Annotated in this window: 50 protein-coding genes, 2 tRNA genes, 1 other RNA gene and 1 pseudogene (2 of these 54 only partly in view); 29 read left to right on the forward strand and 25 right to left on the reverse strand. The window is 63.7% G+C overall.

The features are described from left to right. Together dnaX and ffs are read right to left on the reverse strand one after the other, a co-directional pair. On the reverse strand, window positions 1-39 hold the 5' portion of the coding sequence (gene dnaX, locus GV035_RS18000; protein WP_159836361.1) for a DNA polymerase III subunit gamma/tau. 2,769 nt of this gene lie to the left of the window's left edge; only the first 39 of its 2,808 coding nucleotides appear in the window; it begins with the start codon at window positions 37-39; its stop codon lies beyond the left edge, outside the window. A gap of 142 nt (window positions 40-181) precedes the next feature. Continuing rightward, window positions 182-280, reverse strand: an RNA gene (ffs, locus tag GV035_RS18005) — signal recognition particle sRNA small type. A gap of 338 nt (window positions 281-618) precedes the next feature. Between ffs and trxA the strand changes: the two genes are divergently transcribed. The 8 genes from trxA (at window position 619) to GV035_RS18045 (ending at window position 8,713) form a co-directional block, all read left to right on the forward strand. Then, the gene (gene trxA, locus GV035_RS18010) at window positions 619-945 is read left to right on the forward strand and encodes a thioredoxin TrxA (RefSeq protein ID WP_008349330.1); all 327 of its coding nucleotides are present in this window, start codon (window positions 619-621) and stop codon (window positions 943-945) included. Between the two features lie 251 nt (window positions 946-1,196). Then, window positions 1,197-2,462, forward strand: a complete 1,266-nt coding sequence (gene rho / locus GV035_RS18015) for a transcription termination factor Rho (protein ID WP_159836362.1) — start codon at window positions 1,197-1,199, stop codon at window positions 2,460-2,462. A 151-nt stretch (window positions 2,463-2,613) separates the two neighbouring features. Then, window positions 2,614-3,450: a zinc-dependent peptidase gene (locus GV035_RS18020; protein ID WP_159836363.1), complete on the forward strand. Its 837-nt coding sequence runs from the start codon at window positions 2,614-2,616 to the stop codon at window positions 3,448-3,450. A gap of 129 nt (window positions 3,451-3,579) precedes the next feature. Next, entirely contained in the window at window positions 3,580-3,834 is a 255-nt protein-coding gene (locus GV035_RS18025) for a type B 50S ribosomal protein L31 (protein ID WP_159836364.1), read from the forward strand. Window positions 3,835-4,079: 245 nt separating this feature from the next. Beyond that, the gene (locus tag GV035_RS18030; RefSeq protein WP_159836365.1) at window positions 4,080-5,843 is read left to right on the forward strand and encodes an ArnT family glycosyltransferase; all 1,764 of its coding nucleotides are present in this window, start codon (window positions 4,080-4,082) and stop codon (window positions 5,841-5,843) included. A 43-nt stretch (window positions 5,844-5,886) separates the two neighbouring features. Further along, complete coding sequence (locus tag GV035_RS18035) at window positions 5,887-7,248, forward strand: MATE family efflux transporter (protein WP_159838039.1); 1,362 nt, start codon at window positions 5,887-5,889, stop codon at window positions 7,246-7,248. 384 nt (window positions 7,249-7,632) lie between these two features. Further along, window positions 7,633-8,214 carry a ComEA family DNA-binding protein gene (locus GV035_RS18040; protein WP_159836366.1) on the forward strand — a complete coding sequence of 194 codons (582 nt, stop codon included), beginning with the start codon at window positions 7,633-7,635 and terminating at the stop codon, window positions 8,212-8,214. A 31-nt stretch (window positions 8,215-8,245) separates the two neighbouring features. Beyond that, a complete protein-coding gene (locus tag GV035_RS18045) occupies window positions 8,246-8,713 on the forward strand; it encodes a YidB family protein (protein ID WP_159836367.1) in 468 nt (155 codons plus the stop codon). 163 nt (window positions 8,714-8,876) lie between these two features. On the opposite strand, the gene clpB is transcribed toward GV035_RS18045, so the two are convergent. Then, window positions 8,877-11,474, reverse strand: coding sequence for an ATP-dependent chaperone ClpB (clpB, locus tag GV035_RS18050; protein ID WP_159836368.1), 2,598 nt, complete (start codon window positions 11,472-11,474; stop codon window positions 8,877-8,879). 185 nt (window positions 11,475-11,659) lie between these two features. Next, window positions 11,660-12,081, reverse strand: a pseudogene (locus GV035_RS18055) (Rrf2 family transcriptional regulator). A 304-nt stretch (window positions 12,082-12,385) separates the two neighbouring features. On the opposite strand from GV035_RS18055, the gene GV035_RS18060 reads away from it, so the two are divergent. Further along, window positions 12,386-12,928 (forward strand): group III truncated hemoglobin, encoded by a 543-nt coding sequence (locus GV035_RS18060; protein ID WP_159836369.1) that lies wholly within the window; start codon window positions 12,386-12,388, stop codon window positions 12,926-12,928. Window positions 12,929-12,937: 9 nt separating this feature from the next. Here GV035_RS18060 and GV035_RS18065 read toward each other — a convergent pair whose 3' ends face one another. From GV035_RS18065 to GV035_RS18075, 3 genes are read right to left on the reverse strand one after another with little or no spacing between them, the layout of a single operon-like run. After that, window positions 12,938-13,411: a molybdenum cofactor biosynthesis protein MoaE gene (locus GV035_RS18065; protein WP_159836370.1), complete on the reverse strand. Its 474-nt coding sequence runs from the start codon at window positions 13,409-13,411 to the stop codon at window positions 12,938-12,940. Between the two features lies 1 nt (window position 13,412). Then, window positions 13,413-13,670, reverse strand: a complete 258-nt coding sequence (gene moaD, locus GV035_RS18070) for a molybdopterin converting factor subunit 1 (protein ID WP_159836371.1) — start codon at window positions 13,668-13,670, stop codon at window positions 13,413-13,415. Window positions 13,671-13,682: 12 nt separating this feature from the next. Next, window positions 13,683-14,951, reverse strand: coding sequence for a molybdopterin molybdotransferase MoeA (locus GV035_RS18075; RefSeq protein ID WP_159836372.1), 1,269 nt, complete (start codon window positions 14,949-14,951; stop codon window positions 13,683-13,685). A gap of 159 nt (window positions 14,952-15,110) precedes the next feature. On the opposite strand from GV035_RS18075, the gene GV035_RS18080 reads away from it, so the two are divergent. From GV035_RS18080 to GV035_RS18105, 6 genes are all read left to right on the forward strand, one after another. Then, complete coding sequence (locus GV035_RS18080) at window positions 15,111-15,656, forward strand: NUDIX hydrolase (RefSeq protein WP_159836373.1); 546 nt, start codon at window positions 15,111-15,113, stop codon at window positions 15,654-15,656. Between the two features lie 16 nt (window positions 15,657-15,672). Next, window positions 15,673-16,413 carry a leucyl/phenylalanyl-tRNA--protein transferase gene (aat, locus tag GV035_RS18085; RefSeq protein WP_159836374.1) on the forward strand — a complete coding sequence of 247 codons (741 nt, stop codon included), beginning with the start codon at window positions 15,673-15,675 and terminating at the stop codon, window positions 16,411-16,413. 129 nt (window positions 16,414-16,542) lie between these two features. Further along, window positions 16,543-17,370 carry an arginyltransferase gene (locus tag GV035_RS18090; protein ID WP_159836375.1) on the forward strand — a complete coding sequence of 276 codons (828 nt, stop codon included), beginning with the start codon at window positions 16,543-16,545 and terminating at the stop codon, window positions 17,368-17,370. Between the two features lie 97 nt (window positions 17,371-17,467). Next, complete coding sequence (locus GV035_RS18095) at window positions 17,468-18,505, forward strand: quinone-dependent dihydroorotate dehydrogenase (protein WP_159836376.1); 1,038 nt, start codon at window positions 17,468-17,470, stop codon at window positions 18,503-18,505. A gap of 109 nt (window positions 18,506-18,614) precedes the next feature. Further along, window positions 18,615-19,415: a cystine ABC transporter substrate-binding protein gene (locus GV035_RS18100; protein WP_159836377.1), complete on the forward strand. Its 801-nt coding sequence runs from the start codon at window positions 18,615-18,617 to the stop codon at window positions 19,413-19,415. Window positions 19,416-19,564: 149 nt separating this feature from the next. Next, window positions 19,565-20,224 carry an amino acid ABC transporter permease gene (locus GV035_RS18105; protein WP_159836378.1) on the forward strand — a complete coding sequence of 220 codons (660 nt, stop codon included), beginning with the start codon at window positions 19,565-19,567 and terminating at the stop codon, window positions 20,222-20,224. Window positions 20,225-20,267: 43 nt separating this feature from the next. Here GV035_RS18105 and GV035_RS18110 read toward each other — a convergent pair whose 3' ends face one another. The 4 genes from GV035_RS18110 to GV035_RS18125 all read right to left on the reverse strand — a co-directional run bounded on the left by GV035_RS18110 (window position 20,268) and on the right by GV035_RS18125 (window position 24,787). Continuing rightward, a complete protein-coding gene (locus tag GV035_RS18110; protein WP_159836379.1) occupies window positions 20,268-21,254 on the reverse strand; it encodes a Gfo/Idh/MocA family protein in 987 nt (328 codons plus the stop codon). Window positions 21,255-21,674: 420 nt separating this feature from the next. After that, the gene (locus GV035_RS18115; RefSeq protein WP_159836380.1) at window positions 21,675-22,427 is read right to left on the reverse strand and encodes a FadR/GntR family transcriptional regulator; all 753 of its coding nucleotides are present in this window, start codon (window positions 22,425-22,427) and stop codon (window positions 21,675-21,677) included. A 539-nt stretch (window positions 22,428-22,966) separates the two neighbouring features. After that, the gene (locus tag GV035_RS18120; RefSeq protein ID WP_159836381.1) at window positions 22,967-24,118 is read right to left on the reverse strand and encodes a glycosyltransferase family 4 protein; all 1,152 of its coding nucleotides are present in this window, start codon (window positions 24,116-24,118) and stop codon (window positions 22,967-22,969) included. Between the two features lie 135 nt (window positions 24,119-24,253). Continuing rightward, window positions 24,254-24,787, reverse strand: coding sequence for a GNAT family N-acetyltransferase (locus tag GV035_RS18125; protein ID WP_159836382.1), 534 nt, complete (start codon window positions 24,785-24,787; stop codon window positions 24,254-24,256). A 390-nt stretch (window positions 24,788-25,177) separates the two neighbouring features. On the opposite strand from GV035_RS18125, the gene GV035_RS18130 reads away from it, so the two are divergent. From GV035_RS18130 to GV035_RS18140, 3 genes are all read left to right on the forward strand, one after another. After that, a complete protein-coding gene (locus tag GV035_RS18130) occupies window positions 25,178-26,242 on the forward strand; it encodes a DUF1839 family protein (protein WP_159836383.1) in 1,065 nt (354 codons plus the stop codon). Window positions 26,243-27,202: 960 nt separating this feature from the next. Then, on the forward strand, window positions 27,203-27,949 hold the full coding sequence (locus GV035_RS18135; RefSeq protein ID WP_159836384.1) for a Crp/Fnr family transcriptional regulator: 747 nt from the start codon (window positions 27,203-27,205) through the stop codon (window positions 27,947-27,949). Between the two features lie 28 nt (window positions 27,950-27,977). Then, the gene (locus tag GV035_RS18140; RefSeq protein WP_159838041.1) at window positions 27,978-29,378 is read left to right on the forward strand and encodes an undecaprenyl-phosphate glucose phosphotransferase; all 1,401 of its coding nucleotides are present in this window, start codon (window positions 27,978-27,980) and stop codon (window positions 29,376-29,378) included. 79 nt (window positions 29,379-29,457) lie between these two features. Here GV035_RS18140 and rpiA read toward each other — a convergent pair whose 3' ends face one another. The 5 genes from rpiA to rnr all read right to left on the reverse strand — a co-directional run bounded on the left by rpiA (window position 29,458) and on the right by rnr (window position 34,776). Then, a complete protein-coding gene (rpiA, locus tag GV035_RS18145) occupies window positions 29,458-30,144 on the reverse strand; it encodes a ribose-5-phosphate isomerase RpiA (protein ID WP_159836385.1) in 687 nt (228 codons plus the stop codon). 76 nt (window positions 30,145-30,220) lie between these two features. Then, window positions 30,221-30,625, reverse strand: coding sequence for a SirB2 family protein (locus tag GV035_RS18150; protein WP_328698924.1), 405 nt, complete (start codon window positions 30,623-30,625; stop codon window positions 30,221-30,223). A gap of 6 nt (window positions 30,626-30,631) precedes the next feature. Continuing rightward, window positions 30,632-31,465 carry an N-acetylmuramoyl-L-alanine amidase gene (locus GV035_RS18155; protein WP_442859570.1) on the reverse strand — a complete coding sequence of 278 codons (834 nt, stop codon included), beginning with the start codon at window positions 31,463-31,465 and terminating at the stop codon, window positions 30,632-30,634. Window position 31,466: 1 nt separating this feature from the next. After that, window positions 31,467-32,210 carry a 23S rRNA (guanosine(2251)-2'-O)-methyltransferase RlmB gene (gene rlmB, locus GV035_RS18160; protein WP_159836386.1) on the reverse strand — a complete coding sequence of 248 codons (744 nt, stop codon included), beginning with the start codon at window positions 32,208-32,210 and terminating at the stop codon, window positions 31,467-31,469. 97 nt (window positions 32,211-32,307) lie between these two features. Continuing rightward, window positions 32,308-34,776 (reverse strand): ribonuclease R, encoded by a 2,469-nt coding sequence (rnr, locus tag GV035_RS18165; protein WP_159836387.1) that lies wholly within the window; start codon window positions 34,774-34,776, stop codon window positions 32,308-32,310. 254 nt (window positions 34,777-35,030) lie between these two features. Between rnr and GV035_RS18170 the strand changes: the two genes are divergently transcribed. The 7 genes from GV035_RS18170 (at window position 35,031) to GV035_RS18200 (ending at window position 39,863) form a co-directional block, all read left to right on the forward strand. Continuing rightward, window positions 35,031-35,117, forward strand: a tRNA-Leu gene (locus GV035_RS18170). A gap of 137 nt (window positions 35,118-35,254) precedes the next feature. After that, window positions 35,255-35,341, forward strand: a tRNA-Leu gene (locus tag GV035_RS18175). A gap of 333 nt (window positions 35,342-35,674) precedes the next feature. Then, window positions 35,675-36,895: an MFS transporter gene (locus GV035_RS18180; RefSeq protein WP_159836388.1), complete on the forward strand. Its 1,221-nt coding sequence runs from the start codon at window positions 35,675-35,677 to the stop codon at window positions 36,893-36,895. 273 nt (window positions 36,896-37,168) lie between these two features. After that, window positions 37,169-37,987, forward strand: a complete 819-nt coding sequence (locus tag GV035_RS18185) for a DUF1571 domain-containing protein (RefSeq protein WP_328698925.1) — start codon at window positions 37,169-37,171, stop codon at window positions 37,985-37,987. A gap of 170 nt (window positions 37,988-38,157) precedes the next feature. After that, window positions 38,158-38,397 carry a hypothetical protein gene (locus tag GV035_RS18190; protein WP_159836390.1) on the forward strand — a complete coding sequence of 80 codons (240 nt, stop codon included), beginning with the start codon at window positions 38,158-38,160 and terminating at the stop codon, window positions 38,395-38,397. A 72-nt stretch (window positions 38,398-38,469) separates the two neighbouring features. Continuing rightward, entirely contained in the window at window positions 38,470-39,258 is a 789-nt protein-coding gene (surE, locus tag GV035_RS18195) for a 5'/3'-nucleotidase SurE (protein WP_159836391.1), read from the forward strand. Between the two features lie 140 nt (window positions 39,259-39,398). Continuing rightward, complete coding sequence (locus GV035_RS18200; RefSeq protein WP_159836392.1) at window positions 39,399-39,863, forward strand: DUF2147 domain-containing protein; 465 nt, start codon at window positions 39,399-39,401, stop codon at window positions 39,861-39,863. Window positions 39,864-39,944: 81 nt separating this feature from the next. Here the strand turns inward: GV035_RS18200 and GV035_RS18205 are convergent, their stop codons facing one another. From GV035_RS18205 to typA, 6 genes are all read right to left on the reverse strand, one after another. Next, the gene (locus tag GV035_RS18205; protein ID WP_159836393.1) at window positions 39,945-40,361 is read right to left on the reverse strand and encodes a transposase; all 417 of its coding nucleotides are present in this window, start codon (window positions 40,359-40,361) and stop codon (window positions 39,945-39,947) included. 148 nt (window positions 40,362-40,509) lie between these two features. Next, window positions 40,510-41,607 carry a cell division protein ZapE gene (gene zapE / locus GV035_RS18210; RefSeq protein ID WP_159836394.1) on the reverse strand — a complete coding sequence of 366 codons (1,098 nt, stop codon included), beginning with the start codon at window positions 41,605-41,607 and terminating at the stop codon, window positions 40,510-40,512. 89 nt (window positions 41,608-41,696) lie between these two features. Beyond that, complete coding sequence (gene lpdA / locus GV035_RS18215) at window positions 41,697-43,127, reverse strand: dihydrolipoyl dehydrogenase (protein ID WP_159836395.1); 1,431 nt, start codon at window positions 43,125-43,127, stop codon at window positions 41,697-41,699. Window positions 43,128-43,215: 88 nt separating this feature from the next. Then, window positions 43,216-44,529 (reverse strand): 2-oxoglutarate dehydrogenase complex dihydrolipoyllysine-residue succinyltransferase, encoded by a 1,314-nt coding sequence (odhB, locus tag GV035_RS18220; RefSeq protein ID WP_159836396.1) that lies wholly within the window; start codon window positions 44,527-44,529, stop codon window positions 43,216-43,218. 82 nt (window positions 44,530-44,611) lie between these two features. Continuing rightward, on the reverse strand, window positions 44,612-47,473 hold the full coding sequence (locus GV035_RS18225; RefSeq protein ID WP_159836397.1) for a 2-oxoglutarate dehydrogenase E1 component: 2,862 nt from the start codon (window positions 47,471-47,473) through the stop codon (window positions 44,612-44,614). A gap of 353 nt (window positions 47,474-47,826) precedes the next feature. Beyond that, window positions 47,827-49,650, reverse strand: a complete 1,824-nt coding sequence (gene typA / locus GV035_RS18230; protein WP_159836398.1) for a translational GTPase TypA — start codon at window positions 49,648-49,650, stop codon at window positions 47,827-47,829. A 326-nt stretch (window positions 49,651-49,976) separates the two neighbouring features. On the opposite strand from typA, the gene GV035_RS18235 reads away from it, so the two are divergent. The 4 genes from GV035_RS18235 (at window position 49,977) to GV035_RS18250 (ending at window position 55,040) form a co-directional block, all read left to right on the forward strand. Further along, the gene (locus tag GV035_RS18235; RefSeq protein WP_159836399.1) at window positions 49,977-50,489 is read left to right on the forward strand and encodes a MarR family winged helix-turn-helix transcriptional regulator; all 513 of its coding nucleotides are present in this window, start codon (window positions 49,977-49,979) and stop codon (window positions 50,487-50,489) included. A gap of 86 nt (window positions 50,490-50,575) precedes the next feature. After that, on the forward strand, window positions 50,576-52,144 hold the full coding sequence (locus tag GV035_RS18240) for an efflux transporter outer membrane subunit (protein WP_159836400.1): 1,569 nt from the start codon (window positions 50,576-50,578) through the stop codon (window positions 52,142-52,144). Between the two features lie 52 nt (window positions 52,145-52,196). Continuing rightward, complete coding sequence (locus GV035_RS18245; RefSeq protein ID WP_159836401.1) at window positions 52,197-53,456, forward strand: EmrA/EmrK family multidrug efflux transporter periplasmic adaptor subunit; 1,260 nt, start codon at window positions 52,197-52,199, stop codon at window positions 53,454-53,456. A gap of 24 nt (window positions 53,457-53,480) precedes the next feature. Beyond that, window positions 53,481-55,040 carry a DHA2 family efflux MFS transporter permease subunit gene (locus GV035_RS18250; RefSeq protein ID WP_159836402.1) on the forward strand — a complete coding sequence of 520 codons (1,560 nt, stop codon included), beginning with the start codon at window positions 53,481-53,483 and terminating at the stop codon, window positions 55,038-55,040. 79 nt (window positions 55,041-55,119) lie between these two features. Here the strand turns inward: GV035_RS18250 and truB are convergent, their stop codons facing one another. From truB to infB, 3 genes are all read right to left on the reverse strand, one after another. Continuing rightward, window positions 55,120-56,052, reverse strand: a complete 933-nt coding sequence (truB, locus tag GV035_RS18255; protein ID WP_159836403.1) for a tRNA pseudouridine(55) synthase TruB — start codon at window positions 56,050-56,052, stop codon at window positions 55,120-55,122. Continuing rightward, window positions 56,053-56,430 carry a 30S ribosome-binding factor RbfA gene (gene rbfA / locus GV035_RS18260; protein ID WP_159836404.1) on the reverse strand — a complete coding sequence of 126 codons (378 nt, stop codon included), beginning with the start codon at window positions 56,428-56,430 and terminating at the stop codon, window positions 56,053-56,055. Between the two features lie 96 nt (window positions 56,431-56,526). Continuing rightward, window positions 56,527-57,151: the end of a translation initiation factor IF-2 gene (gene infB, locus GV035_RS18265; RefSeq protein ID WP_159836405.1), read on the reverse strand. Its footprint extends 2,360 nt past the window's final position; the window shows 625 of its 2,985 coding nt (coding positions 2,361-2,985); its start codon lies beyond the right edge, outside the window — the gene reads right to left on this strand; its stop codon occupies window positions 56,527-56,529.

Consider the following 57,151-nt stretch of genomic DNA (forward strand, 5'->3'; position numbering starts at 1 on the left):
TTTCGGCCGCCATTTGCGTGCGAGAACTTGATAGGTCATGCGCGAAATTGTATCAGCAACGACTTGTGGCACACGCGCGAGAGCGGCACGCGGCAAGCGTTCAGAGAGGCTGTCGCAGCACTGGAAAAACTGGGGAAATGCTGAAGGAAGAAGACAGACAGAGACAAACAGAAAAGCGGAAGGTGACGAGCCCGACCCTCGGCACTGGTGGAAAGCGGCTGTGGCTGCTTCGTTCCCGACCTGACCAGGTTGACCGCGCCACCATGCGAGGAGGCCCGTCACGACGAATTGTATCACGCGGGGCGCGCGGCCCGGAAGGCTTGCAACGAAGCATCGCGCGAGGCGGGAAGGACGGCGCTCTTGCGCTTCGTGCTTTCACCCTCAGACCATCGCTATCGGGCACCGGCAACGGATAGCAAAGTAGGCTAAGATGACATGTGACTCACCCGTGACCGTGCGTGCCATAAGCCTTACCCGGTGCGCGCGGAAGGCGGGACATTCGTTCACTCATTGAGCAGCAAATGAGCAGCGCAATGAGCGGCGAAATCCTTTTCCAGTTTTGGTGTATCGTGGCGAGCATTCAAACGCGGGCCTCGAATCAATAGAGGTAATCAGACAATGAGCGAATCAATCAAGCACATCAGCGACGCTTCTTTTGAACAGGACGTCGTCAAGTCGGATAAACCTGTCCTGCTCGATTTCTGGGCCGAATGGTGTGGTCCCTGCAAGATGATTGCCCCGATCCTCGACGAAGTCGCGAAGGATTACGGCGATCGCTTGCAGATCGCGAAGATCAATGTGGACGAGCACCAGTCGACGCCGGTGAAGTTCGGCGTGCGCGGCATTCCCACGCTGATTCTGTTCAAGAACGGCGCGGTCGCCGCGCAAAAGGTCGGCGCCTTGTCGAAGTCGCAGCTGACCGCGTTCCTCGACAGCAACCTGTAACTGCACCAAGGGCGGGCGCCCGGCTTCATTCGGCGCCCGCTTCGCGCGATTCACATGAAAAGCGCGAGAACCGATGTTGTCGCACGACAACATCGGCCGAAAAGCCCCGCCCCCGGCCTATCCGAGGCCCGCGCGGCGTGTGCTATGCTAGAATCACAAGACTTCAAGAAGTATTAAGTCCTAGAGCGGTTCCGCTCACCTCTTCTCCCAAATCTTTCTGTCGTACCTCTTCTCCCCGGCGGGAAATCCGTATGCATTTATCCGAGCTCAAGTCTCAGCACGTGTCTGCACTGATCGAGATGGCCAATGGCCTGGAGATCGAAAACGCGAACCGCCTGCGCAAGCAGGAATTGATGTTCGCGATTCTTAAAAAGCGCGCCAAGGCAGGCGACACGATTTTCGGCGACGGCACGCTCGAAGTGCTGCCTGACGGCTTCGGCTTTCTGCGCTCGCCCGAGACTTCGTATCTCGCGAGCACGGACGATATTTATATCAGCCCGTCGCAGATTCGCCGTTTCAACCTGCATACCGGCGATACGATCGAAGGCGAAGTCCGCACGCCGAAAGACGGCGAGCGCTACTTCGCGCTGGTGAAGGTCGACAAAGTCAACGGGCAGCCGCCCGAGGCCTCGAAACACAAGATCATGTTCGAGAACCTCACGCCGCTGCATCCGAATAAGCCTTTGCCGCTCGAACGCGAAATGCGCGGCGAGGAAAACGTGACGGGCCGCATCATCGACATGATCGCGCCGATCGGCAAAGGCCAGCGCGGTCTGCTCGTCGCATCGCCAAAGTCGGGCAAGACCGTGATGCTTCAGCACATCGCGCATGCAGTGAAGGCCAATCATCCGGATGTCGTGCTCTTCGTGCTCCTGATCGACGAGCGTCCGGAAGAAGTCACGGAAATGCAACGCTCGGTGGCGGGCGAAGTGATCGCCTCGACCTTCGACGAACCCGCCGCGCGTCACGTGCAAGTGGCCGAAATGGTCATCGAAAAGGCGAAGCGCCTTGTCGAAATGAAGCATGACGTCGTGATTCTGCTCGACTCCATCACGCGTCTCGCGCGCGCCTACAACACGGTCGTGCCGGCATCGGGCAAGGTGCTGACGGGCGGTGTCGATGCCAACGCGCTCCAGCGTCCGAAGCGTTTCTTCGGCGCGGCGCGCAATATCGAGGAAGGCGGGTCGCTCACGATCATTGGCACGGCGCTGATTGAAACCGGCAGCCGCATGGACGACGTGATCTACGAAGAGTTCAAGGGCACCGGCAACATGGAAGTGCACCTCGAACGCCGTCTCGCGGAAAAGCGCGTGTATCCGTCGATCAACCTGAACAAGTCGGGCACGCGCCGCGAAGAGCTGCTCATCAAGCCGGACCTGCTGCAAAAGGTCTGGGTGCTGCGCAAGTTCATTCACGACATGGACGAAGTCGAAGCAATGGAATTCCTGCTCGACAAGATCCGTCAGACGAAGAGCAACTCCGAGTTCTTCGACTTGATGCGTCGCGGCGGAGGCTGATTCTCCGTCTTGCTTCGCGCTTCGAGAAACCGCCTGCATCGTCAGGCGGTTTTTTTATCGGCGCGTGGGCGCGCGGTCACGATGCCGCCCGCGCGCATCCGTACAATCCGGTCTGTTCCTGCGCCATCCCGCGCGACCACCCGACCGACCGATGCCCAACCTCTTCACCCGCTGGTTCGGCGCGCAACGCCGCGAACGCGCGCTGCGCAAATACGCCATCGACGACACGCTCTGGCAGCGCACGCTCGACGCCTTCCCGTTCTTCGGCCACCTGAGCACGCCTGACCGCGAACGGCTGCGCGAGTCGACGAGCCTTTTTATCGCGCAGAAGGCGTTCTCCACCGCGCACGAACTGCAACTGACCGACGAGATGATCGTCGCGATCGCCGCGCAAGCGTGCCTGCCGGTGCTCAATCTGAGCCTCGATCTGTATGACGGCTGGCTCGGCGTGATCGTCTATCCGGGCGAGTTCGTGATCAAGAAGACCGTGGAGGACGAAGCCGGCGTGGTGCACGAAATCGAGCACGACGCGAGCGGCGAAGCGTGGGAAGGCGGCCCGGTCGTGCTGTCGTGGGAGGACGCGCAAATGGCGGACGGCTCGGACGCGTACAACGTCGTGATTCATGAGTTCGCGCACAAGATCGACATGGTGAACGGCGAGGCGGACGGGCATCCACCGCTCTTTCGACGCTGGCACGCGCCGCTCGACAACGCCGCCTGGTCCGACGTGTTCGACAACGCGTACGATCAGTTCTGCGCGCGCGTCGACGCCGTGCCCAAGCGCCGCTGGAGCCGCTTCGAGCGCGAATCGCTGATCGACCCGTATGCAGCCGATCACCCGTCCGAATTCTTCGCGGTGTGCAGCGAGGCGCTCTTTGTCACGCCGCAGGCGTTCGAGGCCGAGTACCCCGAGTTGTACCGGCTGCTCGCGCGTTATTACCGGCAAGATCCGGCGAATGTCGGCGCGCTGGCAACCGTGGCGCCGTGAGCGTCGAAAAAGTATCAACCGACTGATTTTCTGGCATAATCTTTGTTTTTCGACCCTAGGCAAGTGACTCGCGAAAGCCGCCGTGAAGCGGTGCAGCGGGTTGGCTACCGCCAGATACCAGGAAAGACCATGAAAGAAGGCATTCACCCGAATTACCGCGAAGTCCTGTTCGTCGATATGTCGAACGACTTCAAGTTCGTGACCCGCTCGACCATCCAGACGCGCGAAACCGCCGATTTCAACGGCAAGACGTACCCGCTCGCGAAGATCGAAGTGTCGTCGGAATCGCACCCGTTCTACACCGGCCAGCAAAAGATCATGGACACGGCCGGCCGCGTCGAGAAGTTCAACAACAAGTTCGCGCGCTTCTCCACCAAGAAGTAAGTCGGGCTTCAGGGTTCAGCAAAAAGGGCAGCTTTGGCTGCCCTTTTTTGTCACTGCATTCTTTTGCTACGGCCCGCGCTCCCCTTGTCGGCTGCAATCGGCAAGCGTTGTTGCGCGACGTTACCTGCGCAGGCGGGAAGAGACGCTACGCGCGCCGCCGCCCGACTACAATGCCGGATGCTCCGGCCCCGCCGCGCTTTCCGGCGCACGTCCTGGCGGCCTGTCTCTCCCTCAAGCCTTCTCGCATGCGATCTGTCGTTCGTCTGACCGCCTCCGCCACCAGCGCCCTGCCGCGCTGGCTGCTGCTCGCCATCTGTATCACGTATGCGTCGTTCGGCCTCTTTGGCCGCGATCCCTGGAAGAACGAAGACGCAGCGGGCTTCGGCGTGATGTGGACGATGGCCAACGGCGACGCCCGCGACTGGTTCCTGCCGAACCTGCTCGGCAAGGCGCCGACCGCCGACGGCCCGCTGATGTACTGGCTCGGCGCGACCTCGATTCGCCTTCTGAGCCCGTGGGTCGATGCGAGCAACGCGTCGCGCGTCGTGACGGGCCTGCTCTTTTGTATCGCGTGCGCGTTCGTCTGGTACTCGGCGTATCTGCTGGGCCGCCGCGACGAAGCACAGCCTTTCAAATATGCATTCGGCGGCGAGCCGGAACCGCGCGATTACGGCCGCACGCTCGCCGATGGCGCGCTCCTGATCCTGCTCGCGTGCTTCGGCCTGGCCGAGCGCGGCCACGAAACCACGCCGCAGATCGCGCAATTCGCCGGCACCGCCATGCTCATCTACGGCCTCGTGCGCTCCCTCGACAAGCCGGTGCACGGCGCGCTCGTCTGGGGCGCGGCGATCGGCGTCGTCGGGCTGTCGAGTTCGCCGGTGCTCGTCTTCGCGCTGTTGCTCTGCACGCTCGCGATGACGATCATCGTGCGCCAGGTGCGCGCCGCCCCGCTCCTGATCTACGGGCTGCCGGTCGCGGTCCTGCTGATCGCCGCATGGGTATTGCCGGCGCTGCACTTCTTCCCCGACGACGGCGAGTGGTGGCTGCGCCAGTGGTGGCGCACGAGTTTCTATACGTTCTCGGGGCCGCCCGCGGTCGTGTTCGGCTACGCGATGAAAAACCTGCCGCTCTTCGCATGGCCTGCATGGCCGCTCGCGATCTGGGCGTTCGTGAGTTGGGGCGGCATGCGCCGCTCGCCGCACGTCGCAGTGCCCTTGTCGATCATCGGGCCGCTGCTGGTGCTCGTCGTCCTTCAGGCGCACGAGACCAACCGCCTCTTTCTGCTGCTCTTGCCGCCGCTCTCCGTGCTCGCGACGTTCGCGCTGCCGACGCTCAAGCGCGGCGCCATCAACGCGATCGACTGGTTCGCGATGCTGAGCTTCACGATCATCGGCTCGCTGGTGTGGCTCGTCTGGACGGCGGGCATCATCGGCTTTCCGGCGCCGATGGCGCGCAATCTCGCGCGTCTCGTGCCGGGGTTTCATCCCGAATTCAAGATCATCTCGTTCGTCTGCGCGGTGGCGGTCACCGTGTGCTGGTTCCTGCTTGCGCGCTGGCGGCTCGCGCGGCATCCGAAGGTCCTGTGGCGCAGCGTCGTGTTGTCGAGCGCCGGCACCACGCTCATGTGGGTGCTGCTGATGACGTTGTGGCTGCCTGTGGTCAACTACAGCCGCACGTATCGCGACGTCGCGGAGCAGATCGCCGATCACCTCCCGCCGGACTACACGTGCATTTCGCCGGTGCGTCTCGGCGATGCGCAGATCGCGACCTTCGCGTACTTCGGCGGCATGCACTTCGCGTTCGATGAGGATTGCGACGTGATCCTGCGTCAGGATCGCGCCGATTACGGCGATCCGCCGTCCATCTCCACGTTCCAGTGGAAGCTCGTGTGGGAAGGCCGCCGCGCCGCCGACCGCGACGAACGCTTCCGCCTCTACGTGCGCATCCAGCGCCCTGCGCCGCCGGCGAAGAAGCCGTTGCGTCCGCGAACCCTGCGCCGGACGCAGTAAGTTGATGCTCCCCAAGCTATCCATCCCGAGCGGCAAGACCGGCATGTGGCGCGACATCCGCACCATCGCGGCGCTTGCGTGGCCCGTGCTGATCGGCCAACTGGCGGTGATCGCGTTCGGCGTGATCGATACCGCGATGGTCGGCCGCTTTTCCGCCACGGACCTCGCCGCGCTCGGCCTCGGTTCGTCCGTCTATATCTCCATCTATATCGGCCTGACGGGGATTCTGGTGGCGCTTCAGCCGATTGCCGGCCAGCTTTTCGGCGCGGGGCGCGAAAGCGAGATCGGCGAGGAGACGCGTCAGGCGCTGTGGCTGGCCGTCGCGTTGACGGTGATCGGCTTCGTGCTGCTCTTCTTTCCCGAGCCGCTCCTGAGTCTCGCGAAGGCGCCGCCCGCGCTGCACGAACGCACCGTGCAGTATCTGCGGATTCTGTCGTTCGGTTTGCCCGCGAGCCTCGCGTTTCGCGTCTACAGTTCGCTGACCAACGCGGTCGGCAAGCCGCGGCTCGTGATGTTTCTGCAAGTCGGCGGCCTGATTCTCAAGTTTCCACTCAACACCTGGTTCATCTTCGGCGGCGCGGGTGTGCCGGCGCTCGGCGGCCCCGGTTGCGCGCTCGCGAGCACGCTGATCAACTGGGTGTCGGCGGCGGTCGGCATGACCGTGCTCGTGAAGTTCGAGTTCTTCCGCCCGTTCGGCATCTTCTCGCGCTTTTCGTGGCCGGTGTTCAGGCGGCAAGTCGGTCTGCTGCGGCTCGGCATCCCGATGGGGCTGTCCTATCTGATCGAAGTGACGTCGTACACGTTCATGGCGCTTTTCATCTCGCGTTTCGGCACGACAACGCTCGCGGGTCATCAGATCGCGGGCAATCTCGGCGCGGTGCTGTACATGACGCCGCTTGCCATCGGCATCGCGTCGTCGACACTCGTCTCGCAGGCGCTCGGCGCGCGGCGCTTCGACGAGGCCGCGTCGATCTCGCGGCACGGCATCGGCATGGCGTGCGTGCTGGCCGTCGTGTACGGCGTGATCCTGCTCGCCGCGCGGCCGCACATCATCGCGGCGTATACGCCCGATGCGAACGTGATCGCGGCAGCGATGCCGCTCGTGCTCATCATCGTCTTCTATCACCTCTGCGACGCGCTGCAGATCACGACCGCGTTCATCCTGCGCGCGTACAAGGTGACGCTCGTGCCCACCGTGATCTATGCGATCGCGCTATGGGGCATCGGGCTTGGCGGCGGTTATCTGCTCGGCTTCGACGTGGGCGGCGCGGTGCCCGCGTGGCTGCAAGGCGCGCGCGGGTTCTGGATCGCCAATTCGTTGAGCCTCGGCGTCGCGGGCGTCGGGCTCTTTGTGTATTGGCGGCGGGTGAGCATCCGGCATCTCCGTACGGTGGACGCGGATTGAACGGATGCGTGGCGCGTCCACCATGACGAACGGCGATGACGGCCCGACGCTCGCCGCATGTCGCAGCATCGGCAAATGGCGCCCGCCTGCGGCGAAATAACCTGCCCCCGCCCCCCTACCGTTGGCACCACGAAGCGTTCCAAAGACTCGCCTGCTCCCCGGCACCATCCCGCCGCGCATCCCGCCGCGCATCGCGCCGCGCATCGCGCCGCGAGCAAGGTTAAAGATTGTGCGCGAACGCAGCGCATCTGACGGCGTCATGCACAATGCGCCACGGCCCCGTTCGAAACACGGATTTGTCCTATGCTTAACGGCATCGTCCGTTTGCCGAATCGTGCGGCCTGCGCTACCTTCGTTTCCTTCCTCTCTGCCTGGAGTGTCGTCATGCTGAAAAAGCTGTTGATGCTGTGCCTCGCGTTCATGCTGTCCGTCGGCGCGGCGTTTGCCGCCGTCGATGTCAATACCGCCGACCAAGCCGCGCTCGATTCGGTGAAAGGCTTAGGACCGGTAAAATCGAAGGCGATCGTCGATGAACGCACCAAAAACGGCCCGTTTAAAGACGCCGACGATCTCGCCAATCGCGTGAAAGGCCTCGGCGCGAAGTCGGTGGCCAAACTGGAAGAAAACGGTCTGACCATCGGCGGCTCGTCGCTGCCGCCGACCGGCAAGTCTTCGAAGCCCGCCACGACGACTTCTCACGGCGCGGCCCCGCCGAATTCCACCATCAAGTCATCGACGGCGGCGACCGCTGCGACATCGCCCGCAGCCACGACCGCGCAAACGCCTGCCGTCACGCCGGCGTCGGGCGCGGCGGCTGCTTCGGCGTCGTCCAGCGGATCGGCCAAGAAGAAGTCGGGCGCCACGGCCGCGTCAGCTTCGGCTGCGGCGGGCACGAGCGACGCGAAGCCCTCGAAATCCAAACGGAAAAAGGACAAGGCGGCGAGCGCCTCGGCCGCCAGCCTTTGATCAATCTGCAACTTTTAGTACTGAGACTGCCATGAGCCTACTCGATATCCTCGCCTCATCCCTCGGCAATTCGTCGCAACAAGGCGGCCAACCCGGCCAACCCGGCCAATCGGGCCAGGCCGCGCTGATCGCGGCGGCGCTCGAATTCGTCAACAGCCAGCCCGGCGGCATCATGGGGCTGATCCAGCGTTTCCATCAGAACGGCGCGGGCGATATCGTCTCGTCGTGGATCGGCAACGGCGAAAACAAGCCCATCAGCCCGGGGCTGCTCACCAATGTGCTCGGCGCGGACAACGTCGGCGCGCTCGCGCAGAAGGCGGGCGTGTCGGGCGACCAGCTCTCGGGCATGCTCGCGGCGGTGCTTCCGCATATCGTCGATCGCGCGACGCCGAACGGCGAAGTCCCGCCCGAAGGCAAGCTCGACCTGACCGGCGTGCTGGGCTCGCTCGGCGGTCTCGCCGGCCTGTTCGGCAAGAGCGAAGAGCCGAAGCAAGGTTAAGCGCGCTTTTCCTGTCGTACAGTCGGTCCCGCGCCCGGCTCACGCCAGCGCGGGGCTTTCTGCATCTGCCACCAGAAAAATCGCAGGCAACAAAAAAGGCAACGAATCGCTTCGTTGCCTTCGAAAGTGGGCTCCTTCGACCGTGCGAAGGAGCCAGCGTGTCTCAGTGAACCACGCGATCGAACACGAACTCGCCGTCCCGGACATCGACCGGAATGACGTCCTTCGGTCCGAAGCGCCCGGCGAGAATCAGCTTGGCGACCGGATTCTCGATCTCCTGCTGAATCGCGCGCTTCAGCGGCCGCGCGCCGAACACCGGGTCGTAGCCGACCTTGCCGACCTGCTCCAGCGCGGCATCGGACACGTCGAGCTGCATGTCGAGCTTCGCGAGACGGTCGTGCAGACGCTGCAACTGAATCTTCGCGATCGACTCGATATTCGCGCGATCCAGCGAGTGGAACACGACGACATCGTCGATACGGTTCAGGAACTCGGGCCGGAAGTGCAGCTTCACTTCTTCCCAGACCGCGTCCTTTATCGCTTCCTGCGGCTCGCCGACCATGCCCTGAATCACCTGCGACCCGAGGTTCGAGGTCATCACGATCACGGTGTTCTTGAAGTCCACCGTGCGGCCCTGGCCATCGGTCATGCGGCCGTCGTCCAGCACCTGCAAGAGCACGTTGAACACGTCCGGGTGCGCCTTCTCGATTTCATCGAGCAGGATCACGCTGTACGGCTTGCGGCGCACGGCTTCGGTCAGATAGCCGCCTTCTTCATAGCCCACGTAGCCCGGCGGCGCGCCGATCAGCCGCGCGACGCTGTGCTTCTCCATGAACTCGCTCATGTCGATGCGGATCAGATGATCTTCCGAATCGAACAGGAACGCCGCGAGCGCCTTGCACAGTTCGGTCTTGCCGACGCCCGTCGGTCCGAGGAACAGGAACGAGCCGTACGGACGGTTCGGGTCCGACAAGCCCGCACGCGAACGGCGGATGGCATCCGCGACCGCGCCGATCGCCTCGTCCTGGCCGACGACGCGCTCGTGCAGCTTGCTCTCGATCTGCAAGAGCTTTTCGCGCTCGCCCTGCATCATGCGCGACACCGGAATGCCGGTGGAACGCGACACCACTTCCGCGATTTCCTCCGCGCCGACTTGCGTGCGCAGAAGACGCGGACGCGTCGGGTTGTTCTGCTCCAGCGATTCCGCCTGCGTGACTTGCTTCAGGCGCGCTTCGAGTTCGGGCAGCTTGCCGTACTGCAGTTCGGCAACCTTTTCGAGCTTGCCTTCCCGCTGCAAACGCGCAATGTCGGCCCGCACCTTCTCGATCTCTTCCTTCAGTTGCGCGCTGCCCTGCACCGCCGCCTTCTCGGCGGTCCAGATCTCTTCGAGGTCGGAATATTCGCGGTTCAGCCGGTCGATTTCCTCTTCGATGAGTTGCAGACGCTTCTGCGATGCCTCGTCCTTCTCCTTCTTCACGGCCTCGCGCTCGATTTTCAGCTGAATGAGACGGCGGTCGAGCTTGTCCATCTCTTCGGGCTTCGAATCGATTTCCATCTTGATGCGCGACGCGGCTTCGTCGATCAGGTCGATGGCCTTGTCGGGCAGAAAGCGGTCCGTGATATAGCGATGCGACAATTCCGCCGCCGCGACGATAGCCGGGTCCGTGATCTCGACGCCGTGGTGCAGCTCGTATTTCTCCTGCAAGCCGCGCAGAATCGCGATGGTCGCTTCGACCGACGGCTCGTCGACCAGCACTTTCTGGAAGCGCCGCTCCAGCGCCGCGTCCTTTTCGATGTACTTGCGGTATTCATCCAGCGTCGTCGCGCCAATGCAGTGCAGCTCGCCGCGCGAGAGCGCCGGCTTCAGCATGTTGCCCGCGTCCATCGCGCCTTCGGCCTTGCCCGCGCCGACCATCGTGTGAATCTCGTCGATGAAGACGATGGTCTGCCCTTCGTCCTTCGCGATGTCGTTGAGCACGGCCTTCAGGCGCTCCTCGAACTCGCCGCGGTACTTCGCGCCCGCGAGCAGCGCGGCCATGTCGAGCGAGAGCACGCGCTTGCCCTTGAGCGTTTCCGGCACTTCGCCGTTGACGATGCGCTGCGCGAGGCCCTCGACGATCGCCGTCTTGCCGACGCCCGGCTCACCGATCAGCACCGGATTGTTCTTCGTGCGGCGCTGAAGAATCTGGATCGAGCGGCGGATTTCGTCGTCGCGGCCGATCACGGGGTCGAGCTTGCCCGCGCGTGCGCGTTCCGTCAGATCGACGGTGTATTTCTTCAGCGCCTCGCGCTGGCTTTCGGCGTCCTGACTGTTGACCTGCGCGCCGCCGCGAACGGCATTGATGGCCGCTTCGAGCGCGCGCCGCGTGAGCCCGTGCTGCTTGCCGATGCGCCCCGCTTCGCCCTTGTCGTCCGCGACGGCAAGCAGGAACATTTCGCTCGCGATGTACGTGTCGTTGAGCTTCTGCGCTTCCTTGTCGGCGTTGTTCAGCAGACCCGCGAGGTCGCGGCTGACCTGTACGTTGCCGTCCGTGCCCTGCACTTGCGGCAGCCGGCTGATCGCGTCGTTGAGCGCCGCTTGCAGCGCCTGAACCTGCACGCCGGCATGCGAAAGCAGCGAGCGCGCGGAGCCGTCGCGTTGCGCGATCAACGCGGAAAGCAGATGGACGGGCTCGATGTACTGATTGTCGTTGCCGACCGCCAGACTCTGCGCGTCCGAGAGGGCTTCCTGAAATTTGGTGGTGAGTTTGTCGATTCTCATTTTTGGTGAGCTCCAATTCGATTACAACCAAAATGAGGCGCTTTCGGGCGGTTTCAAGCGTACAAACCGCCCATTTGCGGGTATTTTTGCGAATGATGCCGCGCCGGGAAAGCGCGACGGCGCTTCCGAAAGACCGCGCTGTGCACGTTTCGTTCAGTGCCGCGTAGCGTCTACGGGAGCGCGGATCAGGGACAGGCGTCGCGCAGCGTCAGCGCCGCCACGGAAATGGACTGCACGGGCGCGATGCCGAGCAGCCGCGCGAGATCGCCCGCCGGCTCCGACAATTCGCCGACCGTGTGTTTGTCGAGTTCGGCGAGGACGGCATCGCGCGCCGCCGCGAGCACGCCGCGCAGGCGGCAGACCGGCTGAATCGCGCAATCGCGACCGCTCGTCTGGTCGACCGCGCCGCAAGCCGCAGGCCGCCGCGACGCCCGCGCACGGTCTCCACCCAGCCGCGTTCGCCGAGCTGCTGGACGATCTTCATCAGGTGATTCTTCGAGATGCCGTAGGCGTCGGAGATTTCCCGAATAGTCGAGAGCCGCGCGGGTCGCACGGACAGATACAGCAGGACACGCAGCGCATAATCGGTGTAGTCGGTCAGTCGCATGGCGTGGGCGCGTCGAACGGCTAAATGAAAGAAAGCTGCGGTTGCGTGAATCGACTGAAGGACGAACGTCCGGACACCATCCGTCGGCACCATGCCCGGGACAAATCCGCGCGGCGGCCGGGGCCATCGCCCGCGCGAGCGTCACAAGGTCTAATATCCGCTCGCAAGGGGCAGGACAGGACGGTTCACGTGCCAGGGAACTGTTCAACATTCTGCGCCATTTCGGTGCCGTGCGTCTGCCAATCAGCGACGCGTCAGCGCCCGCCAACACACGACTTACGCTTGTAGTTACCTGTATTCAGCCATGAACCAAGACCAAACGGGCGACGCCATCACGCGCGAGCAAGAGCCCACCGAAACGAATGTGCGCGCACTGGTCGAGGCGTTCTATCGCCGCGTGGACGACGATCCGCTGCTCGGCCCGATTTTCGCGCGGGAACTGACAGGCCGCTGGGACGAGCATCTCGGGAAGATGACGACCTTCTGGTCGAGCCTCGTCCTCGGCTCGAAGCAGTATCGGGGGAACGTGCAGGAGGCGCATCGGCCGCTGGAAGGCATCGAGCCGCAGCATTTCGCGCGCTGGCTGTCGCTTTTTTTGAATACCGTCGAGGCGCGCTACGAGCCCGCCGCAGCCGTGCAGTTCATGGAACCGGCGCTGCGGATCGCGCAGAGTCTGCAGTTGAGCAAGTTCGGCTGGGACTACCCGATTCCCGAGGAGCAGGAAGCCCTGCTGGCCGCGCTCAAGCGCCAGCGCACGGGCGGCAGCGATGAGCCGCGCTTTCCCGAACGCCCGGCGGGCGAGCCGTTTCCGGCGAAGTTCGTCGGCACGCCCGCGGACGAACGCTGAAGGACGCGGCTAGCCACGCGGCGGCGTCCACCGCGCGAGGGCGGCGGCGTCGGACTCGCGGGCGTCGACCCAACGCTCGCCGTGCTCCGTCTTTTCCTTCTTCCAGAACGGCGCCTGCGTCTTCAGATAGTCCATCACGAACGCGCAGGATTCGAACGCCTGCGCGCGATGCATCGCCGTCGTCGCGACCAGCACGATCTGATCGAGCGGCCTCAGCTTGCCCACGCGATGCACGATCAGCACGTCCGAGCCGCGCCAGCGTTCGCGCGCTTGCGCGGCGATCGCCTCCAGCGACTTCTCGGTCATGCCGCGATAGTGCTCGAGTTCCATTGTTTCGACGGCGCTGCCTTCGTTCAGATCGCGCACGGTGCCGACGAAGCACGCGACTGCGCCGACCTTCGGATTGTCGGCGCGCAGCGCGGCCACTTCGGCGCTGATGTCGAAGTCGGCTTCCTGCACGCGGACTTTCGCACGCAAGCTCATGTCAGCCACCCGTGACCGGCGGGAAGAACGCGACTTCGCAGCCATCGGTGATGCGCTGCGACGCGTTCGTCATCACGTGATTGCAGGCCATGCGCAGCGCGCGGCCTTCCGCGAGCGTCTCCGCCCACACGCCGCCGCGCATGCGCAGCCACGCTCGCACGTCGCCGACATTCACGACGGTATCCGGTACGTTGACCGTCTCGTTCGCGACGCCCAGCGCCTCGCGCACGCTCGCGAAGAATCTCAGTTCGACTTTCATTGACTTCGTTCCTTACCGCATCAGCTCTGAAAAGGGAATGAACCGCACCGTCTCGCCCGCGCTGATCGCGTGATTCGGCGGATTGTCGATGACGCCGTCGCCCCAGACGGTGGACGTCAGCACCGCCGAACTCTGGTTCGGGAAGAGATCGAGGCCGCCGCGATCATTCACGCGCGCCCGCAAGAATTCATTGCGCCGGTCGCCTTTTTTCTGCGTGAAGTCGGCGCGCATCGAATAGACGCGCGGCGCGACATCCTCGACGCCCGCGAGCCGCAAAATGAAAGGCCGCACGAACAGCAGGAACGTGCAGAAGCTCGACACAGGGTTTCCCGGCAAGCCGATGAAAAACGCCTCCTCGCCCGCCTCCGCCGCGCCGCGCCGCACCGCGCCGAACGCGAGCGGCTTGCCCGGCTTCATGGCGATCTGCCACATCGCAATGCGCCCTTCGGCTTCGACCGCCGGTTTCACGTGATCCTCTTCGCCGACGGACACGCCGCCGCACGTCAGAATCAGATCGTGGTCGAGCGCGGCGCGGCGCAGCGTGTCGCGGGTGGCGTCGAGCCGGTCGGCCACGATGCCGAGATCGGTCACGTCGCAGCCGAGCTTCGTGAGGAGCGCGCGCAGCGTGAAGCGGTTCGAGTTGTAGATGGCGCCCGGCGCGAGCGGCTCGCCGGGCATGCGCAATTCGTCGCCCGTGAAGAAAATCGCCACCCGCACGCGCCGCGATACATCCAGCGCCGCGCAGCCGACCGAGGCGGCGAGACCGAGCGCCTGCGGCGTGAGACGCGTGCCCGCGCGCAGAATGACCGAGCCGCGCTCGATATCCGCGCCCTGCCGCGTGATCCATTCGCCGGGCGCCGGCGGCTGGGTGAACGCGACCGTCGCATGGTCCGAGGTCTGCGCCATTTCCTGCATCACGACGGCATCCGCGCCGGGCGGCACCGTCGCGCCCGTGAAAATGCGCGCCGCCGTGCCCGCCGCGAGCGGCTCGGCCATGTGCCCGGCCGGAATGCGCTGCGAGATGCGCAGCGCAACCGGCGCGGCGTCGCTGGCGGCGGCGAGATCGGCGGCGCGCACCGCGTAGCCGTCCATCGCGCTCGTATGCATCGGCGGCACGTCGAGCGGCGAAGTCACGTCGGCGGCAAGCACGCGGCCGGGCGCGTTGAGCGTGTCGATGCGCTCGGTGCCCGTCACCGGACGCGCGGCATCGAGCAGACGGCCGAGCGCATCGGCTGTGGCGAGCATCGGAGGACGGGAAGAACCGGCAGACGGAGATGACATGGCTTCGCTTGGAGCGCGGCGCGCTGATGAAATGGAAACGTGAGGCTATCGGCAACTATTGTAGCGACTCATCGCGCAGCGCCGGACACCGGCCCGACGCACGCAAAAGCCGCCCCGCCCCAGTGATACACTCGCAGCACACTTCCATCGTCCATTTCCATGAAATTCTGTTCCGTCTGCGGCCACGAGGTCGGCCTGAGCATTCCGCCCGGCGACAACCGCGAGCGATTCGTCTGCAACAACTGCGGCACCGTTCACTATCAGAACCCGCGCAACGTCGTGGGCACGGTGCCCGTGTGGGACGACAAGGTGCTCTTGTGCCGCCGCGCCATCGAGCCGCGCTACGGCTACTGGACGCTGCCGGCCGGCTTCATGGAAATGGAAGAGACGACGAGCGAAGGCGCCGCCCGCGAAACGCTGGAGGAAGCCGGCGCGCGCGTCGAAATTCAAAGCCTCTTCACGCTGCTCAACGTGCCGCACGTGCATCAGGTGCACTTGTTCTATCTGGCGCGGCTGCTCGATATCGAACTGGACCCCGGCGAGGAAAGTCTGGAAGTGCGGCTCTTTGACGAGAGCGAAATTCCGTGGGACGAGATCGCGTTCCCGACCGTCGGCCAGACGCTGCGCTTTTTCTTCGCGGACCGCGCCGCCGGCAACTTCACGCTGCACACGGGCGACATTTTCCGCACGCTGCGCGACGGTTGAACGGCGCCGGACGATCATGGTTCCCTGGCTCGCTCACGACGATCCGTTTCCTCCGGTCGAGCGCGCGCTCGGCGCATCGAGCGGCGCGCCGGGCCTGCTCGCCGCGAGCGCCGATTTGTTGCCCGCGCGGCTCGTCGAGGCGTATCGGCGCGGCATTTTTCCGTGGTATTCGGACGGACAGCCCGTGCTGTGGTGGAGTCCCGATCCGCGCATGGTGCTCGCGCCCGCCGACTTCAAGGTTTCACATTCGCTGCGCAAGACGTTGAAGCGCGTGGTGCGCGACGACGCGTGGGACGTGCGCGTCGACCACGACTTCCCCGCCGTGATGCGCGCCTGCGCCGACACGCCGCGCGAAGGCCAGCGCGGCACGTGGATCACGGCGGATATCGTCGAGGCCTATACCTCGCTGCATCGCGCGGGCGAGGCGCACAGCGTCGAGACGTGCCACAACGGCGTGCGCGTGGGCGGCCTCTATGGCGTGTCGTTCGGGCGCATGTTCTTCGGCGAATCGATGTTCGCGCATGAAACGGATGCCTCGAAAATCGCGCTTGCCGCACTCGTCGGACACTTGCGCCGCCACAAAATAGAGATGATAGACTGCCAGCAGAACACGTCGCATCTGGCGTCGCTGGGCGGCCGCGAGATTCCGCGCCGCGCGTTCGTCGCGCATCTGCGCCGCGCGGTCGCCGAAGCCCCGATTCCGTGGCGCTTCGACAAGACCGTGCTCAACGACCTCATCGACACGCCAGCGCGCTGACATCCGCCACCCTCGGGCGCGACGTTTGCGACGCGAGTACTCAGACAAGCACGATCCGCCGCGCACGCCTTCGCCGGATAGCGAAACGCACGCGGCAATGAAGAGACGACGCCTGCGAGAGCCGCCAAAGTGACACATCCGAACGAGCTGCCACTGTCACCGCTTTCGGCGCTGCAATTCTATGCAACGGCGCCTTACCCTTGCAGTTACCTGGAAGGGCGCGTTGCGCGCTCGCAAGTGGCCACGCCGAGCCATCTCATCAACTCCGACGTCTACACGGAACTCGTCAAGGCGGGCTTCCGGCGCTCGGGCGTGTTCACGTATCGCCCGTACTGCGACGGCTGCCGCGCCTGCGTGCCGGTGCGCGTGCCCGTTGCGCGATTCGCGCCGAACCGCACGCAGCGGCGCGTGTGGAAGCAGCACGGCAATCTCGTCGCAAGCGTGGCGCCGCTGCATTACGACGAAGAGCACTACGCGCTCTATATGCGATACCAGTCCGCGCGGCACGCGGGCGGCGGCATGGACCGCGACAGCCGCGATCAGTACGAGCAGTTTCTGCTGCAAAGCCGGATCAATTCCCGGCTCGTCGAATTCCGCGAACCCGCTTCGCCGGATAATCCCGATGCGCCGGGCGCGCTGCGCATGATCAGCATGATCGACATTCTCGGGGACGGGCTGTCGTCGGTGTACACGTTCTTCGAGCCCGAGTTGCCGAAGACGAGCTACGGCACCTTCAACATTCTGTGGCAAATCGAGCAGGCGAGAAGCCTCGACTTGCCGCACGTCTATCTCGGCTACTGGATTCGCGAGAGCGAGAAGATGGCGTACAAGGCCAATTTCAGGCCGCTGGAAGGGCTGGTCGATGGCCGCTGGTCCGTGCTCGATCCCGCGACGACGCACTCGGCCGGCGCCCTGCCGATGCCGGGCCGCAGCGGCGGGCCGAGCCAGCCGAAGTGACGTCGTCCAAGCGCCATGTCGTTTGACTCCGGGCGCATGGGGACAAAGCCGCTAAAATAGCGGTCTTAAAAAAATTCGCCGTCGCCGGCTCTCCTCCGTGTTCAGCTCCCTCTACCCGCTCGCGCGTTCGCACCTCTTTCGCATGGACGCGGAAGACGCGCATCACCTGACCTTGCGCATGCTGCGCGCCGCCGGCCGCACCGGGCTCGCCGGCATGCTCGGCAAGCGCGGTCCCGATTCGCCGCGCACCGTGATGGGCCTCACATTCAGAAATCCGGTCGGGCTCGCGGCGGGGCTTGACAAGGACGGCGCGTGCATCGACGGGCTGGCCGCGCTCGGCTTCGGCTTCATCGAAGTGGGCACCGTGACGCCGCGCGCGCAGCCGGGCAACCCGCGCCCGCGCATCTTCCGTTTGCCCGAAGCGGGTGCGCTCATCAACCGGATGGGCTTCAATAACGGCGGCGTCGACCGGTTCGTCGCGAACGTGCAGGCTGCGCGTTATCGCGGCGTGCTCGGGCTCAACATCGGCAAGAACGCGGATACGCCGATCGAGCGCGCCGCCGAAGACTATCTGTACTGTCTCGAGCGCGTGTATCCGTTCGCGAGCTACGTGACGATCAACATTTCGTCGCCGAACACGAAGAACCTGCGGCAGCTTCAGGGCGCGGGCGAGCTCGACGCGCTGCTCGGCGCGCTGAAGGACAAGCAGCAGCGTTTGTCGGACCTGCATGGCAAGCTCGTGCCGCTCGCGCTGAAAATCGCGCCCGATCTCGACGACGAGCAGATCAAGTCGATCGCGGGCACGTTGCTCGCGAATCGCATCGACGGCGTGATCGCCACGAACACGACGCTCTCGCGCACGGCCGTCGCCGGCATGGCGCACGGCGAGGAAGCCGGCGGACTGTCGGGGCGTCCGGTGTTCGATGCATCGAACGAAGTGATCCGCAAACTGCGTGCGGAAGTGGGCGCGGACGTGCCGATCATCGGCGTGGGCGGCATTTTCTCGGGCGCCGACGCGCGCGCGAAGCTCGCGGCGGGCGCATCGCTCGTGCAGATTTACACGGGGCTGATTTATCGCGGCCCGGCGCTCGTCAGCGAATGCGTCGAGTCGCTTGCGCAGGGAATATCGACATAAACAAACGATCTTACGCGCCGCTTGCCTTTTCTCTATGATGCCGCACCTATCGGGCGCGGCGCTCAGAAAAAGCGGCGCGCCACTTTGCCAACACGAGGAGAACAACACGATGAACCTGTCCACGCTCAAGAAGCTCGTCGCCGCCAGCCTGATCGGCGCCGCGTTCACCGCGGTCACCGCCACGGCCCACGCAGAAGACCTGCTCGATCAGGTCAAACAGCGCGGCACGCTGCGCGTCGGTCTGGAAGGCACGTTCCCGCCGTTCAACTCGAAAGCGCCATCGGGCGAGCTCGTCGGCTTCGACGTGGATATCGCCAAAGCCGTCGCCGCCAAGCTCGGCGTGAAGCCGGAGTTCGTCACGACGGAGTGGAGCGGCATCATCGCGGGCTTGCAGGCGGGCAAGTTCGACGTGATCGCGAACCAGGTCGGCATCACCGACAAGCGCAAGGAAACGCTCGACTTCTCGCCGGCGTACACGTACTCGAACGCGCAACTGATCCAGCGCGCCGACGACAAGCGCGAGTTCAAGTCGCTCGACGATCTGAAGGGCAAGAAGCTCGGCGTCGGCCTCGGCACGAACTACATGGACATGGCGAAGTCGGTGCCGGGCATCGACGTGAAGACGTATCCGGGCGCGCCGGAATATCTGCGCGATCTGGCTGCGGGCCGGCTGGACGCGGCGCTCAACGACCGCCTGATGCTCGCGTATCTGCTGAAGAACTCGCAATTGCCGCTGCGCACGGGCGCGAACGTCGGCGCGGGCAATCCGTCGGGCATTCCGTTCAAGAAGGGTAATCCGAAGTTCGCAAAGGCGATCGACGACGCAATGACCCAGCTGGAACAGGACGGCACCTTCGCGAAGATCTCGGACAAGTGGTTCGGCATCGACGTGACGAAGCCGGCGAAGTAAGCGCACAAACGCAGCGCACGCCGAATCGGGCGGCATCGTCTCACGATGCCGCCCTTCTCTTTTTCGCGTCCGGTTTATGATGTGCGCTTTCGCGCGCCGCCCGGCCTTTTGTTTCGATTCGCGCGCTTTCCGCTTACGTTTCCCCGTTCATGTCGACCACTTCCCTGCTGGTTCAATCGGCGCCCGTGCTGGCGCAAGGCGCGCTGCTCACGATCAAGTTCGCGCTCTACTCGATGTTCTTCGGCCTGATCGCCGCCGTCGTCCTGGCGTTGATGGGCATCAGCGACATTCGCGCGCTCGTCCGCATCGGCCGCGTCTACGTCAGTGTGATGCGCGGCACGCCGCTGCTCGTGCAGATCTTCGTGATCTATTACGGCTTGCCCAGTCTCGGGATTTCGCTCGAGCCGACGCCCGCCGGCGTCATCGCGCTGTCGGCGAACGTGGCGGCGTATCTGTCCGAAAGCATGCGCGGCGCGATTCTCGGCATTCACAGCGGGCAGTGGCTTGCGGCGTACAGCCTCGGCCTTTCGCGCACGCAGACGTTGCGTTACGTCATCGGCCCGCAGGCGCTGCGCATCGCGGTGCCGAGTCTCTCGAACAGCCTCATTAGTCTCATCAAGGATACGTCGCTGGTGTCGGTCATCACCGTGACCGAGCTCCTGCGAAGCGCGCAGGAAGTGATCGCCGCGACGTATCAGCCGCTGCCACTCTATCTCGCGGCGGCATTCGTCTACTGGCTGCTGTGCAGCGTGCTCGAAGTCGTGCAGCGCGTGTTCGAGCGGCGGCTCGCGTTGCCCGGGCGGCACTGAACACGCAGGCTGACGGCTTCGGCTCTTTTCGCGTCGCGCCGGTTCAGTCGTCCTCGAACGGGAAACGCACGCCCAGATCGCGCCGCGCGGCGTCCATGATCGCCATCATTCGCATGGACATGACATGCGGCATGACCGGGCTTTCGGTCGCGCCCGCGCGCAACAGTTCGCAGAAGTGCGCGGTCTCGTAGTTAAGGCCGCCGCCCGTGAACGGCTCGTCGAGTTCCACCTTGCGGCCGTCTGTATAGGCGATGGTCGCGCGAGCCGGGTTCCACCAGTTCTCGTGGATCGTCACGGTGCCCCCTGTGCCGCCGATGAGCGCATCGCCGCGTCCTTGCAGGTCCAGTCCGCAGAAGAGTTGCGCGATGCCGCGCTCGTGCCGCACGTTGAGACTCGCGAAGACGTCGACGCCCGTTGCACCGACGCGTCCGATGGTCTGCACGTCGAGCGCCTCGCCGAGCCAGTCCACCGCAAGAAACGCCTCGTAGATGCCGATATCCAGCAGCGCGCCGCCGCCTGCCTCGAGCGAGAACGACGGATGATCTGCCGGGACGTGCGCCATCGAGCAGCCCGCGCGCACCAGTCCGATCTCGCCGATCGGATCGGCCTGCAAATGCTCGCGCAGGCGTCGATAGAGCGGGTAGAACGGCGGCTTCATCGCCTCCATGAAAAGAACCTTCGCGCTGCGCGCCGCGTCGATCATGTGCTGCAAGGTCCGCGCATTCACGGCGGCGGGCTTTTCGCACAGCACCGGCTTGCCCGCTGCGAACGCGCGCAACGCATAGTGCGGATGGCTGTCCTGCATCGTCGCGATGTAGAGCGCGTCGATGTTGGCGAGCAAGCTGTCGAAGTCGTCGAACGCGGGTGCGCCGAAAGGCTCCGCGAGCGCGCGGGCCGGCTCGGCGCGGCGCGACCAGACGCCTGCGAGCGTCGCGCCCTCAACGTGTTGCAAGCCCTCGGCGAAGCGCCGCGCGATGCGGCCCGCGCCGACGATGCCCCAGCGTATCGATTCGGTCGAACCTGCTTTCATGATTCATGCCTCCGCGATGGTTATCGTGCGGGGCATTGTGCCTGATGTAGGACGCATGCAAACGACAAAGCCGGGCCCGAGGCCTAATGCCGTTCAGTTAAGCGACTGAACGGCATTTTTCTTTTCGGCGCAAAGTAGTTGTAAACGGGGCGCGGCGGTGTTAACTTGCATCGCCATGCTGGTTGATGATCTGCGCCTTCTGGTGCTGCTCAAGCGCCTGCGTGAGCGGCTCAAACAGCTTCCCAATAGAAAACGGCCCGGGCGCAGTTGCGCTCGAGCCGTCAAATCGCGACCGTTTCGCTACACCGTTCGAGTCCTCAAAAGAGACCTTGACTGAACGGCATTAGGGCCCGAGGCCCGGCTTTCATCGGACAATGCACTTGCCCCGCGCCGCGAGCGAAAGAGTGAGCGGCAGGCCGCTCAGACTCCGGCCGACGCGTTCACGTCCGGCGGCGCGACCGGCTGACTCATGCGTTCGAGCGAGAATGCGCGCCCCACTTCCTCCGCCGCGAGATCGACGAGCGCACGCGTCGCGCGTTCGGCGGCAGCCGAGTCTTTCGATTCGATGGCCTCGACGACGCTCTTCTGCGCCGCGAGCGTCGCCTCGCGCACGGACTCGATGCCGTCGACAATCGGATTCACGGTCACGAGCGCGCCGCGCACGATGGCCGTCATCTGCCGGAAGAACTGGTTGCCGCTCGCGGCCACGATACGCGTATGAAGCACTTCATCCGCTGCCTGATACTCCGGCTCACCGACCTGCAAGCGCGAAAGCGTGTCGAACGCATCGCGGATGCCGGCGATTTCATCGGGCGTCGCGCGCGCGGCGGCGAGCGCGGCGGCGCGCGGTTCGATCAGCATTCGGAATTCGATTACATCGCGCAGAAAAGTCTGATCCGGCTTCGCGCGAAAACGCCATGAAACGACGTCTTCGTCGATGAGACGCCAGTCGCTCATCGGCCGGATGCGCGTGCCGGTTTTCGGCCTGACGTCCAGCATGTGACGGGCGAGCAGCATCGAGAGCGCCTCGCGCATGACGGTGCGGCTCACGTCGAACTCTTTCGAAAGGATGTCTTGCGGCGGCAGTATCGCGCCGTACTTCTGCTCGACGATCCCCGAGACGAGCCCGTCCATGACCTTTGCCACCAGCGATCGCTCTTTGTTTTCATCCATCACGCTTCTCCCCTTTCCGCCTGTCCGTAGCCCATGTGTGTCTGTGCGCGTCGCACTCACGCGTCCCGTGGCGGCCAAGGCGACGAATTTCCGAACATGCATTCGTCGCACTACACGTTGCGTCTTCGCCGCGCCAAAAACCAGTGAGGAATTTCCTGACAGGGTATTCCCTCTGATCGCAGCACGCGCGCCGCGCCATGTTTGCCGCCGTTCCGATTCGTTTGCCTTGTTGCCTGGTATTCGTACGCTTAATTACCCGTGCTCGCGCCGCGCGGGCGCCGTCATTCCTCAGGGAAACTGATGAATGATGGCGTCGCAGCGCGGCGATTTTGCTTTCTTGTTTTCGGCCAGATAATCGTCAGCCGTTCATGCACTCATTTGAGCAAGCATCACGTAGGCTTTCTGTGCGAACGCGAACGCTCACCTGTGCGGGGGCGGCTATTGTATGACGCGATGCCGCGAATTCTGATGCACTGCTTAGTTCATGAGAATGCGGTGTGCGCGTCTCGCCGTGTCGCGTGAAATTCCGTATAAGGCGCTTACATGGCACCGTCGGAGGTGCGCGGACGCCTTGCGTGCATGCGCTGCTCGCGGCGTTGCAGGGACTCTCTTTCGGCGAGCGTCTGCTGATAGATCGCCACGTATTCGCTGCCGGCTCGTTCGACAGAAAGCCGCTGGATGTCCTCGCGCGCGCGTGACGCGTACTGCCCGCGCGCTTGCGAATCCAGCAACAGCCAGCGCAGCTTGACGGCGGCCTGCTCCGGATCGCCGGGTGCCACGAGCACGCCCGCCGCGCCGCCATCGAGCAATTCGGGAATGCCGCCCACGCGCGTCGCGAGAATCGCGCAGCCGGCCTCGCGCGCCTCCGCGATCACGAGCGGACACGGGTCCTGATGCGAAAGCAGCGCGAAGACATCGGCGTTCGCGAGATACGGGCGCGGGTCCGTCACGAATCCCGTGAAATGAACAGCGGACTGAAGACCCAGTTCGGCGGCGAGCGCCTCCATCGATTCGCGCTCGGGACCATCGCCGATCAGATACAGATGCGGCTCCCCGATGAACTCTCTCTGATGCGCCGTCTGCTCGCGCACGAGCGCGAACGCCTTCAGCAGATCCGCGATGCCTTTCCTGCGATACATGCCCGCGACACAGACGACACTCGGCCGCTTCAAGGGCACGGGCCGCGCTGCGGGACGACACGTGAGGCGCGGCGCACCGACGGCGCCATTGAGCACGACCGACACGCGCTCACGCCCGATCCCGCGTTCGTCGAGCGTGCGCGCGACCGCTTCGCTCACCGCGACCATGCGATCGCCCGCGCGCACGAGCGACGCGCTCTTCTGCAGTTCGTGATGCACGGTCGTCACGAGCGCGAAGCGCCGGCGCATGCTGCCGAATCGCGAGATGAGCGCGCCCGTCATCATGTGCGCGTGAACGATGTCGGGATCGAAGCGATCGATGAGACGATTGAAGCCCGCGATCATCGACGGCACGCGCCACGGCTGCCGCGATTGCTGCAACGGAATGTGCGTGATGCCGTGACGTCGCAGCAGAGGCTCGAAGCCGCCGCCCGACGAAGCGACGACCACGTCGTGGCCCATGCGCGCCTCGATGCATGCGAGATCGACCATCATGTTGACGGTGCCGTTGCCGATGATCTGCGCGTGATTGGCGAGATGGACTATACGCATGGGGGTGCCGGTTGCGCGCGTGCCGGCATACGTGAGTACACCGGGCGCGTGGTTCTTTGTCGTTATGAAGAAGGAAGGACGGGTACCGCGGACAAGCAAACGCGCCGCGAACAAGCGGCGCGCGAAGGCACGGCTTTAGAGCAATTCGTAGGTATTGGCGAACGCGTTCGCGCCTGCTTGCTGCAGCTTGCTTGCGCTTATCTCGCGCGTCGAACGGCCCTTTCTTGTCAGACCGATATAGGGCATGCCATGTTCGAGGAACGGCCCTTCTGTCTTTCGAAAGCCGAACGCTTCGTAGAACGCGCGCAGACTCACGGGCGCGGTGAGCCGCACCGCGCGGCCGGGCCAGCGTTCGCCGCACACGTTGAGCACGCGTTCGATGAGCGCGTGCGCGGTGCCATCGCCACGACGCAGCGGGCTCGTGAGAATCTTGTCGACCACGACTTCGGGATCTTCGAGATCGCCTTCGTGAATGCGGGCGTAGGCGAGCACCGGCATCGGGCGCGTCATGTCATCGGTGGCGAAGACGTGCACGCCGGTCTCATCGCGGCCGTCCGCGTCCAGATGCACATGCGATTGCTCGACGACGAACACCGCACTGCGCGCACGCAGAATCAGATAAAGCTCGCGCGCAGTGAGCTGCTCGAAATCCAGGGTCTTCCAATTCATTTGTTGTTCTCCTTGCTGCCGGCTTCTCACCGGCGTTGCGACGATTGAACGTTACGTCCCGCGAAACAAGCTTTCAGTGCGGGGGCGCACCGACTCCAGGGCTTGCGGCCCCGTCAAATAAGGTCAACCACACAAGAAGGCGTCTTCGGGGAAAAGGACGTCTTCACGAGATCCATCACGACACGTCATCGAGTTCTGCGCGACGCGCGGAAGGCTCGCGCACGTGCTGCGATAGCACTCGCGTCGTCTGGCACCTTCATGGGAAAATCACAATGCAAACCGCCATTGAATGCGACGCCTTAGAAAGCGATAAAAACGCAGGTAAAAACAACGAATGCTTCGGCGCGCACGCGGTACCGGTTGCCGGCTTCTCAGGCCCGAGGTAAGCCCATGAGCGCGTTCCATACCAGCGGTATGACGAGTTCCGGCGTCAGTCGTTCACGCGTCGTTTCACTCGATCCCTTGCGCATGCGCGCGAAGCGCCATCGCGCGCATGCATTGCATCGGGGCGAGCGCATCTGGCGCGATGGCGCGGGCCCTGTCGACTTGTGGATCGAGCTCCTGCATGGCAACGGGCTCGAACCGCATGCGATGCTTGCCTTCACGGTCACGCAAGACTTCGAAGACGATCAGTTCACGCTCGGCCGGCCGCCGTGCGAAGACATCGAGAAGCTCTACGGCTTGCAAGTGCAGGAACTCGCCGTGTTCGACTCGCTCGAGGAACGCGCACTCGTGCAGACGCGCCGCGCGAATACCGTTCTCGTCGAAGTCGATGCCTTCTTTCTGCCCGACATGCGCGCGCTGGCTTATCGGCGCACGCATGTGAAGACGACCATCGCCGTCGATGTGATCGATCCCAATGCAAGGCGGCTCGGCTACTTTCATCACAGCGGTTATCACCTTCTACATGGCGACGATTACGATGGCGTGCTCGGAGCCCATGCCGCGCACGATGCGGCTGCATCGGATGCCGCGAGCACAACGCATGGGCAAGCACTGTTCCCGCATGTGGAGTTCGTGAAGCGCGTGCGCGAATCGCTCGCCGGAACATCGCTCGCGGAAGGTTCGGCGGACCTGTTGTGCGCGCATTTGCTGCGCCGTCCGATGCACAACCCGATATCGCGCTGGCGCAGCACCTTCCCCGCGCATGTCGATACGATGCTCGAGCGCGGCGAAGCGTATGCCCAGACGTATGCGTGCAATGTGATGCGTCAGCTCGGCGCGAACTTCGAACTGCTCTCGCATTACCTCGAATGGATGCGCGAGCAAGGCTTCGACATTCCCGTCACCACGCACGTGGCGGCTCGCACGATCGCAAGTGAAGCAATGGTCCTGCAATGCCGGCTCGCGCGGGCGCTGTCGAATAATCAGCACGATCTCTGCGGCGCTTCGTTCGATGTGATGGAAGGCGCGTATGAGCGCGTCGTGCCGACGCTTGCGGCTATCGTCTGCTGATCCGTTCCATTGCTTCGGCTCGGGCGTCCATCGCAAGCAGACGCGTATGACTTCGTGATGGCGGTGCGTTCCGTCATCCGCATTTCATGCGCGTATGGTGAGATGTCGTCTTGCCGCGAACGCCCCTGTTGTCCCCGATGAAACATTTCCGCGCTGCGTAATGAGGCTTTTCATACGTTCGTCGGAAACGTTCGTGCCGAAATGAGCCGCCCACACGGCGCCCCATGTGCAAACGTTTGACACGAAGAACGGCCGCGCGAGCCTGATGCGGGCTCCGCGCGCCGCCCGTGTGTGGGCCACGCCTCGCCTCATGGCAGGCACGATTCACGCATTTGGGCGCGGCATGGCCCACAGACGGGCGTTTTCGTGCAACAGGCGCAACGTTTAGCGGTTTGCGGAAACCCGTTGGAAAGCCTCGCCCGATTCGCGCGCCGCCTTATGCAGCAAGGCTCTGACGGCAAGCAAAGCGGCCCGCGCCTGCTGCACGTTCGTTAGACCACGAACAGCATAGAACACAGATGAATCAATTTTCAATGACCCTACGAAAGGAGGGGTTCGTTCGGCGGGGCGTGGCGCTCTGAGGCTTATCGCACGGTGATCGTCAAACGCCAGCCCCGCAGTTGGGCGGTTTGCGCTGACGATACCCCTCCGGGCATATGCGGATTCCTAAGACCACCGATGTTCAAGACTGAAACAAAAAGACGACGCTGCGCCGCATCACACTGAACGTTTCCCCGATGAGGCCCCACCAGCATTGACGCTCGCCGCATTGGCACAGTCCTCGCTAAATGAATCGCGCAACCCGAAGCGACGCGATGAAGAAAATCAACTCAAGCGAGCACGGGCTGCTAACGGGGCTGGTGTGAGACGTTTTCATAGCCGCGAGAATCGCCGCTCGAGAATGATCACACCAGTAAATAAAAAGTGAAGCGCAACGCGCGAAGTTACGAGAGAACAAACATGCTGACCCTTCAGTCCGACCTGCACGGCAATCACCTCCTCGGCGCCCTTCCCGCGCACGAGTGGCAAGCTCTGACTCCGCATCTCGAACTGGTTCAACTCCGCACCGAGCAACTGCTCTGCGATTCGGGCCAACGTATTCATCACGTGTACTTCCCGACGACTGCCATCATCTCCCTGCTTCATACGATGGAAGACGGCGGTTCGGTCGAAATCGCCGCAGTCGGCCGCGAAGGCATGACGGGCGTGCCGGTCCTGACGGGCGGCGAAACCATGCCCACGCGTGTCCAGGTGCAGTGTCCCGGCTTCGCGTATCGCATGAGCGCCCAGGCGCTGCGCGAACAGTTCGGCCGCTCGGATTTCCTGCGCCGGCTGATGCTGCTGTACATGCAAGCCCTGCTCACGCAGGTCGCTCAGACGGCGGCGTGTAATCGTCATCACTCGCTTAACAAGCAGCTGTGCCGCTGGCTCTTGATCGAAATCGACCGCACCGCGTCGAACGAACTGCAAGTCACGCAGCAACTGATCGCCGACATGCTCGGCGTGCGTCGCGAAGGCGTGACCGAAGCGGCCGGAAAGCTGCACGATGCCGGTCTCATTCACCATAGCCGCGGCTGCATCAAGGTGGTGGATCGCGAAGGGCTGGAAGCGCGCGCCTGCGAATGCTACGGCCTCGTCAAACGTGAGTTCGACCGTTTGCTGCCGCGTCTGCGCGCGCAGGAGACGGCTTCGGCCTCCAGTGTCTGAGATGCGGATGCAGAATAAAAGTCACGATATGTTCGGCTGGACGGCACGCTGTCTGGACGTTTTCTTCATCGTCGCGGGCGGGGTGATTGCGCATACGGTGCGCTTCTCCTCGCTCGACTTCAGCGATGTCGAGAAGCTCCTGATCGCGTTCAATAGCGTGCTGGCGTTGCTGCTCTTCCCGACGTTCGGCGTGTACGAAGCCTGGCGCGGCAAGCCGCTTGCGATGATGCTGGCGCGCGTCGCGCTCGCATGGATGACGGTGGCGGCCGCGGCGCTTCTGCTCGCCTTCACGCTGCATCGCATGGATGCCGTGTCGCGGCTGTGGTTCGGGTATTCGACGCTTATCTCGGGCGCGCTCATCGTGCTTGCGAAATGCGCGGTGTATGCGAGCCTGAGAGTCATGCGCGGCCGTGGCTTCAATCAGCGCACGGTGGCGATCGTCGGCGCGCAAGGGTTCGCGCGCACGCTGCTCGCGCATTTGTCGAGCACGCCCGAACAAGGCTTCACGCCCGTCTGTCTGCTCGACACCACGGGCGACGAGGAGCTTCACGCGAGCGGCCTCGGCAGCCGGCCCGGCGCATCCATGCGCCTGCCGGTGCTGAACGACTTCGATGAACTCGTCGAGAAAGTACGCGCCGAGGAAATCAACGAGGTGTGGCTCGCCCTGCCGCTGTCGCAGGAACACACGATCTACCGCTTCGTGCATGCGTTAAGGCATGATTTCGTGAATCTGCGGCTGATTCCCGACACGCGCAGCATCTCGCTCTTCAATCATTCGATGACCGATGTCGCGGGCCTCGCGACCATCAACCTGACGACTTCGCCTGTCGGCACCTTGCAGATGTGGCCGAAGCTGCTGTTTGACCGCTGCTTCGCCGCTGCTGCGTTGCTCGCGCTGTCGCCGCTGATGATCGCGATTGCCGTTGCCATCAAGGCGACCTCGAAAGGGCCCGTGTTCTTCACGCAGAACCGCAAGGGCGCGGACGGACGGCCGTTCAAGATCTACAAGTTCCGCTCGATGGCCGTGCACCACGAATCGACGGGGCACGTGACGCAAGCCAAGCGTAACGACCCGCGCGTGACGAAGATCGGCGCGTTCCTGCGCCGCACGAGCCTCGACGAGCTGCCGCAGTTCATCAACGTGCTGTTCGGCGACATGTCGGTGGTCGGGCCGCGTCCGCACGCGCTCGAACACGACGATCTGTACAAGGATCTGGTCTACGGCTACATGTTCCGCTATCGCATCAAGCCGGGCATTACCGGCTGGGCGCAGGTGAACGGTTATCGCGGCGCGACGGAAAAGGTCGAGAAGATGCAGAGCCGCGTGAAGTTCGACCTCTTTTACATTCACAACTGGTCGTTCTGGTTCGACATCAAGATCGTCGCGATGACGCTGTTCAAGGGCTTTATCGGACGTAACGCGTACTGAACGACGCGCTGCACGATGCACGAACGAAAACGGGCCCGGCGACTCGCGTTGCCGGGCCCGTTGTGCTTCCTGGCGCGCTTCAGTAGTCGATGCGCTCGACGCCCTTCTCCGTGCCGAGCAGGCACAGGTCCGCGCCACGCGCCGCGAAGAGACCGACCGTCACGACGCCCGGCCACGCATTGATGTGCGCTTCGAGCGCGCGCGGGTCCGTGATCGCGAGACCCTTCACGTCGATGATCTCGTTGCCGTTGTCCGTGATGAACGGCATGCCGTCCTTGGTCACGCGCACGATCGGCACGCCGCCGAGCGCGGTCAGCTTGCGGCCTATCGCGGTGCGCGCCATCGGCACGACTTCGATGGGCAGCGGGAACGTGCCCATCACGTCGACGCGCTTGCTGGCATCCGCGATACAGACGAACACGTCCGCCACCGACGCCACGATCTTCTCGCGCGTGAGCGCCCCGCCGCCGCCTTTGATCATCGCGCCGCTCGCGTCGATTTCATCCGCGCCGTCGACGTACACGGGCAGCGTGTCGATGTCGTTGAGTTCGAACACCTTGAAGCCGTGCGATTCGAGCCGCGCGGTCGTCGCGAGCGAGCTCGATATCGCGCCGCGATAACGCGCCTTCGAGCCGGCCAGCGCGTCGATGAAGCAATTGGCCGTCGATCCGGTGCCGACGCCGATGATCGAGCCTTCGGGCACGTGCGCGTTCACGTAGTCGGCGGCGGCCTGGCCAACCCGTTGCTTGAGTTCGTCCTGAGTCATGGAAAGGGGCTGCGCGAGAGGGAAAACTGCGATTTTATCGGAGCGCGCGCCGCCTTCCCGCGTTTTGCGCGCGGTGTCAGGGAAATCCGTGCAGGAAGCCGAGCGGATCGTGCGTGCGCGCGACCGACGCGATGAACGCGAACACGAGAATCGCCAGCACGCCGAAGACAGCGCGCGCGCCCTTCGTGCGGCCGCGCTTGAGCGCGAAGGTGCCGAGCACGATATAGACGACGAGGCCCGCGATCTTCGCACTGAGCCACGCGGCGTTCGGCCCGAAGCCGATGTTGGCGACGAGCGCAACCGCGCTCACAAGCAGCAGCGTGTCGACGACATGCGGGACGATCTTCGTCACGCGCGCGGCGAGGAGGCGCGAGTCCATCAGCATCCAGATCCAGCGCAGCACGAAGCCCGCGATGCTCAGGCCCGCGCACGTCATATGGAGCGCGCGCAGCGGCAGAAAGTAATCGCCCATTTTTTTCATGCGTCGTCAGGGGAAGTATTTGTCCAGCAACGCCTGCGCGATGGCGTCGGTCTGCGCGTCGGCATCGCCCGCGTAGTCCGATGGCCGGAAGTGCATCTGGAACGCGCCGAAGACGCGACGCGTTTTCTCGTCGAGGATGCCGTCGGTGGCCACGTCGTAGCCGTACCGCTTCAGCTTCTCCTGAAGCGCGCGCACGTCGCACGGCGCTTTGGGATCGCGGCTTGCGAGATGCGCGGCGACGGTGGCATCGTCGGGCCACGCGCCGACGCCCGCCTCGTACAGCGTGCGCCACGGAAAGAGCGGGCCTGGGTCGATCTTGCGCTGCGGAGCGATGTCGCTATGGCCGACCACGCGCGTCGGCGGAAGGCCATAACGCTCGACGATATCGCGCGAGAGCTTGACGAGCGCATCGACTTGCGCGGGCGGATACGGCTGCCACGTGCGGCCGGCAGGCGTATCGATAGGTCCGAGATTCACGTTCTCGATGCCGATCGACGACGCATTCAGTTCCGTCGCGCCCTGCCAGTAGCTTTGGCCCGCGTGCCACGCGCGCTTGTCTTCGGGCACGAGCTGATACACGACCGGCTCGCCGTCTTGAACGCGCGGCGCGTCCGGCACGACGTAGTGGACGCTCACCTGATCGCCGGTGAGAACGGCGAGCGAGCGCGCTTCGTCGATTTCCGTGTAGTGCATGACGAGGAAACGCACGCGCGAATCGGCGTTTTTCGCGCGGTATTGCGTGTCGGCGATGTAGGTGCCGCGGTTGAGCATGGTGGGGGTGCAGGCGGTGACGAGAGCGCAGGCAAGCGCGAGAAAGACGAGGCGAAGCACGCGGCGCACCTTACTTCTTCACCATCCTCTGCCGCACCGCCTCGAACAGACACACGCCGCTCGCCACCGACACGTTCAGGCTCTCGACCGTGCCCGCCATCGGAATATGCATGATCTCGTCGCACGTCTCGCGCGTGAGCCGGCGCATGCCCTCGCCTTCCGCGCCCACGACGATCGCAACCGGGCCGTCGAGCTTCGTCTCGTAGACGCTTGCCGTCGCTTCGCCCGCCGTGCCGATCACCCAGACGCCCGCGTCCTTTAGTTCGCGCAGGGCGCGCGCCAGATTCGTCACGGTGATGTACGGCACGCTTTCGGCGGCGCCGCTGGCCACTTTCGCGGCGGTCGCGTTGAGGCCGGCCGAACGGTCGCGCGGCGCGATGACCGCATGCGCGCCCGCCGCGTCCGCGACGCGCAGGCACGCGCCGAGATTGTGCGGATCGGTGACGCCGTCGAGCACGAGCAGCAACGGCGTTCCCGAAATGCCGTCGAGCAGTTCGGCGAGATTCTGCGCGAGCGGCAAGTCATGCGCGCGAGCGACCACGCCCTGATGCTGGATGTTGCCCGCGAGGCCCCACAAACGCGCTTCCTCGGCGGCGATCAGGCGCACGCCCGCGTCCTTCGCCGCGCGCAGGAAGTCCTGCATGCGCCTGTCCTTGCGCATGGGGTCGTACAACACTTCCTCGATCGACGACGCATCCGCGCGCAGGCGCGCCGTCACCGCGTGGAAACCGTAAAGAACCTTGAGACGTGACATGACTGATTCGACCTTCGTGATAACCATGAAAAGCACGACGCGGCCCGGCGCAAAGCGCACCGGACCGCGCGTATTCGTTGACGCTTGTCGACGCCGGCTAGCGTTTCTTGCGCGCCGGCCGCCCTTGCGCCGCGGACTTCGACGTCGAGTTCGGTGTCCCGGCGCGCTTCTTCGCCGCGCCGCCGCGCGCCGCCGGTGACGCGCCCTTCTTCGTGCCGCCGCGCTGACGCGTGCTCGCGGCGTCGTCGTTCAGCGGACGAACGCGCGGGCCCGCTGCGCCGTTACCGCTTGCGGCACCGTGGTCGCCTGCGCTGGATGACGGACGCGGCGACGGCTTCACCGGCGTATCGCGCACCAGACGGAAGTCGATCTTGCGTGCATCGAGATCCACGCGGCCCACCTGCACGCGCACGCGATCGGTCATCCGGTAGCGGATGCCAGTGCGCTCGCCGCGCAGTTCGTTCTTGATCTCGTCGTACTGGAAGTAGTCGGAGCCGAGTTCGGTCACATGCACGAGCCCTTCGATAAACAGCGAATCCAGTTGCACGAATATGCCGAACGACGTCACGCCGTTCACCATGCCGCCGTATTCCTCACCGAGCTTGTCGCGCATGAAATAGCACTTGAGCCACGCTTCGACGTCGCGTGATGCTTCGTCGGCGCGACGCTCGTTCGACGAGCAATGCAGCCCGAGCTCTTCCCACACCGCGACGCTATTGCGCGACCGGCCGCGCGCGGTGTCGTCGGCCAGTTGCATTTCGCGGGCGGCTTTCGTCAGGCCCGTGCTGAGCGACACGTCATGGCCGATGTCCGGCAGATACTTCTTGCCCTGGAGAATCGCGTAAATGGCGCGATGCGTGAGCAAGTCGGGATAGCGGCGAATCGGGCTCGTGAAGTGCGCGTACGCTTCATACGCGAGCCCGAAGTGGCCGATGTTGTCGGGGCTGTAGACGGCCTGCTGCATCGAGCGCAGAACCATCGACTGAAGCATCTGCGCATCCGGCCGGTCGCGGATCTGCGCGATGAGCGCCGCGTAGTCGCTCGCGTGCGGCTTGTCGCCGCCTGTGAGCGTCAGGCCGACGCCGCGCAGGAATTGCCGCAGGTTCTCGAGCTTTTCCTCAGTCGGCCCCGCATGCACGCGATACAGCCCCGGATGCTTGTTGCGCTTGAGGAAGTCCGCCGCGCAGACGTTCGCCGCGAGCATGCATTCCTCGATCAGCCGGTGCGCGTCATTGCGATGCCGCGGCAGAATCTGTTCGATCTTGCCCTGCGAGTTCACGACGATATACGTCTCCGTCGTATCGAAGTCGATCGCACCGCGCTTCTGGCGCGCCGCGTGCAGCGACTTGAACACGCCGTGGAGATTCTGGAGCTGCGGCACGAGCTCCGCGCGGCGCGCGGCTTCCGGGCCCTTGGTATTGGCGAGCACGGCCGCGACTTCGGTGTACGTGAGACGCGCCGCCGAATGCATCACGCCCGGATAGAACTGATACGCCTTGATCTCGCCGCGCGCGGTGATGACCATGTCGCACACGAGCACGCAGCGGTCGACATCCGGATTCAGCGAGCACAGGCCGTTGGAGAGCTTCTCCGGCAGCATCGGAATCACGCGGCGCGGGAAGTACACCGACGTGCTGCGGTCGAGCGCATCGACGTCGAGCGGATCGTTCGGGCGCACGTAATGCGACACATCGGCGATCGCCACGAGCAGACGGAAGCCCTGTCCCCGCCCCACGGCCACCGGCTCGCAATAGACGGCGTCGTCGAAATCGCGGGCATCTTCGCCGTCGATCGTGACGAGCGGCACGTCGCGCAGATCCACGCGATGCCGGATGTCCACCGGCCGCACTTCGTCGGGCAGCTTCGCGGCCGAGGCCAGCGCGGCATCGCTGAACTGATGCGGCACGCCGTACTTGCGCACCGCGATCTCGATTTCCATGCCGGGATCGTCGATATCCCCGATCACCTCGGCAACGCGCCCGAGCGGCTGCGAATGCCGGCTCGGAAAATCCGTCAGATCGACGGACACGACCTGCCCGACTTTCGCCTTCTTCGGATTTTGCGTGATCAGAATGTCGTGGCCGATGCGCTTGTCTTCCGGCACAAGAAGCAGCGCGCCGTTCTCATTGACGAGCCGCCCGATGATGCGCTTGTTCGCGCGGTCGGTCACTTCGACGATATGTCCTTCCGGCCGCCCGCGCCGGTCGTAGCCGACGATGCGCGCAAGCACGCGGTCATTGTGCATGACCTTCTGCATCTCGCCGTTCGGCAGGAAGAGATCGTCCTGGCCGTCGTCGCGAATCAGGAAGCCGAAGCCGTCGCGATGGCCCTGCACACGCCCCGCGACAAAATTCGACGGATGCGTGAGCTGGTAATGGCCGCGCTTGTCGAGGCGGATCTGCCCGTCGCGTTCCATGGCCGCGAGTCGCTTGAAGAATCCTTCGCGCTCCTGGCGCTTGATCGACAGGGCCTCGGCGATGTCGTTCGCGGAATGAGGCGTTTCGCTCGTGCGCAGCACGCCGAGAATCTCTTCGCGGCTGGGAATCGGATACGGATATTTGCTCAAGGGCTTAATAGAGTTCTTCTCGTTGGACTGGACTTTCGCCGGGTTTTGCCGTTAGTCGAGCGGCAATCGTTGAAATCATTCTAACACTGCCTATTGTGGGTACCGGCGTGGCATCGGCCGCCCGGACGGCGCTCGCGGCCTTCTGCGGAAGCAAACCGCAGCCCCGCCGCGTGCGGCGTCGAAACGCTTGACAGCAGTTTCCCAGTCGCTATAATGGCGTTCTTTGCTGCTCAACGCAGACAAAACGCACCCTTGCCCAGGTGGCGGAATTGGTAGACGCACTAGGTTCAGGTCCTAGCGGTGGCAACACCGTGGAGGTTCGAGTCCTCTCTTGGGCACCAGATGTCGGAAAACGCCACCCTCGGGTGGCGTTTTCTTTTTATGCGGAGACCGTGCTTTTTTCGGCTCCGGCCAGTCGTGAAGCGCAGTTGACACGGCTTGGCTTCCCGCTAAAATAGCGGGCTTGCTGTACCCCTTGGCCCAGGTGGCGGAATTGGTAGACGCACTAGGTTCAGGTCCTAGCGGTGGCAACACCGTGGAGGTTCGAGTCCTCTCCTGGGCACCAAGGTCTCTTTCTTGCAAAGCGCGTTTGATGTACATGCGCGTCTTGCGCCGCAATCAGCCCCACGCACATGCACGTGGGGCTTTTTGTTTTCTGCGCACAAATACTTCTATTCGGCTTCATTTCGCTTTCGTTTTTATTCGGCTCCTCGTTCGAATCGAAGCTAAATGAATGAATCGGCCGGATTATCGTCTTCCCTCTACCAGTACCGGTCTGCACGCTCTTAAACGGCGGCGTACACTCGTCCCTGCCGATGCGGCTTCGTGCATCGCGTGATGCCGCATCGCAATCGCATTGCAAATCAAGCTGATCAATACTGATTCGGAGAGCAAGGCGATGAGTTGGACGCGAGAACAAAGAAACGTAACGATTGCCGCTTATCTCGGCTGGACACTGGACGCATTCGATTTCTTCCTGATGGTCTTCGTGCTGAAGGACATCGCCGCGGAATTCAACACCAAGATTCCCGAAGTCGCGTTTGCGATCACGCTTACGCTCGCGATGCGCCCGATCGGCGCGCTGATTTTCGGCCGGCTCGCGGACAAGTTCGGCCGCCGTCCGACGCTGATGGTCAACATCGCGTGTTATTCGCTGCTCGAATTGTTATCCGGCCTCGCGCCCAATCTGGCGACGCTGCTCATCTTGCGCGCGCTATTTGGCATTGCGATGGGCGGCGAATGGGGCGTCGGCTCTGCATTAACGATGGAGACCGTGCCGCCCAAGGCGCGGGGCTTCGTGTCCGGGCTCTTGCAGGCGGGCTATCCGAGCGGCTATCTGCTGGCGTCGATCGTCTTTGGCGTGCTGTATCAGTTCGTCGGCTGGCGCGGAATGTTCTTTGTCGGCGTCGCGCCCGCGCTGCTTGTGCTTTATGTCCGCGCGCACGTGCCGGAATCTCCCGCGTGGCGAGCGATGGAAAAACGCGAGCGCCCCGGCCTTCTCGCGACGCTCAAGAAGAATTGGGCGCTTTCTCTTTACGCGATCATTCTGATGACCGCATTCAATTTCTTCTCGCACGGCACGCAGGATCTTTATCCGACGTTCCTGCGCGAACAGCATCACTTCGATCCGCATACGGTTTCGATCATTACTATCGTGTTGAATATCGGCGCGATTGTCGGCGGACTGTTTTTTGGCGCGTTGTCCGAGCGCATCGGGCGGCGCGTGGCCATTTTCATCGCGGCGCTGATTGCGTTGCCGGTGCTTTATCTCTGGGCGTTCTCGGTGACTCCGGTTGCGTTGGCGATTGGCGCGTTTCTGATGCAGATTTCGGTGCAGGGCGCGTGGGGCGTGATTCCGGTGCATCTGAACGAGATATCGCCGGATGAGATTCGCGCGACATTTCCGGGGCTCGTGTATCAACTCGGCAATTTGCTGGCGGCAATCAATGCGACGATGCAGGCGTCGATTGCCACCTCGCATGGAAACAACTACGGCATGGCCATGGCTATCGTCGCGGGCACGGTTGCGGTGTTGATTGCCGCGCTAATCTTCTTTAGCCGTGAGCGCCGGGGGATCGATATGACGCGGTCGGCGGAGGAAGTGGGGGCGACGGGATAGGCGTTGTTGTGAACGCGTAGCCCTGCGTGAGCGGGGCTACCGGGCGGAACGTTCACGCCACGAGCGCGTGGCGCGCGGCCGAACTGGTGCCGCGATGCTCCAGCGAAATCTGACTCACCTAATGGACTGGCAATCGCCCAACGGAAGAACGCGCCGCATTTCCCGTTTACCCCTGACTAGCGCAAAGGCGCTGTCAAACGGGAGGAGCCCATGACGCGAGCGCGTCGCCGTCGAATCTCGCACTGGACGATCGCATGCGCGCTGTCAGCGTTGATGGCAGCCCACACCGCGCAAGCGCAAGCCACCTCCCAGCCCGAAATCAACGACTTCGCGGTAAAAACCGCCGACCAGCAAGCACACTGGCTCGCCCGCGCCGCTGCCGACGGCACGCTCGCGCACCTCGGCGACGGCGAGCTCGTCGCCCTCTTCCGTTCGCTCGATCCCGGCACGCTGCCGCGCTATTTGCGCGACGGCCTGCGCCGCTACGCGTCCTGCGAATTTACGATGCTCCGACGCGAGCGCATCGACGGTAAATGGCCGAAGCGCCCCGACCATATGCTCGTGCGCGTCACGCGCGATCCGCTGCGCGTGTACGCCAAATGGCTGCCGGATGGCGCCCATGCGGGCCAGGAAGTCATCTACGACGAATCGAAGCGTCCCGGCGAACTCTACGGTCATCTCGGCGGTATCTTCAGCGTCGTGCCGATGTGGGCGTCGTTGAACGGGCCGCTGGCCCGCGCCCAATCAAATCATTCGATCCGCGAGCTCGGCATCGATGCCATCACGCAGCGTTTCATCGACGAAGGCCGGAAGTTCGCCGACGCAGGTCTGACGCAGCCGTCGGCTATCGCGGTGACGACCGTGAACGGCGTGCGCGTCGTCGCGTTGACGTACGTGGCGCCGGCCGGCCAGCCCGATTTCTATGCGAAGCGTGAAGTACTCGATCTAGATCTGGAGCAGCCGCTTTTTCGGGCCGTCGAATCCTTCGACAACGAAGGGAAGATTTTCGAAAGCGTCACGTTCGAGCACATCGAGCCAAAGCCGTTCGACGACCTGACGTTCGATCCGCAGAACGCCGACTACCGCTTCTGAAGCGCCCGCTGACTGCGTGACATGCGCTGTAACAAACGCATCGGTGCCGCCGCGCCGTCTTTAAGCCTCGCCTAAGTTTCGGCCGATACGCTTCCCGCACTTCATCATCGACATCCACGAGGCCGCTCCGTCAGCGGCGCGAATCGTCATGTAACCCAAGGAGTTCGCGCATGAACCTCCGCTCTGCTTCGGCTCCTGTGCGAGCCATCAAACGGCTTTTGAGCCATCACGAGATCGCCACCCTGCTTCTGCTGATGCACGCGCCGATCGACGCGTTGGCCGCGCCGCCCGACGTGGCATCGCTCAAGGAATACGGCTACGTGGAGATTGTCTCGCCGGACGCGGACGGCCCCAAAGTGCGGCTCACCGACGACGGCAACGCCGTCCTGCGCGGCTTGGGCGTCAAGTAGGCGCCCCGCCCGGCATCGCGATCTCTGTAATAATCGGTCGAACCTTCACCACCGATCGAGGAGTGATTCGCGATGTCCGCATTGCAACCCATCGTTCAACGTGTGCTGCTGACTAACGACGACGGCATCGACGCGCCCGGCTTGGCCGTGCTCGAAGCCGTCGCCGCCGAACTCGCGCACGAAGTCTGGGTCGTCGCACCCGAACACGATCAGAGCGGTACATCGCATTCCATCAGCCTGCATTCGCCGCTGCGCATCTCGCGTCAGGGCGAACGGCGCTTCGGCGTTCAGGGCACACCTGGCGACTGCGTCGTGATGGCCGCGCGTCATCTCATGAAAGACGCGCCGCCGACGCTCGTGCTGTCGGGCATCAATCGCGGCGCGAATCTCGGCGTCGAGACGATGTTCTCGGGCACCGTCGGCGCGGCGATGACCGGCCTTCTGCTCGGCCTGCCTTCCATTGCGCTCAGTCAGGCGTTCTCCGACCGCGAAAGCGTGCGCTGGGATACCGCGCGTGCGCTCGCGCCCGGCGTGATCCGTCAGTTGCTGGCCATCTCGCACGACGCGCCGACGTGCCTCAACGTCAACTTCCCCGACTGCGATGCGTCCGCCGCCGGTCCGCTGACCGTGACGCGGCAAGGCGTCGGCCTCGTGGAAGGCATCGACGTGCTGGAGAAGACCGATCCGCGCGGCATCGACTATTTCTGGCTGAGATTTCAGCGCGGTCCGCGTGAGAACGCGCCCGACAGCGAAACCGCCGTGGTCGCGAGCAAGCGCGTTTCAGTGACGCCGCTGCATTTCGATCGCACCGACTCGCGCACGTTCGCCGTGCTCGAAGCGGGGCTGCGCGGCGGCGCGTGATCCTAGAGCCTTTCCTCCCAAACGCGACGGACGGTTTCTCGTATGCTGCGTCGGCGGCGCGACGTCGCAGCGTTCGTGCGTTGGGGAATGCGCCCGGCAACGGCTCCGGGCGCCGAAAATCACAAAAACAAGGAGGCGACATGAAACACATCAACGGCGGCGCGGTGGCCCGCTTCGCGGCTGGCGCGCTCATCGCGATGTCGGCGGCGGGTGCGTTCGCGCAAGCATCGACGCCCGCAGGCACCTGGCAAACCATCGATGACGCGACCGGCAAGCCGAAGGCGATCATCCAGATCATCGACGACGGCAGCGGGCAGCTTTCCGGCAAGGTCGTGCGCGGCATCGGCGAATTTGAACATCCGGACCGGCGCTGCACCGCGTGTACCGACGACCGCAAGGATCAACTCGTCAAGGGCATGACCATCATCAACGGCATGAGACAGAACGGCGATACGTGGGAAGGCGGCCAGATTCTGGACCCGGAGAACGGCAAGCTCTACAAGTGCAAGATGAAGCTCGAAGACGGCGGGCAGAAGCTCGTGGTGCGCGGTTATATCGGCGTGTCGCTGCTCGGGCGCTCGCAGACGTGGGTCCGGCAGCAGTAACGCATTCCGGCGCACCAAGCAAAAGCGGGCGAAAGACTGCGTGTCTTCCGCCCGCTTCTTTTCGTTCAATTGCAGTGAAACTCAGGCAGCCTGCCGAACCGATACATTGCCCTGCGGCAACTGCGCAACCGCGATGGCAAGCATCGGCTCCGCCGCTTCGGCCGTTGCGACGGGCAATTCAGCCGGCACGCGCATGCGCGAAGTCATGAGCCCGTACAGCGATTCGCCGGCGGGGCCGAAAAGCTGCGTCATCACGCGCAGCAGCACGCCCGATTCATGCCACGCCTTGAAGCGGCGATGGCACGTCTGATACGACGGATACTTGCGCGGCAGCGTGGACCACGACGCGCCGCTGTACATGACCCAGAGGACGCCGTTGAGCACAGCGCGGGTGTTCGCGAGAGGACGGCCGCGCAACTCCGAGCGCGGACGCAATTCCGGAAGCAGCGGTGCGACCATCTGCCATTCTTCGTCGGACATATCGCGGTAGGGTTTCACGGCATTCTCTCCAATTAGCAACTGATTAACTGGCCAGAACGATACCGAGTGCCCTTCAACCGGCAAATCAGAGTGCTCCTAATCTTGAAAATCCCGCGAAAGCCTTATGCCGTTTGGCTAGACGCGTGTTTTTGATTCTCGTATTAGCTCAAGTGAGCGAAATGTTCGCGAGCCGCCGCGGCGCCTCCAGATATTCCTGCGACTGCATTTCGACGATACGCGACACCGTGCGCGCAAACTCGTTCGCCATCGGACCTTCCACGTACAGGTCCTCCGCCGGCACCGCCGCCGACATCAGCAGCTTGACCTTGTGGTCGTAGAAGACGTCGATGAGCCACGTGAACCGGCGCGCTTCGGATGCCATGCGCGGCGACATCTGCGGCACGTCCGAGAGAATGACCGCGTGGAAGCGGTTCGCAATTTCGAGGTAGTCGTTCTGCGAGCGCGGGCCGCCACAGAGCGTCGCGAAGTCGAACCAGACGACGCCATCCGCTTTACGCAGCGCCTTGATCTCGCGTTTTTCGATATGCAGGATCGGGCTTTCGTCGGGCACGGCCGCGAGCTTCGCGTAGTCCGCGCGCAGCGCCTTGTCCGCCGCCGCACCGAGCGGCGTGTGGTACGCCTTGACTTTCGACAGCGTGCGCTTGCGATAATCGGTGCCCGCATCGACATTGAGCACGTCGAGATTCTTCTTGAGCAACTCGATGGCCGGCAGCAGCCGGTCGCGGTGCAAGCCCTCGGGATATAGCGTGTCGGGCTCGTAGTTGGACGTCATCACGAACTGCACGCCGTTGCTGAACAGACGGTCCAGCAGGCGATACAGGATCATCGCGTCGGCAATGTCCGAGACGTGAAATTCGTCGAAGCAAATCAGCCGATAACGCTTCGCGATGCGGCGGGCCAGTTCGTCGAGCGGATCGGCTTGCCCCTTCAATTCCTCAAGTTCGCGATGCACTTCGCGCATGAACTCGTGGAAATGCAGGCGCGTCTTGCGCTGCACGGGCACGATCGCATAGAAGCTGTCCATCAGGAAGCTCTTGCCGCGCCCGACGCCGCCCCACATGTACACACCGCGCGGCAACTCCGGATGCACGAGAAACTTTCTGATCGCGTTCGAGCGGCGCGCCTTGTATGAGACCCATTCTTCGTAGCAGCGTTGCAGGCGCGCGACCGCCGCCAGTTGCGCCTCGTCCGACTGATAGCCCCGCGTGCGCAGTTCGTTTTCGTAGTATTCGGTGACGTTCATCTTCTGCCGTTCGATGTGACGAAGGCGAGCGGTTTGATCCGCTCGCCTTCGTGTGCGATGCCCTGCTTGTTGCCCGAAGTCGAGCCGAATTACATGTTCAACGCGCGCTTGTCGACTGCGAGCGCCGCTTCGCGCATGACTTCCGACAGCGACGGATGCGGATGGCAAATGCGGCCGAGGTCTTCCGACGCCGCCTTGAACTCCATCGCGACGACCGCTTCCGCGATCAGATCCGATGCGTCCGCAGCGATGATATGCACGCCGAGAATCTCATCGGTCTTCGCGTCCGCGATCATCTTGACGAAGCCTTCCGCCCGGCCGATGCCCAACGCGCGGCCATTGGCCATCATCGGGAACTGGCCGGTCTTGATCTCGCGGCCTTCGGTCTTGAGTTGCTGTTCCGTCTTGCCGACCCACGCGATTTCCGGTTCCGTGTAGATGACCCACGGCACGCAGTTGTAGTCGATATGCGGCTTTTGTCCGTCGATGATCTCCGCCACCGCCACGCCTTCGTCTTCCGCCTTATGCGCGAGCATCGGGCCGCGCACGACGTCGCCGATGGCGTACACGCCCGGCACGCTCGTCGCGCAGTGATCGTCCACGTCGATGAAGCCGCGCTCGTTCGCCTTCAGGCCGATGCTCTCGAGCCCGAGATTGTCGGTGTTCGGCACGCGGCCGACCGACACGATCAGGCGGTCCGCTTCCAGCATCTGCGCGTTGCCGGCGTTGTCCGTGTACGCGATCGACACGCCATTGTCCGACGCCTTCACTTCGCCGATCTTCACGCCGAGGTGAATGTCGAGCCCTTGCTTCTTGAACTGCTTCGCGGCTTCCTTCGCGAGCGAGTCATCCGCTGCGGCGAGGAATTGCGGCAGCGCCTCCAGCACGGTGACATCCGCGCCCAGACGACGCCACACCGAGCCGAGTTCCAGACCGATCACGCCCGCGCCGATCACGGCGAGCTTCTTCGGCACGGCGTCGAACGAGAGCGCACCTTCGTTGTCGGCAACGATCTTGTTGTCGACCGGAATGCCTGGCAGATGACGCGCCTTCGAACCCGTCGCGATGATCACGTTCTTCGCCGTGACCACTTCCGTCTCGCCTTCGCCCGATACTTCGATCTGCACGCCGGCGTCCGTCTTGCCGGTGAACTTGCCGTGACCCTTCAGCCACGTAACCTTGTTCTTGCGGAACAAAAATTCGATGCCCTTCGTCATCTTTTCGACGATGCCGTCTTTACGCGCCAGCATCTTCGACACATCCAGCTTCACGTCCGACACGCTGATGCCGTGATCGGCCAGATGCTTCGACGTGTTCTCGAATTCTTCGGAGGACGCCAACAGCGCCTTCGACGGGATGCAGCCCACGTTCAGGCACGTGCCGCCGAGCTTCAGCGCGCCGGCCGGGTTCTTCCACTTCTCGATACACGCAACCGTCTTGCCGAGTTGCGCTGCGCGAATCGCCGCGATATAGCCGCCCGGGCCCGCGCCGATCACGACGACATCAAATTCCTTGGACATGACTTTCCTTTGGTCTATCTCCGCTCATGCGGAGCAGCCTCGTGCGATGCGCGCGAGCCTATCGCGCGCATCGAGGCGAATTGCTTTCTTACAGGTCCAGCAGCAGACGAGCCGGATCTTCCAGCGCGTCTTTCATCGCGACGAGCGACAGCACGGCTTCGCGGCCGTCGATGATCCGATGGTCGTAGGACAGCGCGAGGTAGTTCATCGGACGGATCACGATCTGGCCGTTTTCCACCACGGCGCGTTCCTTCGTGGCGTGCACGCCGAGAATGGCGGACTGCGGCGGGTTGATGATCGGCGTCGAGAGCATGGAGCCGAACACGCCGCCGTTCGAGATGGAGAACGTGCCGCCCGTCATTTCTTCGATCGACAGCTTGCCGTCGCGCGCCTTCGCGCCGAATTCAGCGATCTTCTTTTCGATGTCCGCGAGGCTCATCTGATCCGCGTTGCGCAGGATCGGCACCACCAGACCGCGCGGCGAACCGACCGCGATACCGATGTCGAAATAGCCGTGATAGACGATGTCGTTACCGTCGATCGATGCGTTCACGAGCGGGAACTTCTTCAGCGCGTGGACGGCGGCCTTCACGAAGAACGACATGAAGCCGAGCTTCACGCCGTGTTCCTTCTCGAAACGGTCCTTGTACTTGTTGCGCAGGTCCATGACCGGCGCCATGTTGACTTCGTTGAACGTCGTCAGAATGGCGTTGGTTTGCTGCGATTCGAGCAGACGCTCGGCGATACGCGCACGCAGACGCGACATCGGCACGCGCTGTTCCGGACGGTCCTTGAGCCACTGTTCAGCCGATGCCGGTGCGCCGACTTGCGGCAGCGACGGCTTGGCGGCCTTCGCGGGCGCAGCGGCCGGAGCCGGTGCTTTTGCAGCAACGGGTGCGCCGGCTTGTGCGGCGAGCGCGTCGCCCTTCGTGATGCGGCCGTCGCGGCCCGTGCCCGACACTTGATCTGCCGACACGCCCTTCTCGGCCAGGATCTTCGTCGCGGCGGGCGAGGTCGCGCCGCCCGTGACCGAACCACCCGTTGCGGAGGCGGTCGCTTGCGCAGTCGCCGAAGACGACGCCACCGCCGGCTCGGCTTGCGGAGCGGGCTTCACTTCGGCGTCGCCAGCTGCGGCTGCGGCGGGCGCTTCGCCTGCTTTCGCTTCCGTGTCGATCTTGGCGATGATCTCGTCGGCGGTGACGATATCGCCGTCATGCTTGATGACCTGCGCGAGCACGCCAGCCGACGGCGCGGGCACTTCGAGCACGACCTTGTCGGTTTCGATTTCGATCAGGATTTCGTCCTGGGCGACAGCCTCGCCCGGCTTCTTCTTCCATTGCAGCATGGTGGCTTCCGAGACCGACTCGGAAAGCTGGGGAACCTTGACTTCTACGATAGCCATTTCTGTATTGTCCTAATGCGTTCTGTGTGTACGAGCGTCGGAACCGGCGCGCTTTCCGCACGCCGGTCCGATCAGGCAACGATTACTTCGCGATGGTCTGCGCACCCTTCAGGCGGCCGAACGCGCCTTCAACCAGCGCCTTCTGCTGCTCGTAGTGCTTCGCGTAGTAGCCGACCGCGGGCGAGGCGGAAGCGGGACGGCCGCTGTAGGCCAGTTTCATCCCTTCCTTCATGCCTTCACGCAGATGGTGCTCGATGTAGAACCAGGCACCCTGGTTCTGCGGCTCGTCCTGCACCCAGACCACTTCGGTCGCGTTTTCGTACTTCTTGAGTTCCGCGTCGAACTGCTTGTGCGCGAACGGATACAGCTGCTCGATACGCACGATGGCGATGTCGTTCGCCTTCGCTTCGCGGCGATGCGCGACGAGGTCGTAATACACGCGGCCCGAGCAGCAGACCACGCGCTTGACCTTCTTCGCGTCGATGCTTTCGTCCACTTCGCCGATGACCGGCTGGAACGAGCCCTTCGCCAGTTCGGACAGGTCGGAGACCGCTTCCTTGTGACGCAGCAGCGACTTCGGCGTGGCGATGATGAGCGGCTTGCGGAACAGGCGGATCATCTGACGGCGCAGCAGATGGAAAATCTGCGCGGGCGTCGTCGGCTGGACCACTTGCATGTTGTGATCCGCGCACAGTTGCAGGAAACGCTCGATACGCGCCGACGAGTGCTCCGGACCCTGGCCTTCGTAGCCGTGCGGCAGCATCATCGTGAGACCCGAGACGCGGCCCCACTTCACTTCGCCCGACGAGATGAACTGGTCGATCACCACTTGCGCGCCGTTCACGAAGTCGCCGAACTGCGCTTCCCACGCGACGAACGTGTTGGGTTCAGCGGTCGAATAACCATACTCGAAGCCGAGCACCGCTTCTTCCGACAGCACCGAGTCGATGACCGTGAACTTCGCCTGGTTATCCGCGATGTTCTGCAGCGGGATGTACGTGCCGTCGTTCCAGCGTTCGCGGTTCTGGTCGTGCAGCACGGCGTGGCGGTGCGTGAACGTGCCGCGGCCCGAGTCCTGGCCCGTCAGACGCACGGCATAGCCGGATGCTACCAGCGACGCGAAAGCGAGATGCTCGCCCATGCCCCAGTCGAGCTTGGCTTCGCCACGGCCCATCGCGCGGCGATCGTTGATCACGCGCTCGACGAGCGGGTGAACCTTGAAGTTCTCCGGAATCGTCGTGATGCGTTCAGCGAGGCGCTTCAGTTCGGCGAGCGGCACGGCCGTGTCGGCGGCGTCGGTCCACTTGCGGTTCAGGAACGGCACCCAGTCGACCGCGTACTTGCTCTTGTAGTTCGAGAGCACCGGATCGACGGTGTGATGGCCTTCGTCCATCGCCTGACGGTACGCCTTGACGTAGTTGTCGGCGTCCTCGGCGGTGATCACGCCCTGCTGCACGAGCTTCTCGGCGTACAGCGCGCGCGTGCCCGGATGCTTCGCGATGGTCTTGTACATCAGCGGCTGCGTGACCGCCGGCGTGTCCTGCTCGTTGTGGCCGAGCTTGCGGAAGCAGACGATGTCCACCACCACGTCCTTGTGGAACTTCATCCGGAACTCGATCGCGAGCTGCGTGGCGAGCACGACCGCTTCGGGATCGTCGCCGTTCACGTGCAGCACCGGCGCCTCGATCATCTTGACGACGTCCGAGCAGTACAGCGTCGAGCGCGAATCGCGCGGGTCCGACGTCGTGAAACCGATCTGGTTGTTGATGACGATGTGCAGCGTGCCATGCGTGCCGTAGCCTCGCGTCTGCGCGAGATTCAGCGTTTCCATCACGACGCCCTGGCCCGCGAACGCCGCGTCACCGTGAATCTGCACCGGCAGGACTTGCAGGCCTTCTTCATCGCCGCGGCGATCCATGCGCGCCTTCGCCGAACCTTCCACCACCGGGTTCACGATTTCCAGGTGCGACGGGTTGAACGCGAGCGACAGGTGAACCGGGCCGCCCTCGGTCGAGACATCCGACGAGAAACCCTTGTGGTACTTCACGTCGCCGGCGGGCAGGTCGTCCACGTGCTTGCCCTCGAATTCGGCGAAGAGGTCCGCCGGCATCTTGCCGAGCGTATTGACCAGCACGTTGAGACGGCCACGGTGCGCCATGCCGATGACGATTTCCTGCACGCCGCTCTTGCCCGCGTGACGCACGACTTCGTCCATCGACGCGATGAAGCTCTCGCCGCCTTCCAGCGAAAAACGCTTCTGGCCGACGTACTTGGTGTGCAGGAAGCGCTCGAGACCTTCGGCGGCCGTCAGGCGGTTCAGGATGTGCTTTTTCTTGTCGTTCGAGAAATTCGGCGTCGAGCGGATGGACTCTAGACGCTCCTTCCACCAGCGCTTCTGTTCCGGATCGCTGATGTACATGTACTCGGCGCCGATCGTGCCGCAGTACGTGTCACGCAATGCCTTGACGATCTCGCGCAGCGTCGCGCGCTCGAAACCGAAATACAGGTTCGTGGCGCTGTACGTCTGGTCCATGTCGGCTTCGGTGAAGTCGTAGAACGCAGGCTCGAGTTCGGGAATATGCGGACGCTCGCGGCGCTTGAGCGGATCGAGGTTGGCCCACTGGGAGCCGAGGAAGCGATACGCGCCGATGAGGGACTGAACGTAGACTTGCTTTCGCGCTGTAGCGAGATCTTCGGTTGCGCCTTCGCGGGGAACGAAGCCGTTCGACTTCGCGCGCTGGGCAAACGATTCGACGATCGGGCCGTGGGCCACGTCGTTGTGATTCGTGCCGTCCGACGCGGGCACATTCTGCAACGCGTCGAAATAGGCTCGCCAGGTCTCGGGCACTGACGCGGGATTATCGAGATATGCTTCGTACAACTCTTCGACGTACGGAGCATTACCGCCGAACAGATAAGAGTTCGACTGGAATTGCTTCATCATTTTACGCTCACCTTTCTTCGAGTTTCTCGAGGAAGTGCGGGTTACAAAACCTTCCGCGCCACGGCCTGACCGTTTAGCGGATTGCGCGAATCAAGTCTGCTTGGAAGGACCTAAAATGCGACAGCTAATCCGAATAGCATAGCACAGAACCATTCGTCATATGACCGGACGTCGCACCGTCGCGCCGGCCTTCGCCCTTCTGCAACGGGCATGTGCGGGCGTTTTCCGTCGATGCAAGACCGCCGGTCATACGTCATTGTCGGCTTCGCGTGGCGATTCTTTAATGCAACGGCGAACGCACAATGCAAAAAGCCGCCCGAAGGCGGCTTCTCAATTACAAGGCCGGAGACGATTTACTCCGCCGATTCGCGGCTCGCGCGACGGCGCTCGTGTTCCTTCAAATGACGCTTGCGCAGACGGATGGACTGCGGCGTCACTTCGACGAGCTCGTCGTCGTCGATGAACTCGACCGCATATTCCAGCGAAAGCTGGATCGGCGGCACGAGGCGCACGGCTTCGTCGGTGCCCGATGCGCGCACGTTGGTCAGCTGCTTGCCCTTGATCGGATTCACGACGAGGTCGTTATCGCGGCTGTGAATGCCGATGATCATGCCTTCATAGAGCGCATCGCCCGGCGACACGAACATGCGGCCGCGATCCTGCAGCTTCCACAACGCATAGGCGACAGCCGCGCCGTCATCTTGCGAGATCAGCACGCCGTTGCGGCGCTCGCCGACCGAGCCTTCCTTCACGGGCGCGTACGAGTCGAACGTGTGGCTCATCAGACCCGTGCCGCGCGTGAGCGTCAGGAACTCGCTCTGAAAGCCGATCAGCCCGCGCGCCGAGATCTTGTACTCGAGACGCGTGCGGCCGCGGCCGTCGGACGTCATGTCGAGCATTTCGCCCTTGCGGCGTCCGAGCTCTTCCATCACGCCGCCCTGGTGCTGGTCTTCGATATCGACCGTCAGGTTCTCATACGGCTCGCACTTCACGCCGTCGATTTCCTGCAACACCACGCGCGGACGCGACACTGCGAGTTCATAGCCTTCGCGACGCATGTTCTCGACGAGAATCGTCAGATGCAGTTCGCCCCGGCCCGAGACTTCGAACGTGGTTTCGTCGCCGGTATCCTTCACGCGCAGCGCGACGTTGTGGTTCAGCTCCTTCGTGAGACGGTCGCGAATCTGGCGGCTCGTCACGAACTTGCCTTCCTTGCCCGCGAGCGGCGACGAGTTCACGAGAAAGTTCATCGTGAGCGTCGGCTCGTCGACGGTGATCATCGGCAGCGCCTCGGGATTCTCCGGCGAGCAGATCGTCACGCCGATGCCGATTTCTTCGATACCGTTGATCAGCACGATGTCGCCGGCCTGCGCTTCCTCGACCTGCACGCGCTCGAGGCCGTGGAACGACAGCACCTGGTTGATCTTGCGATTCAGGATCGCGCCTTCCGGACCCGAGCGCACCGCGACTTGCATGCCGGGGCGGATGCGCCCGCGTGCGATGCGGCCCACGCCGATGCGGCCAACGTACGTGTTGTAGTCGAGCGAGGTGATTTGCAGTTGCAGCGGACCGTCCGGATCGGCCGGGCGCACCGGGACGTGTTCGAGAATGGCTTCGAACAGCGGACGCATGGTGCCTTCGCGCGTTTCCGGATCGAGGCTCGCGTAGCCATTAAGGCCCGACGCGTAGACGATCGGGAAATCGAGCTGCTCTTCAGTGGCGCCGAGCTTGTCGAACAGATCGAAGGTCTGGTTGATCACCCAGTCGATACGCGCGCCCGGACGATCCACCTTGTTGATGACGACGATCGGCTTCAGGCCGAGCGCCAGCGCCTTCTTCGTGACGAAGCGCGTTTGCGGCATCGGGCCTTCGACGGCATCGACGAGCAGCAGCACGGAATCGACCATCGACAGCACGCGCTCCACCTCACCGCCGAAGTCGGCGTGTCCCGGCGTATCGACGATATTGATGTGCGTGCCTTCGTATTCGACCGCGCAGTTCTTCGCGAGAATCGTGATGCCGCGTTCCTTTTCGATGTCGTTCGAGTCCATGACGCGCTCGGCGACCTGTTGGTTCTCCCGGAACGTGCCCGACTGACGGAGCAACTGGTCGACGAGCGTGGTCTTGCCGTGGTCGACGTGGGCAATGATGGCGATATTGCGGAGGGCGCGAGTCATAAGAGGTATCTTGGTTGTGCGCCGTCGGAGCGAGGGCCGCCAAGCGAAACGCTCAATGGCTGATGGCTCGGCAGACCCTCGGGTAAGCGTCACGTCACGCATGTATTTGGCGTGACTGTATGGAAATGACTCTTCGGGCCCGGCGCGGTGAGAACCGAAAATTATAGCACGCGCACGTGTCAGCATCGAACCCTGCGCCCGCACGCGACTTTTCGCGGCAACGGACGCACTGATTGTTAAGCGGCTTTGGAAAAGACTATTGCAGCGACCGATTGCCGCCCCTATAATCGTGCCTAGTCAACTATTGCACTCGCACAAATTTTTTCATGACCGATGCTCCGAACCCCACGGCAATCGACAACTACGTGTTGAGCGAAAGCGTCGGCTATCTGGTGAGCCGCGTGCGCTCGACGCTGTGGAACATGGTGACGCAGCACACCACGTCCGAACTCGGCATCACGAGCACGCAGGCGAGCATCGTCTTCATGCTGGCGGTCGGCAAGTGCCTGACCGCGGCGGATATCGCGCGCGAATACGGTATCGACGCGAGCGCGGTGACGCGCCTGATCGACCGGCTGGAGAAGCGCGGGCTGCTGTCGCGGGTGCGCAGCGAAGAGGACCGGCGCGTCGTGCGCCTCGCGCTCACCGCTGATGGCCGCGCGATGGCCGAAAAGGTGCCCGCCATCTTCACGCGCGTGCTGGACGCGCTGCTCGCGGGCTTCACGCCGGAGGAAGTCGGCTTTCTGAAGAGCATGCTCCGGCGCATTCTGGCTAATACGTGCGATCCTGCCGCCTGCCCGGTGGGAAGCAGTGACAAGCCCGGCAATCCATTGCGCTGACAAGCAAACGGGCCCGGCATTTCGCATTCACCACCGACGAAATAGTTGCAACGTCCATCTTTAACACTCATCTTAAGAGACGAGCGATGAAACACCTTTCCTTGTCCGCGTGCAGGCCGAAGAGCGCGCTGCGCGGCGCCAAGAGCGCCAGGAGCGCCGTGGCGGCTGCCGTGGCCGCGCTCGCGGTCGCGGGCTGCGCGAACTACGCGGGCATTTCGAGCGACAAGCAGATCACCACGCCCGATGCGCTGCAGTCCACACAAAGCGTGCCGGGGCAAGGCGGCCAGTGGCCGAGCCTCGACTGGGCGAAGCAGTTCGGCGATCCCCAGTTGCCGCAGCTGATCGACGAAGCGGTCGCGGACAATCCGAGCATCGCGCAGGCGCAGGCGCGCATCGCGAAGGCGTCGTCGTATATCGAAAGCTCGCGTTCGTCGCTCTATCCGCACGTGAACGCCTCGTATTCGTGGACGCGCGAGCTCTATTCGGCCAACGCGCTGTTCCCGCCGCCGTACGGCGGCACGTGGTTCAGCGAGAACAACGCGCTCGCCAGCGCGTCGTGGGATCTGGATCTGTGGGGAAAGAACCGCTCCCGTCTGAACATGGCCGTGTCGCAGCAGAAGGCGGCCGAGGCGGACATGCAGCAGGCGCGCGTGACGCTCGCGGCGTCGGTGGCGCGCACGTATAACCAGCTCGCCCTGCTCTACGCGCTGCGCGACGTCACTCAGCGCGAAATCGCCAACCGCCAAGACGTCGGCCGTATCACGAGCGGGCGCGTGAGCGCGGGCCTCGATACGAACGTGGAACGCCGCACCGCCGAAGGCAACGTGGCGACGAGCCAGACAAATCTGAGCGAGCTCGACGGGCAAATCCAGTCGGTGCGCTATCAGCTGGCGGCGCTGCTCGGCAAGGGTCCGGACCGCGGCTTGCAGATCGCCAATCCGGTGATCGATCCCAACGTCAACGCGACGCTGCCGGACAACGTGCCGGCCGATCTCATCGCGCGCCGCCCGGACATCGTCGCGGCGCGCTGGCAGGTGGAAGCGGCCACGCACGACATCGCCGAAGCGAAGGCCGAGTTCTTCCCGGACATCAATCTCGCGGCGAGTTTCGGTTTCGACGCGTTCGGATGGAGCCGCTTTCTGTTGGCGAGCAGCCGGCAGATTCAGGCGGGACCGGCCATCCACCTGCCGATCTTCGACGCCGGCGCGCTGCGCGCCCAGCTGAAAGGCCGCTATGCGGATTTCGATAATGTCGTCGCCAACTACAATCAGACGCTCGTGAACGCGCTGAACGACGTGGCGACCAATATCTCCTCGATCCGCTCGCTCGACAGGCAGATGGCCGACGCCCAGCGCGCCCTCGCTGCGGCGACGAGCGCCTATCAACTGGCGGTGATCCGCTACAAGGCCGGCCTTTCGCCACAACTGCAAGTGCTCACGGCGGACGAAAACCGCCTCGCGAACGAACAGACCGTGACGAACCTGCGCCTGAAGCGCAGCGACCTTCAGATCGCGCTGATTCGCTCGCTCGGCGGCGGTTTCGACGCGACGAGCACGAATCTCGCCATCGACGGTAGCGGGCAGCGTCAGTCCGCGAATCAGTCCGCGAATCAGTCCGCCAATCAGTCCGCGAACCCGACCGCGCCGTCGAACTGAGCCTCTCAAAAGAACACGCATCAAGACCAACACGGAATTTTCGGAGCCCTTCATGAGCGATCCTCAACAAACCGCCGCCAACGCGCCCGCCCCTGCGCCGAAGCAGAGCAGCGGCAAGCGCCGCATGCTGATGACGCTGATCGTCCTCGTCATCCTCATCGCTGCCGTCGCGTACGGCCTGTACTACTTCCTCGTCGCCCGCTTCCACGAGTCGACGGATGACGCGTACGTCAACGGCAACGTCGTGCAGATCACGCCGCAAGTGGTCGGCACGGTGGTTTCGGTGAACGCCGACGACACGCAGACCGTCAAGGCCGGCGATCCGCTCGTCGCGCTCGATCCGGCCGATTCGAAAGTCGCGCTCGACCAGGCTGAAGCGAATCTCGCGCAGACCGTGCGGCAGGTTCGCACGTTCTTCGTCAATAACAACCAGTACGAAGCGCAAGTCGCGCTGCGCAAGTCCGACTTGTCGCGCGCGCAGGACGACCTGCGCCGCCGCCTGACGGTTGCGCAGACGGGCGCCGTGTCGCAGGAAGAAATCTCGCACGCACGCGATGCGGTGCGCAGCGCGCAGGCCGCGCTCGACGCCGCCCAGCAGGAACTGGCCTCGAACCGGTCGCTGACGGCGAACACGACCATCGCGGATCATCCGAACGTGCTCGCCGCCGCCGCGAAGGTGCGCGACTCGTACATCAATTACGCGCGCAACACCCTGCCCGCGCCGGTCACCGGCTACGTGGCGAAGCGTTCCGTGCAGGTCGGCCAGCGCGTCGCGCCGGGCAATCCGCTGATGGCGATCGTGCCGCTCAACGGCGTGTGGATCGACGCGAACTTCAAGGAAGTGCAGCTCAAGCACATGCGCATCGGCCAGCCGGTCGAGGTGACGGCTGATCTGTACGGCTCGGGCGTCGTGTTCCACGGCAAGGTAATCGGCTTCTCGGCCGGCACGGGGTCGGCGTTCTCGCTGCTGCCGGCGCAAAACGCGACCGGCAACTGGATCAAGGTCGTGCAGCGCCTGCCGGTGCGTATCGAGCTCGATCCGAAGGAACTGGAACAGCATCCGCTGCGTATCGGCCTGTCGATGAACGTCGATGTCACCATCAAGGACGAACAAGGCGGCCAGCTCGGCAACGTGCAGAACACCGTCTATCAGACGAACGTGTTCGACAAATACGGCGCGCAAGCCGATCAGGAAATCGCGCGCATCATCCAGCAGAACGCCGGCAGCGGCGCGGGCATGCAAGGCACGGGCTCGCCCGCGGCTTCGCGCGGCAATGCGACCAAGTCCGCGTCGACCGCCAAGCTGATGTAAGCGACCGCCTCGCGGAACCAACACATGTCTCAAGCTAACGTCGTCCATCCGCCGCTCTCGGGCGGCAAGCTCGTCATCGGGACGATCGCCGTGTCGCTCGCGGTCTTCATGAACGTGCTCGACACGTCGATCGCGAACGTCTCGATTCCGTCCATCTCCGGCGATCTGGGCGTCTCATCCGACCAGGGCACGTGGGTCATCACGTCGTTCGCGGTGGCGAACGCCATTTCGGTGCCGCTCACCGGCTGGCTCACGCAGCGGTTCGGTCAGGTGCGGCTCTTTCTCGGCTCGATCATCCTGTTCGTGCTCGCGTCGTGGCTGTGCGGCCTCGCGCCGACGCTGCCGTTCCTGCTCGCCGCGCGCGTGCTGCAAGGCGCGGTCGCCGGCCCGATGATCCCGCTGTCGCAGACACTGCTGCTTGCCAGTTATCCGCGCGAGAAAGCACCCATGGCGCTCTCGATGTGGTCGATGACGACGCTTATCGCGCCCGTCGCGGGGCCGGTGCTCGGCGGATGGATCTCCGACAACATCTCGTGGCCCTGGATTTTCTACGTGAACATTCCGGTCGGGATCGCGGCGGCGCTCGCCACGTTCGCGATCTTCCGCGACCGCGATTCAGCGATCCGCAAGGCGCCCATCGACACGGTCGGCCTCGCGCTGCTCGTGATCTGGGTCGGCTCGCTGCAGGTCATGCTGGACAAGGGCAAGGACCTCGACTGGTTCAATTCGACGACCATCGTCGTGCTGGGGCTGATCGCGGTGATTTCGTTCGCGTTCTTCATCGTGTGGGAGCTGACGGCGGAGCATCCGGTCGTCGACCTTTCGCTCTTCGAGTTGCGCAACTTCACGGGCGGCACCATTGCGCTGTCGATCGGCTACGGGCTCTATTTCGGCAACCTCGTGCTGCTGCCGCTGTGGCTGCAAACGGACATCGGCTATACCGCAACGAATGCCGGGCTGGTGATGGCGCCGGTCGGCGTGTTCGCCATTCTGCTTTCGCCGATCACAGGCAAGTTTCTGCCGCGCACCGACCCGCGGCGCATCGCGACGGCCGCGTTTCTCGTGTTCGCCCTCTGCTTCTGGATGCGCTCGCGCTACACGACCGGCGTCGATACGTGGTCGCTGACGCTGCCGACGCTCATTCAGGGCATCGGCATGGCGGGCTTCTTCATTCCGCTCGTGTCGATCACGCTGTCCGGCTTGCCAGGGCATCGCATTCCGGCGGCGTCGGGATTGTCGAACTTCGTGCGGATCATGTGCGGCGGCATCGGGACGTCGATCTTTTCGACGGCGTGGGAGCATCGCTCGATCGTGCATCACGCGCAGTTGGTCGAACAGGCGAACTCGTACAATCCGACGTTCATCAATTCCATGCAGCAGATGGGTGCGCTCGGCATGTCGAAGGAGCAGACCTATGGCCTCTTCAACAGCATGGCGACGCAGCAGGCCGCGCAGCTCGGCGTGAACGACATGTTCTATATCTCGGCGGGGATTTTCGTGGCGCTGATCGCGCTGATCTGGATCACGCGTCCCGAACGCTCGGGCGGCGGCGATTCAGCGGCGGCGGCATCGGCGGCGCATTGAACCGAGAGCGTCGGCGGAAATGAAAAAGGAGGGGCGCTTGCCTCTCCTTTTTCTTTGTGGACGCGGTCGCGGCGGTCCGTCAAGACTCGCTCATCACGAGCCGCTCCGGGGCAAGCACGCCTTCGGCCGCCCGCGCGACGCCGAGCAGCTTGCCGGCATCGTCATACACACGCACGCGCGTTTCTGAAGCGAGACCAGTGGAAGCGGTTTCGCCCAGTTCGTCCAGACGCAACCGCTGACCGTGCCTGAAGCGCCGCATCGCATCGTCGTTCAGATGCACGGCAGGGAACGTGGACAACAGCGCATCCACCGGACGCAGCCACAGGTCGCGCTCCGATTCGCCCGCAGCGGCTAACGCATCCAGCGTCACCGCGCCTTCGAGCGTCAGCGCGCCGACTCCCGTGCGGCGCAACGCGGTCAGATGCGCGCCACAGCCGAGCGCCTCGCCAATGTCTTCCGCCAGCGTCCGCACATACGTGCCCTTGCTGCACGTCACGCGAAACGTCACGAGCGGCAGCGCGCAGGCGATCATTTGTAACGCGTGAATCGTGACCTGTCGGCCCTCGCGCTCCACCGTCTGTCCGGCGCGGGCGTATTCGTAGAGCGGCTTGCCGTCGCGCTTGAGCGCGGAGTACATCGGCGGCACCTGGACGATGTCGCCGAGGAAACGCTGCATCGCGTCTTCGACGGCCGCTTCGTCGCACATGACATCACGCCTTTCGACGGCCTCGCCTTCGGCATCGCCTGTCGTCGTGCGGATGCCGAGACGCATCGTCGCTTCGTAGGTCTTGTCCGCTTCGAGCAGGTCTTGCGAGAACTTCGTCGCCTCGCCGAAACAGAGCGGCAAAAGGCCGGTTGCGAGCGGATCGAGTGTGCCCGTGTGACCGGCCTTCTTCGCGAGGTAGAGGCGCTTCGCCTTGATCAGCGCGTCGTTGCTCGACAAGCCGAGCGGCTTGTCCAGCAGCAATACGCCGTCGAGCGCGCGGCGCGGGATCTTCGGACCGCCTTTCACTCACGCACCTTCTTCGTCGTCTTTGGCGCGCGTGGCATTGGCTTCGTCGATCAGGCGCGACATTTCGACGGCCTTCTCGATCGTCTTGTCGTAATGGAAATGCAGCGTCGGCACCGTATGAATGTGCAGGCGCTTGAACAGCAGATTATGCAGATGACCCGCCGCGTGATTGAGCGCCTCCTCCGTCTGCTTGGGGTCGCCCGTGAGCGTCGTGAAGTAGACCTTCGCGTGCGCGTAGTCGGGCGTGAGTTCGACACTCTGCATCGTAACGAGGCCGACGCGCGGGTCTTTGACTTCGCGCATCAGTTCCGACAGATCGCGCTGAATCTGGTCCGCAATCTGCACGTTGCGATTCGTGGACGTACGTCTTTTAGCCATGATCTTGGTTCCTTCCCTTGCTTTTCGCCGCGCCAAAGAAAAAGGCGGAGCGAGCCGTCAGGCCCGCGCCGCCTCCAGGCTCGGCGTACTAATGCATTACAGCGTGCGAGCCACTTCCGTCACTTCGAAGACTTCCAGTTGATCGCCTTCGACGATGTCGTTGAAGTTCTTGATCGAGATACCGCACTCGAAGCCCTGACGCACTTCCTTGACGTCGTCCTTGAAACGCTTCAGCGAATCCAGCTCGCCGGTGTGAATCACGACGTTGTTGCGGATCACGCGAACCGACGACGTGCGCTTCACGAAACCGTCCGTGACCATACAACCCGCGATCAGACCGACCTTCGGCACGCGAATGACCTGACGCACCTCGACCGTACCCGTCACCGTCTCGCGCTTCTCCGGCGCGAGCATGCCGGACATGGCCGCCTTCACCTCATCCACTGCGTCGTAGATGATGTTGTAGTAGCGAATGTCGATGCCGTTCGATTCGGCCAGCTTGCGGGCTTGCGCATCCGCACGCGTGTTGAAGCCGATGATGACCGCCTTCGACGCCGTCGCCAGGTTGACGTCCGACTCGCTGATCGCGCCGACCGCGCTGTGCACGATCTGCACGCGCACTTCCCCGGTCGAGAGCTTCTGCAGCGATTGCACGAGGGCTTCCTGCGAACCCTGCACGTCCGCCTTGACGATGAGCGGCAGGTTCTGAACTTCGCCTTCG

The sequence above is a fragment of the Burkholderia sp. 8Y genome (assembly GCF_902506145.1).
Lineage (GTDB): Bacteria > Pseudomonadota > Gammaproteobacteria > Burkholderiales > Burkholderiaceae > Caballeronia.

What these genes read in the sequence shown, in the direction of transcription:
- GV035_RS18250 (WP_159836402.1), top strand. Translation starts at nt 53,481, where the DNA reads ATGTCTCAAGCTAACGTCGTCCATCCGCCGCTCTCGGGCGGCAAGCTC.
- surE (WP_159836391.1), top strand. Translation starts at nt 38,470, where the DNA reads ATGTCCGCATTGCAACCCATCGTTCAACGTGTGCTGCTGACTAACGAC.
- rho (WP_159836362.1), top strand. Translation starts at nt 1,197, where the DNA reads ATGCATTTATCCGAGCTCAAGTCTCAGCACGTGTCTGCACTGATCGAG.
- aat (WP_159836374.1), top strand. Translation starts at nt 15,673, where the DNA reads ATGGTTCCCTGGCTCGCTCACGACGATCCGTTTCCTCCGGTCGAGCGC.
- GV035_RS18105 (WP_159836378.1), top strand. Translation starts at nt 19,565, where the DNA reads ATGTCGACCACTTCCCTGCTGGTTCAATCGGCGCCCGTGCTGGCGCAA.
- GV035_RS18060 (WP_159836369.1), top strand. Translation starts at nt 12,386, where the DNA reads ATGAACCAAGACCAAACGGGCGACGCCATCACGCGCGAGCAAGAGCCC.
- rbfA (WP_159836404.1), bottom strand. Translation starts at nt 56,430, where the DNA reads ATGGCTAAAAGACGTACGTCCACGAATCGCAACGTGCAGATTGCGGAC.
- GV035_RS18115 (WP_159836380.1), bottom strand. Translation starts at nt 22,427, where the DNA reads ATGGATGAAAACAAAGAGCGATCGCTGGTGGCAAAGGTCATGGACGGG.
- GV035_RS18150 (WP_328698924.1), bottom strand. Translation starts at nt 30,625, where the DNA reads ATGAAAAAAATGGGCGATTACTTTCTGCCGCTGCGCGCGCTCCATATG.
- GV035_RS18110 (WP_159836379.1), bottom strand. Translation starts at nt 21,254, where the DNA reads ATGAAAGCAGGTTCGACCGAATCGATACGCTGGGGCATCGTCGGCGCG.
- GV035_RS18185 (WP_328698925.1), top strand. Translation starts at nt 37,169, where the DNA reads ATGGCAGCCCACACCGCGCAAGCGCAAGCCACCTCCCAGCCCGAAATC.
- clpB (WP_159836368.1), bottom strand. Translation starts at nt 11,474, where the DNA reads ATGAGAATCGACAAACTCACCACCAAATTTCAGGAAGCCCTCTCGGAC.
- GV035_RS18120 (WP_159836381.1), bottom strand. Translation starts at nt 24,118, where the DNA reads ATGCGTATAGTCCATCTCGCCAATCACGCGCAGATCATCGGCAACGGC.
- GV035_RS18225 (WP_159836397.1), bottom strand. Translation starts at nt 47,473, where the DNA reads ATGATGAAGCAATTCCAGTCGAACTCTTATCTGTTCGGCGGTAATGCT.
- GV035_RS18180 (WP_159836388.1), top strand. Translation starts at nt 35,675, where the DNA reads ATGAGTTGGACGCGAGAACAAAGAAACGTAACGATTGCCGCTTATCTC.
- GV035_RS18020 (WP_159836363.1), top strand. Translation starts at nt 2,614, where the DNA reads ATGCCCAACCTCTTCACCCGCTGGTTCGGCGCGCAACGCCGCGAACGC.
- GV035_RS18240 (WP_159836400.1), top strand. Translation starts at nt 50,576, where the DNA reads ATGAAACACCTTTCCTTGTCCGCGTGCAGGCCGAAGAGCGCGCTGCGC.
- GV035_RS18235 (WP_159836399.1), top strand. Translation starts at nt 49,977, where the DNA reads ATGACCGATGCTCCGAACCCCACGGCAATCGACAACTACGTGTTGAGC.
- GV035_RS18045 (WP_159836367.1), top strand. Translation starts at nt 8,246, where the DNA reads ATGAGCCTACTCGATATCCTCGCCTCATCCCTCGGCAATTCGTCGCAA.
- GV035_RS18025 (WP_159836364.1), top strand. Translation starts at nt 3,580, where the DNA reads ATGAAAGAAGGCATTCACCCGAATTACCGCGAAGTCCTGTTCGTCGAT.
- rpiA (WP_159836385.1), bottom strand. Translation starts at nt 30,144, where the DNA reads ATGACTCAGGACGAACTCAAGCAACGGGTTGGCCAGGCCGCCGCCGAC.
- odhB (WP_159836396.1), bottom strand. Translation starts at nt 44,529, where the DNA reads ATGGCTATCGTAGAAGTCAAGGTTCCCCAGCTTTCCGAGTCGGTCTCG.
- zapE (WP_159836394.1), bottom strand. Translation starts at nt 41,607, where the DNA reads ATGAACGTCACCGAATACTACGAAAACGAACTGCGCACGCGGGGCTAT.
- GV035_RS18040 (WP_159836366.1), top strand. Translation starts at nt 7,633, where the DNA reads ATGCTGAAAAAGCTGTTGATGCTGTGCCTCGCGTTCATGCTGTCCGTC.
- GV035_RS18130 (WP_159836383.1), top strand. Translation starts at nt 25,178, where the DNA reads ATGAGCGCGTTCCATACCAGCGGTATGACGAGTTCCGGCGTCAGTCGT.
- typA (WP_159836398.1), bottom strand. Translation starts at nt 49,650, where the DNA reads ATGACTCGCGCCCTCCGCAATATCGCCATCATTGCCCACGTCGACCAC.
- GV035_RS18080 (WP_159836373.1), top strand. Translation starts at nt 15,111, where the DNA reads ATGAAATTCTGTTCCGTCTGCGGCCACGAGGTCGGCCTGAGCATTCCG.
- lpdA (WP_159836395.1), bottom strand. Translation starts at nt 43,127, where the DNA reads ATGTCCAAGGAATTTGATGTCGTCGTGATCGGCGCGGGCCCGGGCGGC.
- GV035_RS18065 (WP_159836370.1), bottom strand. Translation starts at nt 13,411, where the DNA reads ATGAGCTTGCGTGCGAAAGTCCGCGTGCAGGAAGCCGACTTCGACATC.
- GV035_RS18100 (WP_159836377.1), top strand. Translation starts at nt 18,615, where the DNA reads ATGAACCTGTCCACGCTCAAGAAGCTCGTCGCCGCCAGCCTGATCGGC.
- trxA (WP_008349330.1), top strand. Translation starts at nt 619, where the DNA reads ATGAGCGAATCAATCAAGCACATCAGCGACGCTTCTTTTGAACAGGAC.
- GV035_RS18030 (WP_159836365.1), top strand. Translation starts at nt 4,080, where the DNA reads ATGCGATCTGTCGTTCGTCTGACCGCCTCCGCCACCAGCGCCCTGCCG.
- moaD (WP_159836371.1), bottom strand. Translation starts at nt 13,670, where the DNA reads ATGAAAGTCGAACTGAGATTCTTCGCGAGCGTGCGCGAGGCGCTGGGC.
- GV035_RS18075 (WP_159836372.1), bottom strand. Translation starts at nt 14,951, where the DNA reads ATGTCATCTCCGTCTGCCGGTTCTTCCCGTCCTCCGATGCTCGCCACA.
- rlmB (WP_159836386.1), bottom strand. Translation starts at nt 32,210, where the DNA reads ATGTCACGTCTCAAGGTTCTTTACGGTTTCCACGCGGTGACGGCGCGC.
- GV035_RS18190 (WP_159836390.1), top strand. Translation starts at nt 38,158, where the DNA reads ATGAACCTCCGCTCTGCTTCGGCTCCTGTGCGAGCCATCAAACGGCTT.
- GV035_RS18245 (WP_159836401.1), top strand. Translation starts at nt 52,197, where the DNA reads ATGAGCGATCCTCAACAAACCGCCGCCAACGCGCCCGCCCCTGCGCCG.
- GV035_RS18135 (WP_159836384.1), top strand. Translation starts at nt 27,203, where the DNA reads ATGCTGACCCTTCAGTCCGACCTGCACGGCAATCACCTCCTCGGCGCC.
- GV035_RS18125 (WP_159836382.1), bottom strand. Translation starts at nt 24,787, where the DNA reads ATGAATTGGAAGACCCTGGATTTCGAGCAGCTCACTGCGCGCGAGCTT.
- GV035_RS18140 (WP_159838041.1), top strand. Translation starts at nt 27,978, where the DNA reads ATGTTCGGCTGGACGGCACGCTGTCTGGACGTTTTCTTCATCGTCGCG.
- GV035_RS18200 (WP_159836392.1), top strand. Translation starts at nt 39,399, where the DNA reads ATGAAACACATCAACGGCGGCGCGGTGGCCCGCTTCGCGGCTGGCGCG.
- GV035_RS18035 (WP_159838039.1), top strand. Translation starts at nt 5,887, where the DNA reads ATGTGGCGCGACATCCGCACCATCGCGGCGCTTGCGTGGCCCGTGCTG.